Origin of the sequence: Anaerotignum lactatifermentans, from assembly GCF_014982935.1 — a bacterium.
GTDB classification, from domain to species: domain Bacteria; phylum Bacillota; class Clostridia; order Lachnospirales; family Anaerotignaceae; genus Anaerotignum; species Anaerotignum lactatifermentans.
Window position 1 is genome coordinate 1 of sequence record NZ_JADCKK010000016.1, and the last position, 57,330, is coordinate 57,330.

Genomic DNA, 57,330 nt, shown 5'->3' on the forward strand with positions numbered 1-57,330 from the left:
TTGTCCACTGTCGCAACATTTGTTGCATTGCTTTCCCATGCAACCGTTCTGTTTGTTGCATTATCAGGTTTTACTGTTGCAGTCAGAGTTGCTTCCTTTCCAGCAATCAGTTCCAGACTGGATTGATTCAGTGTCACGCTTTCCACTGCCACATCCGCTGCTGTCACCTTCACATTACAGGTTGCCTGTTTATCTCCTACTTTCGCTGTGATAATGGCTTCACCTGCCGCTTTCGCTGTCACTTTGCCGTTATTGTCCACTGTCGCAACATTTGTTGCATTGCTTTCCCATGCAACCGTTCTGTTTGTTGCATTATCAGGTTTTACTGTTGCAGTCAGAGTTGCTTCCTTTCCAGCAATCAGTTCCAGACTGGATTGATCCAGTGTCACGCTTTCCACTGCTACTTCCGCTGCTGTCACCTTCACATTACAGGTTACCTGTTTATCTCCTACTTTCGCTGTGATAATGGCTTCACCTGCCGCTTTCGCTGTCACTTTGCCGTTATTATCTACTGTTGCAACGGTTTCGTTATTGCTGCTCCATGTTACAGTTTTGTTTGTTGCATCATCAGGTTTTACTGTTGCAGTCAGGGTTGCTTCCTTTCCAGCAATCAGTTCCAGTGTCGTCTGGTTCAGTTCTACACTGGCTACGGGAACAGTTGTCTGTCCATTCACAGTCACTTTGCAGCTTGCGCTCTTGCCATCCGCTGTTGCAGTGATGGTAGCTGTGCCTGCCGCCTTGGCGGTCACATTGCCGTTGCTGTCTACCTCTACGATTTCCGGTTTGTCGCTTTTCCAAGTTACTGTCTTATTGGTAGCGTCATTGGGGTTTACAGTTGCTGTCAGAGTTGCTTTATCATTCACATCCAGTGTCAGATCAGTTTTATCCAGTGTCACACTGGTTACACCAATCTTCACATCTTCTGTCACTTCAACTTTGCCGGATTTTTCATCAATACGGCCACTGCCCTTGACAGTGATGGCATTATCCGCCTGCAATTTGCCAATGGTACCGCTCAGGTCAATTCTGCCATATCCTTTGTCAGTCACATAGAGTTCTTTGACAATGGTACTTGCCGTAATCTTCACATCTGCATTGGCTGCAACGATTTCCACGCGGTCTGCCTGCAAATCATCCAGTGTGGTCAGCTTATCTGTATCCACAACGATCCGTTTCAGATATGTGCCATTGTCTTTTTCCAGACCGATGACATCCGCACCGTTTTTACGGATATACAGCGTGCCTTTCAGTGCCTGTGCAGTCTTGTTGTCCAGTTTCAAACCAACAGGCTTATCGCCATATGTTTTTTCTGCATAAATATTGCCGCTGATCTTGCAGTCTTTGAAGTATACGGAGTTTTCACCGCCGCCTTTTACATAAACATTGCCATAAACGGTCATGCCTTCCAATGTGACACTGCCGTCTTTCACATCGCTGTCAATATAGAGATTTTCCCGTACTGTCATGTTTTTCGCTGTAATACCGGATTTTGTCACAGTGGCGTTGCGGTAAGTGCCACCGCTGTAATCTCTATCCACAGTCACATTGCGGTAACGGCTGGGTTTATACCAATCGTCATTATCATCGGTATAATTGGGCTTACTTGCGCCGTCCTTTGTTTTCACTGTATCAGGGCGGATGCTGGTATTTACATCACTGACATAAACGGTCATGGTGTCGATGTCGCCGCTGCCTTTGATGGTAACTTTATCCTTTACGGTCATATCTTCCACTTTCCCCTTGGAAAAGTCGATGGTAGCCTTATCGGCGTTTTTGGTGATTTCCATATTTTTGATTCTGGCGTCAGAACCCAGTTTCAGGTCTGTTTCTGCATCCAGTGTCAGATTACGTACTTTTGCGTCGATGGTGATATAACCAGACAGCTCTTTATCCACGATAACGTCTGTATAATCGCCGCCGGTCAGTTTACCGATTTTCTTAAATGTGGTTTTTTCCACAGCGGTCTTGCCGCTGGCTTTCACTGCGGTATCCTTCTGATCCATCACCATTTCTTTGATGTCACAATCTTTCAGAATGATTTCACCGCCGCCATCTACGATGAGTTTGCCTTTTACCGTCACATCTTCCAGTGTGATGGTCTTTGTGCCAAGACGGTCAGAAATGGTCAGGTCACCAGTGATGGTGGTATCTTCCAGTTTGGTCTGGGTCAGAAGCATATCTTCTTTTTGGGTTTCTTCTTTATCTTCTTCCTTGTCGCCGGGCTTGTAGTTCACGGTCTTATCCAGTGCCAGAACAGCTTCGGCTCTTGTCAGAACACGGTTCGGTCCAAAGGAGCCATCGGGATAGCCTGCCATGATGCCTGCTTCGCTGACAGCGCCCACCACGCCTTTTGCCCAATTGGAAATAGCGTAGGAATCAGTGTAGCGGTATGCCCGGCTTTCATTCTGTTTCAAATCCAGAATACGGGAAATCATGGCCGCCGCTTCCTGTCTGGTAACAGGGTCATTGGGACGGAAAATGCCGTTGCCGTCGCCGGAAATATAGCCTGCTGCCACACCGGTCTGGATGGCATTTTTACCCCAGTAATGGCTGGGTACGTCGGAGAAATAAGCGTAGCCGCTCTTTGTGTAGCCCATGGCGTTATTTACCAGCACCACAAATTCCGCTCTGGTAATCATGTTGTTAGGGCGGAAAGTCCCGTCAGGATAGCCGCTGATGTCCCCTTTATCCACCCATTTGTTGATGGTATTCTGTGCCCAGTGGCCCTGAATGTCCGTGGGCGCACCAAAAGCGGTGACGCTCATAGCCATAGAAGCCGCCAGCACAGCTGTAATGGTAATCGCATGTTTCTTCTTCATAAATTACACCCCCATATCAATGAAAAACTTTTCATGGAATTTTTATCCTCTTCTAATGCTACTGTACTCTGTTTTTCCTTAAGAAACAACTGTTTTCCGCCATTCGTAAGAAAGCCTTAAACAAATCGTAATATCCGTAACATAAGGATTTTTCCGCCCTCATTCTCACGCAAAAATCCCCTGCCATATTTTCAATGCCTCCAAACTGTGCTATCATAAAAAATATACAAAATCTTAACATCAAAGAAAAAAGGAGGTGTATCCATGGAAAAAATCAAAAAATATCTGCCCAAATTTCGACCCAACTGGCGGGGCGCACTGCCGGTGGTGCTTTTCTTTGGCGCATCTTTCCTGATTGTGGCAGTGTTTTTTGGTCTGCAGTTTGTCATGACAGCCTCTGTCATCACGGTACTGTTCCAGATCCGCCATGCTCGATACAACTCCTGGGGGTATCTGTTCCGTCAGCTGGTCATCTGCGAAGCCCTTGCCCTTTTCGCCATGATTGCCACGTTGGATATGCCCCTTTCTCTGCTCTTGAATTTCGCCATTCCCTTTGCATTAGTTTTCCTGCAATCTTCACAATTCGTGCCAAAAGGATATTTTGCCAGCGCCATGATATTCGTATTCCTGCAATTCATGCCGCCGGAACCAAAGGACTTTGGCGTACAGCTGGAAGTGGTGCTGGTCTGCTGGGTATTCCTTGCCATTGTACTGAAGCTATATCCCTATTTACAGCGTGGCAAAAAGCAGGCAAAACCTACGGTTCAGACGTTGCATACCGGACTGAAACAGCTTTCTCAAATGCTCACCCGCATTGCTGACGGGGAAACTGACGACGATTTTTCCAAAGAACTCTACAAATTAGAGGACACTTACCACCGCATGGCATACCAGATGCAGACGGTGTTCCAAAAAGGCGACCACGGCAAAAAATGCTTTGATATGCTGGCAGTCATGTTCCAGCGAAGTTTTTATCTGGTGCGGGACAAAGCTTGGCAGCAGGACGAAGTTCAGCAAAATGCCCTGCCCCGTTTGACAGAGGTGGCGGAATTGGCAGAAGAAGCGTCCCAGACCCTCAACGAAACAGACAACACAGAACTCATTGCCAAAGCCCGTACTCTCTTGGAGCAAAGAGAAATGCCCGAAGGACGGGTGCGCATCTTTTACCGGAGCTGTCTGCACATGCTTATACTGATCTGCCATACTTACCCTGCCACAAAAAAGCAGAATCTCCAGTGGTTCGGCGTAGACTGGCAGGAAACATGGCTGAAATTCCGGCGGCGCATTTCCCGCCATTCCATCGAAACCCGGTTTGCCCTGCGGCTTTCTGTGGTGCTGACCATCAGCTGCGGCGCCATGGCTATTTCCCACGCAAACCATGTATACTGGTTCCCTTTGAATGCCTTTTTGCTGCTCCAGCCCAGCTTTGAGGACAGCGAGCATCGTTTGGTGACTCGTCCCATTGGTACGGCTTTGGGCTGTTTGGTGGTGGCACTGGTTGAGCCTTTCCTGCCCACAGTTCCCATGCAGTTTGCCTTTGCTTTTCTCATGATGTTCTTCATGTACTGCTCTACCCCCGGCACATGGGTACAGCCCATTTTCTCCACCAGCTTTGCCCTGATTCTGGCGTCCATGTCCATGCAGGACAATACGTTGATCTGGCTGCGTATTGCCTATGTCATCACGGCGGTACTGCTGGTTTCCGTCATCAACCTGTTTTTCTTCCCTACCACAAAAGAAAAGCAGTTTGCCCTGAACATCCGCAGACTATTCCAGCTCCACGCCTCCTACTGGGAAATTGCTCGTCACAGTTTGTCACAAAACGTGGATTTACATGAGTACAATGAACTGCTGACGGAGTTCCACATGATTTACGCCCAGTGCAGGGAATACATACAGAGAGAACTGCCGGGAGAAACGGGCACGGTATATCATGAGCTGCTGGTGACCCTCTGGAAAACATTCTCCGAGCTGGAACAGACGGCATACCTCATGCAGACAGGCTCTGCGGAACGAGAAGAATATCCTGCCCTCATGGATTTGACCATACAGCTGCAAAGGGAAATCTTCCCGCCCCAGCCCACAACGCCTTCCATTGCCCTTCACCGGGATTTTCGGGACAAAGACCTGACTTACGTGCTGACCCAGTACATGCGCAACAGCGGACACCTGCGGTCCTTGTACAGTCAGATAGCAAGCAACACCCTGATTTTTAAGAAAAAAGAACTTGCCCGCAAATAAAAACAGAGCATTTTTCCAAAAAGAAATGCTCTGTTTTTTTATTTTCTGCGGAAATTGCGGACTTTGGCGGAAATTTTCCGAAGTTCTTCTTTGGACAGGGTATCCAGATGTTCCAATTGATCCATGAACAGCACAAGACTTTCGTTATAGCGAATCTTATTGAACTCAATGAAATAATTCACCATGACCCCCGGCACCAATGCCACCACAAAAATGCCGTAAAGCGCCAAAAGTACCGTCAAAATTCTGCCGCCCCATGTCACTGCCACAAAATCTCCAAAGCCAATGGTGGTAGACGCTGCAAAACAGTACCAAAGACTGTCTGCCAATGTGGTGATGGACGGATCTGCCAGCCAGACTGCCACTGCCACCAGAAACAACAGCAGTACATAACCAACGGCAAACCGTTCCGCATGGGTGATACGAACCACTTTCCAAAGCAAAGATATCCTGCGCATGTTATCTCCTTCCCCCTCTTTTTCCAAAAAAATACCCCGTATTTTTTTGGGAGGGAAATACGGGGATATCAAAAATCGCTATGGGGTTATACTGCACATAACCCCATAGGGTGACGTAATCTTATTTGCCTCTGACGATTCTGGACAGCTGGATCAGGAAGGTAGGCGCAAATGCCAGACCTACAATCTGACCGATGTTTGTCAGTGTCAGAGCGTTGTCGATGTCAAACAATCCATGGAGTGCGGGCACAAACAGTACCAGCATCAGCAGCAGTGTGCCTACGAAGAAAGCACCTACGCTGTAAGGATTGGAAGGCAGACGGAAGATGGAACGGGAACCGCGGCAGTTGAAGCCGTGGAACAGACGTGCCATACAAAGTGTTGCAAAAGCCATGGTGCAAGCCATGCCGTTGTTGATCTGCATACCCAGATAGAAAGCTGCCATGGTTGCCACTGCAATGAGGGCACCCTGGATACCCAGTGTCTGCAAGAAGTCTTTTGTCAGAATACCTTCTTTGGGGCTTCTGGGTTTCTGGTTCAGCAGGTCGCCAGTGGGTTTTTCCATGTTCACTGCCAGTGCGGGCAAGCTGTCTGTCAGCAAGTTGATGAACAGAAGCTGTACTGCTGTAAAAGGCAGAGGCAGACCAAAGAGGGATGTGATCATAACCACCAGAATACCAGCCAAGTTACCGGAAAGCAGGAACTTGATGGAGTTCTTGATGTTGGTGTATACGTTTCTGCCGTTGGCTACGGCTTTGACGATGGTTGCGAAGTTATCGTCTGTCAGAATCATGGACGCTGCGTCCTTGGATACTTCTGTACCAGTAATACCCATGGCAATACCGATGTCAGCCTGTTTCAGTGCGGGCGCGTCGTTGACGCCGTCACCTGTCATAGCTGCCACATGACCTCTGTCCTGCCATGCTCTTACGATACGGATTTTATGCTCGGGAGATACACGGGCATAAACGGAAATATGTTCTACTTCATTGCGAAGTTCTTCGTCTGTCATTTTTTCCAGTTCGCTGCCTTCTACAGCTCTGTCGCCATCCTGCAGGATACCGATTTCTTTTGCGATGGCAGAAGCAGTGATCTTATGGTCACCAGTAATCATAACAGGACGGATACCAGCTCTGCGGCAGTCCGCAACAGCAGGCGCGGATTCCACACGAGGAGGGTCCATCATGGCAATCAAACCAGTGAAAATCAGGTCGGTTTCGTCCTCCAATGTCAGAGGGCGGTTTTCAGAAAGCACCTTTTTGGCAAATGCCAGTACACGCAGACCCTGAGAGGAGAAATCTCTGTTCTGGTCTACGATGGCGCTGCGGATTTCGTCTGTCAAAGGCAGGACTTCGCCGTTCTGTTCCACAGAAGTACATCTTGCCAGCAGTACGTCAGGGGCGCCTTTGATAAGCATTTCATAACGGTTATTTCTGAAATGCAGAGTAGACATGAGTTTTCTGTCGGAGTCAAAGGGAATTTCCTGCAAACGAGGGAATTCTTCTCTGACTTTATTTTCATCGCCGCCGATGGTACGGCAGAAGGACAGCAGAGCGGTTTCTGTAGGGTCGCCTACCGCTGTTTCGCCGTTGATGGCGCCGTCATTACACAATACACTTTCTGCCACCAGACCGTTCACGGCTTTATCATTGCCTTTTGCTTCTTCAGGTTCCCAAACTTTGCCGTTGGCATAAGCTTTCTTTACAGTCATACGGTTCTGTGTCAGTGTACCTGTTTTATCAGAACAGATCACGGATACACAGCCCAGACCTTCCACGGCACGGAGGTTTTTGATGATGGCGTTTTCTTTCGCCATTTTCTGAGTACCAATGGCAAGACCGATGGTCACGATGGAGCTGAGGGCTTCGGGAATGGCAGCAACTGCCAGAGCCACGGCAAACATCAGAGATTCTGCCAGACCCATATTACGCCATACACCCAGACCAAAGACGATGGCACAGATGACCATGATGATGATGGACAGTTTCTTGGAGAAATCGTCCAGACTGCGCTGGAGGGGTGTTGCCTTTTCCTGGGCGGATTCCATCAGGTCGGCAATCTTACCGATTTCTGTCTGCATCCCTGTACCTGTAACCAGTACCACCGCACGGCCGTAGGACACCAGAGAGCTGCTGTATACCATATTCAGTCTGTCACCCAAAGGCAGTTCATCCTGATCAATGGGTGTGTCGATTTTATTTACGTTTTCAGATTCCCCTGTCAGTGCGCTTTCGCTGACCTGCAAGGAGAAGTTCTGCAATACACGGCCGTCTGCGGCGGTCACGTCCCCTGCTTCCAAGAGCAGGATGTCCCCGGGCACCAGTTCTGCCGCAGGCACTTCCATTTTCTGACCGTCACGAATGACGCGGGCATTGGGTGCTGCCATAGCCTTCAGGCTGTCCAGAGATTTCTGGGCTTTGAAGTGCTGCACCGTACCCAAAATGGCATTGAGGATGAGCACTGCCAGAATAACGATGGTGCCTTCCAGACCGCCTGTCAGAGCGGAAATGACGGCTGCGATAATCAGAATGATTACCAAAAGGTCTGCGAACTGTTCCGCAAATACCTGCAAAACGCCTTTGCGCTTGCCTTCCTGCAATTTGTTGTAGCCGTACTGTTCCAGCCGTTTCTTTGCTTCTTCCGCTGTCAGCCCGTTCATGGAGCTGTTCAGTTCCTGCAGGAGTTCTTCCTGCGATAATTTCCATTGTTTGTCCATAGAAATTCCCCTTTCTCTGTGTCCCGTGCAAATAAAAAAGACTTTTATTGCACCGAATCCTCTCGTTATGCAATAAAAGTCTTGCTTTTCAAGAAAATGTTCTTTTAGTCGCGCCCGGGTAATAACACCGAGATGACGAACGCTGACGATGCGGCTTGCCGCACAAGCTACTCCCTTTTATTACAATGACTCTACCATACTTTTGCACAAAAGGCAAGAGAAAAATTCATACAAATTGCAATTTTCTTTTTGCCCCTGTTATTTTTCCCCAAAGCCCCTGATTTTTCCCTCTTTTTTCCCAAAAGCGCCCGTTCTGTTTTTTTGGCAGTCTGCATTTGCATTTTCCTGTCATTATGCAAATATAACGAAATTTTGTATGCAAATCCATGCAATTTTTTTCAAAAAAGGGGCTTGTTTTTTTCTTAACATGGGTCTATGATAAATGCGTCAACTACATACGGCAGTATCTTCAGGGCAGGGTGAAATTCCCGATCGGCGGTATAGTCCGCGAGCGCAGCGATGCGCAGGACTTGGCATAGGTTCAAGTCAGGATTTGGTGAGATTCCAAAACCGACAGTATAGTCTGGATGGAAGAAGATCATGACAGTACAAGGCAGATTTTTCTGTTTTTGTTCTGTTCTTTTGTGTATACCAAAAAGGGGTGTGTTTGTGGTACCCTTTGTTTTGGATATGCGTATTTTTTCATGGATTTCAAAGCCCTGAGTGGACGGTTTCCCGTCTGTTCAGGGTTATTTTTTTGCAGAAAAGGAAGTGGCGAAAATGGAAAAACAGGATTTTATGCGGCACGCCATTGCCCTTGCCAAAAACGGCATCGGCGCCGTTGACCCCAACCCACTGGTGGGCGCGGTCATTGTCAAGGACGGCGAAATCATCGGGGAAGGCTGGCACGCACGCTTTGGCGGACTCCACGCGGAGCGCAACGCGCTGGCAAACTGCCGCACCTCACCCAAAGGCGCCACTATCTATGTGACACTGGAGCCCTGCTGTCACTACGGCAAGACACCGCCCTGCACAGAAGCCCTGCTGGAAGCAGGCATTGCCAAAGTGGTCATTGGTTCCCGTGACCCCAATCCCAAGGTGGCAGGCAAAGGGGCGGCTATCCTCCGGGAAGCAGGCGTGGAAGTGGAAGAAGATTTCCTCCGGGAGGAATGTGACGCCCTCAACGGTCCTTTCTTTCACTACATCACCACAAAGCGTCCTTATGTGGCAATGAAATACGCCATGACTGCCGACGGAAAAATTGCCACAGTCACCGGCGCATCCCAGTGGATCACCAACGAAGCCAGCCGCTATCATGTCCATGCTCTGCGGCGGCGGTATCCAGCCATACTGGCAGGCATCGGCACCGTTCTTGCAGACGACCCCATGCTGAACTGCCGACTGGGTGATGAGGCACGGAATCCCATCCGCATCATCTGTGACAGCAAACTGCAAATTCCCCTGGAAAGCAAACTGGTGCAGACGGCAAAGGACATTCCCCTCATTGTGGCAACCTGTTCCAAGGACGAAGAAAAACAGGCAGCTCTGACAGCAAAAGGCGCAGAAGTGCTTGTATTTGACGGGGAAAAAGTTCCCCTCCCTGCCCTTATGGACAGACTGGGGGAAAAACAAATCAGCGGTATCCTGCTGGAAGGCGGCGCCACACTGAACGCAGCTTTTCTGGCAGAAAACCTGATACAACGGGCGTATGTATACATTGGGGCAAAAGTATTTGGGGGCGCAGCAGCAAAATCACCCATTGCAGGAGAAGGCATATCCCTTCCATCGGAAGCGGCTGACCTGCATCTGGCAGAAGTACAGACCTTTGGAAACGACGTACTCTGCGTTTATGATTTCCCGAAACAGGAGGCGAAGTAAATGTTCACAGGCATCATTGAGGAACTGGGCACCATTCGGGGTGTTTCCCTCACCAAAGACGGCGGCGAGCTGCAAATTGCTGCAACCACCGTACTGGGCGGCACAAAGCTGGGGGACAGCATCGCCGTCAACGGCACCTGTCTGACGGTGACGAAACTGGAAAAAGACGGCTTTACAGCCTTTGTCATGGCGGAAAGCCTGCGCCGCACCAATCTGGGCAGCCTGAAACGGGGCAGCGTGGTACATCTGGAGCGCGCCATGGCAGCAGACGGGCGTTTTGGCGGGCATATGGTCACGGGGCACATTGACGGGCAAGGCACTTTCCTTTCCCAGAAGCCGGAGGGGCAGGCTGTTGTCCTCACCATCGGCGCAGACCCGGAAATCCTTTCGGGCATTGTGGAAAAAGGCTCCATCGCCATTGACGGCACCAGCCTGACGGTCATGGATGTGGGCAAAGACAGCTTCCGAGTAGGCATCATCCCCCACACCGGCGGACACACCGCCCTTTTAGACCGTCCCAAAGGCTACGCCTGCAATCTGGAAACAGACGTCATCGGCAAATACATTCAGAAATTTTTAGCAAAGAACACAGAATCCACTCCCAAGAAATCCACATTGACCATGGATTTCCTCCGGGAAAACGGATTTTAAACATAGGAGGATAACGTTATGCGTGAATATAACACCATTGAAGAAGCATTGGAAGAACTGCGTCAGGGTCGTATGATTCTGGTGACTGACGACCCCGACAGAGAAAACGAAGGGGATTTGATTTGTGCGGCAGAATTTGCCACCACAGAAAACGTAAACTTTATGGCAACCCACGGCAAAGGGCTCATCTGCATGCCCATGAGCGAAGAACTGGGCAAAAAGCTCATGCTGCCCCAGATGGTTTCTGACAACACAGACAACCACTGCACCGCTTTCACCGTTTCCATTGACCATGTAGACACCACCACAGGCATTTCCGCCGAAGAACGCGGCTACACCGCAAGAAAATGCGTGGAAGACGACGCAAAACCCCAGGATTTCCGTCGTCCCGGTCACATGTTCCCGCTCATTGCACGCAGAGGCGGCGTGCTCACCAGAGAAGGACACACAGAAGCTACCGTTGACCTGCTGCGTCTGGCTGGGCTGAAACAGTGCGGTCTGTGCTGCGAAATCATGGCAGACGACGGCACCATGATGCGTACCCCTTCCCTGTGGGAACTGGCTGACAAATACAACCTGAAATTCATCACCATCCACGATTTGCAGAACTATTGCCGCCGCAACGAAAAACACGTCATTCGGGAAGCAGAAGCAAAAATGCCCACAAAATACGGCGAATTCCGCATTTTTGGTTATGTGAACGACCTGACTGGCGAACACCACGTTGCACTGGTAAAAGGCGACATCGGCGACGGCAAAAACCTGCTGTGCCGTGTACACTCTGAATGCCTGACAGGTGACGTATTCGGTTCCCGCCGCTGCGACTGCGGACAGCAGCTTGCGGCAGCCATGGCACAAATCGAAAAAGAAGGCAGAGGCATCCTGCTGTACATGCGTCAGGAAGGCAGAGGCATCGGGCTCATCAACAAACTGAAAGCCTACGAACTCCAGGAAAGAGGCAGAGATACCGTAGAAGCCAACCTGGAACTGGGCTTTGCACCTGACCTGCGGGAATACTGGATCGGCGCACAGATTTTGCAGGATTTAGGTGCAAAAGAACTGCGGCTCCTCACAAACAACCCCACAAAGGTTTATGGTCTGGACGGCTTCGGCGTTTCCATTGTGGAACGTGTGCCCATCGAAATCGAACCCCAGGAAGATGATGAATTCTATTTGCAGACAAAACAGCAGAAAATGGGTCACATTTTCTCTCACATTTTATAAAAACAAAGTCAGGAGGATACAGCAATGAAAGTTTTAGAAGGATATTTAAACGGCAAGGGTATGAAAATCGGCATTGTTGCCGCAAGATTTAACGAATTTATCGTAAGCAAACTGGTCAGCGGCGCAGAAGACGCTCTGGTGCGTCACGGCGTAGACGGCGACGACATTTCTATTGCATGGGTGCCCGGGGCTTTTGAAATCCCCACCATCGCACAGAAAATGGCAAAAAGCGGCAAATATGACGCCATCCTGTGTCTGGGCGCAGTCATCCGCGGTGCAACCAGCCACTATGACTATGTCTGCAACGAAGTTTCCAAAGGCACAGCACACATCGCTCTGGAAACAGGCGTACCTGTGATGTTCGGCGTACTGACTACAGACACCATTGAACAGGCTATTGAACGTGCAGGCACAAAAGCAGGCAACAAAGGCTATGACGTGGCATGCTCCGCCATCGAAATGGTTGATCTGGCAAGAAAGATGTAATTCAAAGGTGTCGACGAAGTCGAACACCTTTCGTCAAAGGCTCATTTCATGGGGCCTTTGACGATTAGACAGAAGTATAAAGCAGTTGGGTCAAGCACTTTGCTCCGCAAAGTCAGCTTTGCTGCCCCCGTTTTCTTCGGGGTGCAGAATATCCATCTGCTCAAAAGCATTGAAACTCCCGCTTTTCCCCTTGGGATTCCATTTGGGAAACTCTTTGTTTCCCAAACCCTTCCGCGTTCTGAAAAATGTATCATATCACTTGAATTTTTCTTTTCCACTCCCGCTTTTTTTGGTATACTAATGCCAGAGAAACGAAAGGAGCGAAAGCCATGATTCACGATACTTATACCTTTCAGGATTTAAGCGAGGTGTGCTATCACCTGCGCAAATACAAAAATGTCACCGAGGACTGGCAAGTGGATTTCTGCAACATTTACGGAGAGCTGGTTGCCAGCTTTGACAGCGACGAGGAAACCATGGAACGTCTGAAAGACCCCGACGAAACATACGCCATGGTGACAGAACTCATGGACATTGCCATGATGATGGGGAAAACATGGTAATACCATTCTCAAATTCAAACTCCATAAAAACAGCATAAAAAAGCCATCTTCTGTTCTAGGGGCTTCTTCATAAGAAAACAAAGAAAGCTGAAAGTCTTTGTATCACAAAGATTTTCAGCTTTCTTATTTTTATCATCATTTTATCAGAGATGTTTTCTTCTGAAGACAGCCGTCGCAGTTCCCCTTAAGAAATCAGAAACAAAAAAACCAATGTTTTCTTAAGGGGAAACTGCTTTACAGAAAATGTCTTTTTCTTTTGGCTTTCTTCTTATTATTATAGAAGAAAAAAAGGCAGAGAATTTGACTTCTCTGCCCAAAAATATCTTATTTGTAGTTTTTGCTGGAGTCTTTCAGCAGTACGTCGTGAGCGCCGCCTTCTACCAAGCTGGTTGTGGAAATCACAGTGATCTTTGCTTTTTCCTGCAGTTCGGGGATGGACAGAACGCCGCAGTTGCACATGGTGGATTTTACTTTCTTCAGAGACAGGTTTACGTTGTCATGCAGGCTGCCTGCGTAAGGAACGTAGGAGTCAACACCTTCTTCAAAGGACAGTTTTGCATCGCCGCCCATGTCGTAACGCTGCCAGTTTCTTGCTCTGGAAGAACCTTCGCCCCAGTATTCTTTCATGTAGCTGCCGTTGATGTTTACTTTGTTTGTAGGGCTTTCGTCGAAACGCGCGAAGTATCTGCCCAGCATGATAAAGTCTGCACCCATAGCCAGTGCCAGTGTCATGTGGTAGTCGTAAACGATACCACCGTCGGAGCAGATGGGGATATAGATGCCTGTTGCTCTGTAGTATTCATCTCTTGCCTGTGCTACTTCGATAACTGCGGAAGCCTGACCACGGCCGATACCTTTCTGTTCTCTTGTGATACAGATGGAGCCGCCGCCGATACCAACTTTAACGAAGTCCGCGCCGCATTCAGCCAGGAAACGGAAGCCTTCTGCGTCTACAACGTTACCAGCGCCGATTTTTACGGTGTCGCCGTATGTTTCTCTTACCCAGTCCAGAGTCATTTTCTGCCATTCGGAATAACCTTCGGAGGAGTCGATGCACAGGATGTCAACGCCTGCTTCTACCAGTGCGGGCACACGTTCTTTGTAGTCACGAGTGTTGATACCAGCGCCTACCACATAACGTTTCTGTGCGTCCAGCAGTTCGTTTTTGTTTTCTTTATGGCTGTCGTAGTCTTTACGGAATACCAGATACTGCAGTCTGCCTTCATCGTCTACGATGGGCAGCTGATTGATCTTGTTGTCCCAGATGATGTCGTTTGCTTCTTTCAGTGTTGTGCCAGCAGGCGCATAAATCAGCTGATCCAGAGGAGTCATGAAGTCTTTTACTTTCACGTCTTTGTCCAGACGGCTCACACGGTAGTCTCTGCTTGTTACCATACCTACCAGTTTGCCCTGAGCGGTACCATCTGTGGTAACAGCTACTGTGGAGTGACCTGTTCTTTCTTTCAGGTTCAGGATATCCTGCAGTGTGCTTTCGGGGCTGATGTTGGAATCACTGATCACGAAACCAGCTTTGTAAGCCTTTGCTCTTGTCACCATGGCTGCCTGGCTTTCGATGGACTGAGAGCCGAAAATGAAGGAAATGCCGCCTTCTTTTGCCAGAGCCACTGCCATTTTGTCGTCAGATACTGCCTGCATAACAGCGGAAACCAGTGGAATGTTCATGGTCAAAGCGGGTTCTTCCCCTTTTTTGAATTTTACCACGGGTGTTTTCAGACTCACGCTATCTACCATACATTCTTTGGAAGAATACCCGGGTACCAGCAGGTATTCGCTGAAAGTTCTGGAAGGTTCTGTAAAGTAAGTTGCCATTTTCTTCTCTCCTTTTCAAATACTGGGTGATGGTTGACTATCATAAAAGCCCGGAGGCTTTTGGGTTTCTTGGATAAAAAAAGAGGAAAAGCGCGTTTTTCTGTTCTTTTCCTACCTTACAATTTTACCAAAATTTCTTTTTTCCGTTTCTGGTTTCTCTTTTGTGTATACAACATGCCGTTGTCCTTGTATTGCATACGATTTTAGCACTAAAAAGCCCCCTGTTCAAGGGGGCAGAGACATTTTTTTTGATTTTGTGAAAATTCGTCATTTTTTGCCTGCAAAAAGGCACCTTTCTTAGGTTCTTCTTTGCAGATAGCCCAATGCCAAACGGGCTACGGCACCGATGACAAAGCCGGTCACCACGCCGGTCACCAGCAAGAACGGCAGATAGTATGCCATTTTGATGTTTTCCACCACAGCCGCCGCCACGATGATCTGCCCCACGTTATGGAACACACCGCCCATGACGCTGACGCCAGTGATGCTGACCTTTCCTGTTTTCTTCAAAAGAGCCATGACAGCCAGAGAAAGGAGAGCGCCTGCCAGAGAGTACAGCAGTCCCGCGAAGCCCTGGAACAGCAGTCCCGACATGAGGACACGGACCAGGGAAATAAAAAAGGCTGACTTGGTATCCATATGATACAGGACAATGACGATGATGACGTTTGCCAGACCCAGCTTCATGCCGGGCACCAGCAAAGGCAGAGGAATGAGCATTTCCACATAGCCCATGAGGATGGCCAACGCCGCAAAAAGTCCGTATTGTGCTACTTTACTGCTTCTCATATCATCCCACCACCGCATCTACTGTATTTTCCGTACCTGCTTCAATGGTGACCACCATTTTATGAGGCAGGCAGACAATGGTTTCTCCTGTTTTGTGAATCCGCTTCTGGTCGGCACAAAGACCGTCCCGGCAGTCCGCTTCGATGACATCCGCCCAGCCATCTTTGATTTCTACTATATTATATCCTTCCGGTGTTTCCACCTGATAGGTGGTATCTTCGTCCAAAGGCAGTTCCTGCACCACCTGTCCGTCCACGGTGATGACCGCTTTGCCGCCGTCTTCGGCGCTGCCCAAAAACACCAGATAGATAATCCCCGCTAAAACCAGTACCCCTGCAATCAAAATCAAATCCAGGCGTTTCATCTCTCCACCACTTTCTATTTCTTTTTTTCATATATTAGGAAAAAAAGGAAGCACGTGCTTCCTTTTTCCAGTAGTAGTAGGATTTATTATTGTAGTACATAAAAAAATGCCCAGAACCGGAATCGAACCAGTGACACGAGGATTTTCAGTCCTCTGCTCTACCAACTGAGCTATCTGGGCACATCGCATCTTTGATGCTTGTACATTGTAACGCAGATTTGCAGTTCTGTCAACACCAAATTTCAAAAAAAAATACAAAATTTCATTTTTTTCTTTCTGAGAAGAACAAAAAGGTGGAAAACAAAGCAAATTCCCCTTCAGAAAACAATCCTCATAAAAATAAAATAGCCGGAATCTTCCGTTCACAATGATTCCGGCTATCTTTCTTTTCTTATGAAAAAACGCTTAGGGTTTTTTCTGTTTTGCAGATCAGCTTTTTTGTTTTGCCTTTTCATCCCAATAATCGCAGGTAATGCCCACAACATCAGAGGTAAAGGGTATACCATCTTTTTTCTTGAAATGCCGTGTGGCACGGAAAGCATATTTTGCCCCTACGAACAACACAGGCAAGTTACAGTACACGATGATGATATTGCCAAGGTCTGAGATATACCACAAGTTCCCCAGTTCCAGCCCTGCCATAACGGACAGAACACCAAAGGGAATGAACACCAGCGCCCCCAGAATCCGCACAAAATAAATGAAGGGACGTTTGCGGCTAATACGGTTTGCGGCAATCTCCGCGAAAATGATGAAGCCCACAATACAGGTATAGGCGAACAATCCATAGCACACGCTGATGAGCAGTGTCACCAGGCTATCGGCGCCGCTGCCCGGTGTCAAAGAGGTGATGGACGCCAGATACAAAGGCAGCTGCTGGGTTTTCAGGCCTTCCCAAGCCGCCGGGTCTGCGCTCCACAGGTGCGCCATAACAACGATGAAACCGGACAATGTGCAGACCACCATGGTATCCAGAAAAACGCCCAATGCCTGCACTACGCCCTGTTCACAGGGATGTTCCGCGTCAGAAGCAGCGGCGGACATGGTGATCGTCCCCTGACCTGCTTCATTGGACATGAGCCCCCGTTTTACCCCCTGTGCAAGGGCTGTGCCGAAGAAACCGCCGAAAACAGCTTCCGGTGTGAATGCGCCGCCGAATACCGCACCAAAGAAATACGGAATGGTGCCAATATTCAAAAGAGCAATAAGCAGTACCGTACCGCAGTAAATCACTGCCATGACAGGCACCATTTTATCTGTCACCGCTGTGATTTTATGGATACCGCCAAAGGCAAAAAATGTGGTGCCGCCAATGAGGAGGATACCTGTGATACAGTAAAGCATCGATGTCCGTGAGAATGTTTCCCCTGTGACGATTTCCGCCACAGAGCCTACAGAGGAAAACACGTTGAAGGCCTGTGCAGGCAGACAGAACATGGCGTACAAAATGAAGATACAGGAAAGCAAAACGCCTACCCACGCCCGGTTGCCCATGATTTTCTTGCCATAGAAGGGCAGACCGCCTACCAGTTCATCGCCTTTTCTTTCTTTGAAAATCTGCGCCAGTGTGGCTTCCATAAATGCCGTTGCCATACCGAAAAAGGCACTGACCCACATCCAGAACAAAGCACCGGGACCGCCAACGGCAATGGCGCCCGTCACACCCATGATATTCCCCGGTCCTACACGCATGGCAGAACTGAGGAAGAAGGCTGCCAGAGGTTGTGATACCTACAGCCGCTGTCTTTCGGTCAATGAGAATCCGCAGACCCTTGCGGAAATGGGTCACCTGGATAAATCCTGTCTTAATGCTGAAAAAGATACCAGAGCCAATGAGGATGACAATGGCAAAGGACAAATTCCCCAAAATGGGAATGGATGCATACCAGTCAAAATTGGTTGGGAGCCCCCACAGAAAATCCGCAATGGGTACCACAAAGTCAAAAACCTGATTGACGGCATCGAATACTTCTTTCATGTGAAACTCTCCCCTTTTTTCCCCGTATTACCGTCTTATCGTTTTTCCTGCATAACGGAAATGATGGTGCTGTCCATGGGCGCCATACCTTCCATGCTGATACGACCCAGATTTTTGGCTGTCTGTTCCGCTGTGGAACCGATGACACCGAAGTTATGAGGGATTGCTGTGCCATTCATGGCAAGCATTGCGGAAAGGAATGCCGCATGTACCCCTGCGTAAGCTTTCAGGGCACATCCGGTGCTGCCGCCGTCACAGATCATACCTGTCAGGTTTGCTGCCATATGGTCCATGGCCGCTGCCACTTCTGCCGCACCGCCGCCCATAAGCAGGACGATACCAGCTGCCGCACCACTGCCGCCGCCCAGTACACAGCCGCAAAGAGCAGACAGTCTGCCGGTGTAATGTTTGCTGTAAATGGTAATCAGTCCGCTGAGAGCTACGGCTCTGCGGATGGTGTCTGCGTCTGCGCCGATGCTTCTGCCGTAAGAAACCACAGGCATGGAGCACAGGATACCGTGGGAACCGCTGCCCACAATGCTCATAGCAGGAAAAGGCAGACCAGCCAGACGGGCATCCATAGCCGCTGTGGTCAGGTGCTGTGCGCGGGAAATCATATCATCCCCCAAAACGCCTTTTGCACGGAACGCATCCAGTGTAGCACCGATGGAAAGCCCTGCACCTTTTGCACCTTCCGCGGAAAGAGCGCAGTTCATGTCAATCATATCCTGTACAAAGGCGATTTCTTCCGCAGGGACTGTTTTTACATAATCCACGAAATCCGCTACGGTCACCGTATCGAAAGGAAAAGGCTTTTCTGCTTCCGCTGCCTTTGTTTCCGCTTCAAAAATCACTGTGCTGTCTTTCCAAACCTTTGTGATGTTGCTGTGTTTTGCTTCGATGAGGGCTTTGCCTGTGCCTTTGTCTGTTTCCACTTCTGCCAGAATGTAGATTTCTTCTTTGGATTTGTCTACGGCAGTGGTCACGTCAATGCCCATACCTTTCACACGGTCTGCGTCGGCTTCTGTGACGGGTTTCAGACATTCCAGTCCCAGTGTCCAGTCACCGCAAACAGCCCCCAGCAGGGCAGCCATTTCGCAGCCCAATTCCTTTGTGCCGGGGATGGCGCAGGAAAAGGCGTTTTTATACATGCCGCCGTTCATTTCCACATGGATTTTCCTGATATTCCCTTCAGCCGCCGCTGCCGCTCTTGCAGATGCCAGTGCAATGGCACCTACTTCTGTGACACCCAAAGCGGGGCTGATTTCCTTTTTCAATAACGCTGTCAATTCTCTCATAGCATATTCCTCCCTTGTATTTCTCTTTAAACAGGGTAACATGATTTTCCGCAAAATGCCAGAGAGAACCCCTTTTCCTTTTGCAAAAGCTATGGATTTCTTGTCTTACCGCTTTTCCTTATTTTTCGGCGATTCTGCCATGATGTCTGATAATATATCGTGCATTTTGCCCCACTCCATTGTTTTTTTCTATACACCCTACTATAATAGACCTCACCGCATCTGGTATTTTCGCCAAATGTGTGCACTTATTTTTATATAATATTATTGTTTCACAAGCAGGAGGGTATCATTTATGGAACAAAAAAGAGAAAGGTTCTCCTCCCGACTGGGCTTCATCCTCATTTCCGCAGGCTGTGCAATCGGGCTGGGGAACGTGTGGAAATTTCCCTACATCACCGGACAGTATGGCGGCGCAGCCTTTGTGCTGATTTACATCGCCTTTCTGATTTTGATGGGGATTCCCATTCTGGTGGCGGAACTTTCTGTTGGCCGTGGCAGCCAGCGCAGTATCGCCCGCGCCATGGACGTATTGGAGCCGAAAGGCACCAAATGGCATTGGTATAAATATCTCGGCATGGCCGGCAACTACATCCTGATGATGTTCTACACCACAGTAGCCGGCTGGATGCTTTACTATTTCTTCAAAACAGCTGCCGGCGGTTTTGACGGGCTGGATGCAGAAGGCATCGGCGCAGCCTTTAACACCATGCTGGGCAGACCCGGTCTGATGACTGGATTTATGGTAGTGGTTGTTCTCATTTGCTTTGCCATCTGCGCACAGGGCTTACAGGCCGGCGTAGAAAAGATCACCAAAGTCATGATGCTGATGCTTCTGCTTCTGATGATCGTGCTGGCAGTGCGTTCCGCATTGCTGGAAGGCGGCGAAGCCGGTCTGGAATTCTACCTGAAACCCAACTTTGGCGCACTGAAAGAATACGGTCTGTTGGAAGTGCTTTTCGCGGCACTGGGTCAGGCGTTCTTCACACTGAGTATCGGTATCGGTGCCATTGCCATCTTCGGCAGTTACATCGACAAATCCCGTTCTCTCACAGGGGAAGCCATCCTCATCACCATTCTGGACACCTTCGTAGCGTTCATGGCTGGTATGATCATCTTCCCTGCATGCTTCGCTTACGGCGTAAACCCCGGTCAGGGTCCTTCCCTGATCTTCGTGACACTGCCTAACGTGTTCAACAACATGCCCGGCGGCAGACTCTGGGGCTCTTTGTTCTTCCTGTTCATGTGCTTTGCGTCTTTCTCCACCGTCATTGCCGTGTTCCAGAACATCATTTCCTTTGCCACAGACCTGACCAACGCCAGCAGAAAGAAAGTCATCATCATCAATGTCATTGCCATCATTCTGCTGTCCATGCCTTGTGTACTGGGCTATAACCTGTGGAGCGGCTTCCAGCCCTTCGGTCCTGATACCGCAGTGCTGGATCTGGAAGACTTCATCGTCAGCCAGAACATCCTGCCTCTGGGCAGCCTGATCTTCGTCCTGTTCTGCAGCTGGAAAATGGGCTGGGGCTGGGACAACTTCCTGGCAGAGGCCAATGCGGGCAAAGGGCTGAAATTCCCCAACTGCCTGCGCATCTACATCAAATGGGTACTGCCCCTGATCGTACTGTTCATCTTCGTCATGGGGTACTATTCCAAATTCTTCGCGGCATAAAGCGAAAAGCGTATTATAAAAAGGTATGGAAAAAAGCAAATTCCTCTTCAGAAAACATTGTTTTTTCTTGATTTCTTAAGGGGAATTACGACGGCTGTTTTCATAAGAAAACATATCAAAAAATCTTAATAAAAAATAAGAAAGCCAAAATCCTTTGTGATCATAAGGGTTTTGGCTTTCTTTGTTTTCTTATGAAGATGCCCCTAAAGCAACTTCCCCTTAAGAAAACATTGATTTTCGTTTCCTTAATTTCTTAAGGGAAATTGCAACGGCTGTCTTCATAAGAAAACATATCGAATAAAATCTCAATATCATAAGAAAGCCGAAATCCTTTATCATGATAAGCATTTCGGCTTTCTTTGTTTTCTTATGAAGATGCCCCTAAAGGGTGGTTTTTGTATTTAAGATTCTTTGCAGGCATTGCCCCTGATTCTCTGAGAAACCAGTTTCTGGAACAGGAATGTGAATACCAATGCGAAAAGCACGCCCAGAATGGTGTCTGTGATACGGAGCACAACGGCATTTCCCAGACCATAGATGCCCGTTGCCAGCATCAGGGCGCCAAAGCAGTTGAAAGCGGTTTTATAACGATAATTCCGGCAGAAGCCAAGGCACAGACCGCCTAAAGGCCCCAGCAGGAAATGGAGGGAATCGGGGGTAATCAGATAAATGACCAGATACGCGCCGGAGCCTGCGAAAACCCCAACGATACGCTGCCAGAAACGTGTGGTGACGCTGTCGGAATAAGGGTATTCACACAGCAGAGAGGCGCAGGCAAAGCCCATCCACATGAACCGTTCCACGCCGAAGTATCGTCCCGCAGTCAGCACCAGACTAACGCCCAAAGCCATGCGGAACTGCCACAGATGAACGATGTTGCGCAGGTCGAACCGCTGAAGTACATGGTGGAAACGAACTTCCCCGTGGGCGTGGCGATGTTTCCGGTACAGGATGATGGCGCAGAGGAGATAGCCCACCACTGCCATCATGGTTCTTCTTGCCAATGCTTCGCCGAAAACAGGGTTGCCTGTCAGGTATACATAGGCAAAGCTGTAAAGACCGCCGTTGCCCAGTTCAGGCTTTTGTGTGGTCATATAGAGCAGCAGGAAAAAGCTCACAAAATGCAGGGGAATGGCAAGATAAGGCGGTGCCACTGCCACAGCGGTGGGGGTGAACAGCAAAATTGCCAGAGCTGCTGCCAAAGTCACCAGAGAATCCCCCATACAATATTCAAAATTTACAAAGCGAATCCCCAGCAGGATGCAGAACAGCGCCACTGCCAAAGGGGTGTTGTCCTGACCGAATACTTTTGCAAGACCACTGATGAACACCACCGCAAAGCCTACAATGAGCAGGGAACGCAGTGCCATAGCAATCCAGTAAAACCGTTTTTCTGCCGCTGTATCACACTGGGCGATTTTCGCTTTCAATATCGCCGGGTCCATTTGTAACGCATTATAAAAAGTCATGGACATCACTCCTGTTCTTCCTTTTTGATATGGGAAACAATTTTGTCTGTATACTGCAAAAAGGCCTCAAAATCTTCTCCTGTGCTTCTCCACAGGTCATAAAAGGGCTGCAATATGATTTTGTAGCCTTTTTGCAGTTCTTCTACGCCGGTGTCTGTCAGATAGATTTTGTAGCTTCTTTCGTCATGAGGCTGTTTTTCCTTGCGGATGCAGTTTTTTTCCAAAAGGCTTTTCAAACAGCGGCTGACAGCTTCTTTTTTCATGCCGCTGCGCTGGCTCAGCAGAACGGGGGTGTTCTGTTCCGGCTCCTGATACAGCCATGCCAGCAGCTCACATTCGCTGACGGTCAGATTGGTTTGTTTTGCGGGCAGAAGCAGACGTGTCAGTTTTTGTACTTGCTTCTGGTAATATACCATATCCATCCAATCCATCTCCATTTCTGCACCTCCATACACTTAACAAAGTTAATTAATAGTGTTAATGATATAGCGGAAAGGCTGGAATGTCAAGGGGAGAAGCAAATCTTTGTAAAATCCCCATAAAAACAGAACAGCCGGAACCCTTTGTGTTGTCAGGATTCCGGCTGTGAAACGAAAAAAGCTGGAATCCTCTGTGATGATAGAGATTTCAGCCTTTTTGTTTTCTGATATGCGTTTATTTGATGGGGATTTCTCCATGTTCCTTCTCGAATTTCTGGATGCAGTCCCGAATGAGGATGTTGACCTGACTGTTGGCAGAACGACCTTCGTAGTCGGCAACGAAATGGAGTTTGTGCAGCATGGCTTCGTCAATGCGGATAGACAGATTTTTGATTCCCATGGATATCACCTCTATATAAATATAATTTCATTCTAATTTGCAGCTAATATGGATTTATTTTATATCTATTTTGTGATAATATGTTTAAAATGACTTTTGTTTGAATTAAAAGTGAAGTGAAAATGACTTCATTATGAATGTGAAAGAGGTGATAATCATGCAGGGAAAAATCTGCTGTTTCTTCGGTCATCGGGATGCCCCCGATACCCTTGCCGATGATTTGTATACTGCCGCCGAGGAGATGGTGCTGCTGGAAGGTGTCACCACCTTTCTGGTAGGGGGACACGGCAATTTTGATTTTCTGGCAGCCCAAACCGTACGGCAATTGCGGAGGGTCTATCCTCATATCCGTTTGGTGCTGGTGGCAGCCTACGCCTCTGCCCTCCGCAGTCCCAAGGTGAGGGAAGGGGGATTTGATGAGGCTTTTGTGCCGGATACGCTGGCAAAGGTGCCTTTCAAAGCTGCCATTGTCTGCCGCAACCGCTGGATGGCGGAGCAGACGGATTTTGTCATTGCGTATGTCATCCGAGGGGAAGGCGGCGCCTATACCGCCGTGGAATATGCCCGGAAAAAAGGGAAAAAAGTCTGTTTGATATAGCAAAACAAAAAGGTATGGAACTTAGGGGTGGTTTTATTTTTTTATTTTTTTATTTTTTTATTTTTTCATTTTTTCTTTTACCATATCCGCATACTGGCGAAAGCCTTTTTCCTCTTTTTCAGGAAAGACAAAACCGAGTGCTTCCGCCGTTTTTTCTGCGGTCTGCCGAAAAAGGGTACACGCTTTTTCGATAGCTGTCCAGAAATGAGAAAAATTACCATCGGGCAGTGTTTCCAGATAAAGGTCGTACTGTTCTTTGGGCAGATAATTTTTCAGATATTTCCCCAGCTTGCCGCAGGATACGCCAAAATCTGTCTGTGTTCCCGCCTGCCACTGGAGCATCTGTTCCAGCATGGGGCGCACCAGTGTATGATAGGTTGTCATGACAAAGGGCATCTCCTGCCGTGCCAGACCTTTCACCACATCGCACAGATTCCAGTAAAAGGCGTTGCAGCAGCCCATAAATCCTTTTTCCGTGGGCTTTTGCACCCAAAATTCCTCATCTGTCGGGGGAAATTGGGGCAGACAGCCGATTTTATCCAAAAGGGGCACAAACAGGCGATTGCGGTTCTTCCCCTGCTCCATGGTTTCCAGGGTTTCCACGCCAATGTCAATACGGTTGCCATCGGCAAACAACAGCAGCCAAGAATAGCTTTTGTCATAGTCCCCACGAATGCCGAACCGTTCTCCATAGCCGAAATCGTCGTCCTGCTCCTGTTTCAATATGACTTCGCCGAACACGTCCAGCCATGCAGGGTTTTCCCGAAAAGGCGCTACTTCCTTCACCACATACATGATGTCAAAATCCTGATAGACATCTTTTGGCACATTTTCATTGGCACGGGAGCCTTTCAGATAAGCCGCCAGCACCCGACTGTCCTGCCTTGCCGTTTCCAGAATCAAATCCATCATTTCCTGCTCTGTCCGCAATGTTTCCACCTCCGAAAATAAGAAAAAAGCCGAAACCCGCAGGCTTCGGCGCCGTCCCTAAGAGGATTTGAACCTCCGGCCTACCGCTTAGGAGGCGGTCGCTCTATCCAACTGAGCTATAGGGACACATTACTTTTCTATTTTATCACGTTCCCCCGTTTCGTCAAGAGTGCTTTTCCCTTGTATTTTCTACTATTCCAATGGGGATTTCCTTTGACAGCCTTCCTCCGCAGGCAGTATAATATATGATTGAAACAGGATTTTGTATAGAAAACGAGGAAAAACTATGATTCCCATTACCATAACATATACCCCCTACGCCGAAGGGGTGAAAATCATCGGCGTCACAGGACGGGCGGCGGAAATCCGCATTCCCGACCACATTGACGGCTTGCCTGTCATTGCCATTGCCCCCTATGCCTTTGCAGTGCAGACGGAGGCAGAGGTAAATGAAACAGAAACGCCTGCCCAGCTTTCCTTTGTGGAAGGAGCGGACATGCCCAAAAAAGCCCCGCTGAAAGAAGTCACCGGGGAAGCCTTGAAACGGCTGTATCTGCCGGACACCATCCGGGAAATGGGGGCTTATGCCTTTGGGGGCTGTTCCGCTTTGGAGGTCATTCACCTGCCGGAAAATCTGGCGGTACTGCCTGACCATTTGTTTGCTGGATGCATCTCTCTGAAACAGATTGCCCTGCCGCCCCAGCTTTCCGTCATTGAGGGCTATGCCTTTTATGACTGCCGCAGTCTGGAAAAGCTGCGGATTCCCGAAACAGTACAGAAAATCGGGGCTTATGCCTGCTACAACTGCCGGAAAATGGAGGAAATCAACATCCCCAGAGAAACCACCGACCTGGGCACAGGGCTGTTTTTGAACTGCGACAAGCTCACATCCATTTCCTTCGGCAGATGCCGCCACATTGCGGACTTGGTGGCAGTGCTCAACCACGAACTCCATCTGACCATGGATTTTGACGACGGAAACCGGGCAAAACTGCTCATTCCCGATTTCCAGTATGAATATATCGAGGACACCCCTGCCCGTCAGTTCCATCAGGTGAACTACGGCACGGGGCATCTGTTCCGTCAGTGCATCGGCAATTCGGACATTGATTTCCGCCGGTTCGACGAGCTGTTTTACCTGACCAAGCGAGAGGACGGGGCACTGATGGTACTGCTTCTGACCATGTACCGTCTGGAATATCCCTACCGCCTGCAGGAAAACCGCAGACAGGACTATCTGCAATATCTGAAAGAGCATTTTTCCACTGCCTTTGGGTACTATACCCAGCAAGGCAGTCTGGACAAAATCCGCCTTTTTGCCCAGTGGGGGCTCATCACGGCGGAAAATATCGATTCCCTGCTGGAAATGGCAGGAGAAGCCAAAAAAACAGAAATCACGGGCTTTTTGCTGGAATATCAGCACGCCCATTTTGCCAAAAAGAAAAAATCATTTGATCTGTAAAGGGGGAAAACCATGAACGAAACCCATCAGCAGCTCATACAAATCGGCAGCCGCATATTGAGCGCCTCACGCAATGAGCTTTATTTATCCATGCGGTTTCTGGACGTTGCCCTCAGTTCTCTGCGTTATGAAATGAACCTGTCCTCCCTCTACGTAGGGACCGACGGGGAGAAAATACTGTTCAATCCCCGTTACCTCATCCAGCGGTATTTGTCCGACCGGGTGCTGGTGAATCGGGCGTATCTGCACATGCTGCTCCACTGCCTGTTCCGCCACCCCTTCCATCAGGGCGACCGGGACGAGGAATACTGGAATCTGGCGTGTGACATTGCCGTGGAATCCATGGTGGATGCCCTGCCCTTCAAATCGGTGCGTCTGGTGGTATCCGACTGGCGGAATGAATGGTATGACAAACTGCGGCGAGAGCTGAAAGTCCTTTCCGCCGAAGGCATTTACGAAGTGCTGCAAAAGGAAAAACTGTCCATACAGGACTTCGGCAAACTGCAATTGGAATTCTGGGTAGACGACCATGTTTTCTGGGAAAAGAAAAAGGACGACGACCAGAATCAGGACGAAAACCAAGACGACAACAACAACCAGAACCAAAACGACCAGAACGACGAGCAGGAACAGCAGCGCAGACAGGAGTTAGAGGAAAAATGGCGTGACATCAGCGAAAAGATGCAGACCAATCTGGAAACCTTCTCCAAGGAAGCCGGGGAAGAAGCCGGCGACCTGCTGCAATACCTGAAAGTGGAAAACCGGGAGCGGTATGACTACCGCCGTTTTCTGGAAAAATTTGTGACCCTCAAAGAGGACATGCAGGTGGATGACAACAGCTATGACTATATTTTCTATACTTATGGTTTGCAGCTTTACGGCAACCTACCCCTTATTGAAGCTTTGGAATACAAGGAAGTGAAAAAGGTAGAAGAAATCGTCATTGCCATTGACACCTCCGAATCCTGCGAGGGAGAAGTGGTACGCAAATTCTTAGAAGAAACTTACGCCATTCTGCGGCAGAACGAGAGCTTTTTCCATACCTTCCACATCCACATCATACAGTGTGATACCGTTATCCAGCAAGATAAAGTCATCACCTCTGCTGAGGAGATGGCAGCATACATGGAGAATTTTGACCTGCGGGGAAACGGCGGCACGGACTTCCGTCCCGTATTCACCTATGTATCTAAATTGATTGAAGAAAAAGTCTTTCGCAATCTGAAAGGGCTCATTTACTTCACCGACGGCTGGGGGCAGTTCCCCAAACGCCGCCCGCCCTACGAAACGGCATTCGTCTTTTTCGACGAGGGCATGTACAACGAACGGGAAGTACCCCCTTGGGCAATGAAAGTCATTTTGGGCAAAGAAGATTTGGAAATTTCGTATAACAAGGAGTAATGCTATGAATATCAAACAGGCAAAGGAAGAAATCAAGCATGCCATTGCCGCTTATCTGGCAAAGGATGCTTACGGAGAATATAAAATCCCTGTGGTGCGGCAGCGTCCCCTGCTGCTCATGGGGGCGCCGGGTATCGGCAAAACTGCCATCATGGAACAGGTGGCAAGGGAATGCGGCGTTGGGCTGGTGGCATACAGCATCACCCACCACACCCGTCAGAGCGCCATGGGGCTGCCCTTCATCAGCCACAAAAACTACGGCGGCAAGGAATACGCCGTCACAGAATACACCATGAGTGAAATCATTGGTGCCGTTTACGACAAAATGGAAGAAACAGGGCTGAAAGAAGGCATCCTGTTCATCGACGAAATCAACTGCGTATCGGAAACCCTTGCCCCTGCTATGCTGCAATTTTTGCAGGCAAAAACATTTGGCTCTCATAAGGTGCCCGAAGGCTGGATCATCGTGGCAGCAGGCAATCCCCCCGAATACAACAAGAGCGTACGGGAATTTGACGTAGTAACCTTAGACCGTGTGAAGAAAATCGACGTAGAGCCTGATTTTGCCGCATGGAAGGAATACGCTTGGAAACAGGGGCTTCACGGAGCTGTGCTGTCCTATCTGGAAATCAAGAAAAACCATTTCTACGCCATGGAAACCACGGTAGACGGCAAGCGTTTTGCCACTGCCAGAGGCTGGGAGGACCTGTCCAACATGTTGCAGGTTTATGAGGAACTGGGCATTGCCGCTGACGAAACCCTCATCGTTCAGTATTTGCAGCACAAGAAAATCGCTAAGGATTTTGCCAACTATTTAGACCTTTACGAAAAATACCGCACAGACTACCGTGTGGGGGACATTCTGGCTGGGAACTACACCAAAGGTGCCGTGGAAAAATTGCAGGAAGCGCCTTTCGACGAACGCCTCAGCGTTATGGGTCTGCTGCTGAGCCGCCTGACAGAAGACTTTACAGCGGCTTATGACAAAGACTTGCAGACCGTACAGCTTCACGGGGTGCTGAAAGAAATCAAGGAGCGTTTCGCAAGCCCTTACTGCGCCGAAACCCCTTGGGAAACCCTCACAGAATCCTACATGGAAGAAATCCAGAGCAAGTACCACAGAGAAAAGAAAGCCGGACTGCTGGACAAGCACAGCGCACAGGCATACCTTGCCACCATCCAGACCATGGAAGGCTATGTGCAGGCAGCCAAAGCCGCAGGTCTCAGAGAAAAAGACGATGTATTCGGCTTGATGAAAGAGAAATTCGCCGATGTGGCGGAAGATAGAGAAAACGCCATCTCTCACGCCTCCGAAGCACTGGACAACGCTTTTGCTTTCTTAGAAGAAACCTTCGGCGCTGGACAGGAAATGGTCATTTTCATCACAGAACTGACTGCCAACTATTACAGCGTGAAATTCATCAGCGAAAACGGCTGCGAAAAATACTACAGCTACAACAAAGAGCTGCTCTTTGAAGAAAAGCAGAAATCCATTCTGGAGGACATCGAAAAAGCCAAAACCATGGTGGATCTGCTGTTTTAAGCATCAAAAAAACCAGACAAAATGTCTGGTTTTTTTATTTTCCATATTTTATTCTCTTGTGAACTCTGCCGCAATGGGATTGCCGTCTACTTCAATGATCAGACGGAATTCACCAGTGCCGATACTACCACAGAGGTTTTTCCAATTGATAGGCAGTTCTACCGTTTCTCCGGCAGGTACTGCAACGGTTTCTTCACCCCACTGGGCATTGGCAGTGCCTACAAATTCTTTCCAATGACCGTCTGCGTCTTTCTTTTCCATGTGATACGCGTCACGATAGCTGATTTCCGCATCTGTGCCATTGGTCAGCAGGAATGTACCGCTGGTGGCTTTCAGGGTATCTTCTTTCAGTTCCAGTGTCACGCCTTCCATTTCGTTGACTGTGGCAAACTGAGTTTCCGGATCGCCGCTGCATCCGGCAAATGCCACCATACACAACAATGCCAATAAAACCGCAATTCCTTTTTTCATTTCGCTTCTCCTTTATTACTGCAATGTCTTTTCGATGAATGCTGCCAGTTCTTTTGCCGCTTTTTCCATGCGTTCCATGTCTTTGCCTTCAATCATAACACGGATGAGGGGTTCTGTACCGGAAGTACGGATGAGCACACGGCCGTCTGCAGAAAATTCTTCTTCCAGTTTTGCAATGGCATGGCGGATAGCAGGTACTTCCATATAAGTGTTTTTCTTTGCGTTATTGACGCGGGCATTTACCAGCACCTGAGGCATCACTTCCATGGCTTTTGCCAGTTCGGATGCCTTTTTGCCTGTGCGTTTCATAACGGACAGCAGCTGGATAGCTGTGAGAATGCCGTCACCTGTGGTGTTATGATCCAGGAAAATGATATGACCGGACTGTTCACCGCCCAGATTGCGTTCCGCTTCGATCATGCGTTCCAGAACGTAACGGTCACCAACGCCTGCCTGTTCAATGGCAATGCCTTTTTCTCTGCCCATCATGGTCAGACCCAGATTAGACATTACAGTACCAACGATGGTATCGTTTTTCAGTGTGCCTTTTTCCTTCATATCCAAACCGCAGATGGCAAGGATTTTATCGCCGTCGATGAGTTCGCCGTTTTCGTCTACAGCCAGACAACGGTCTGCGTCGCCGTCGAAAGCGAAACCGATGTCTGCGTTATTTTCTTTTACAAATGCTTTCAGGTCTTCCATATGGGTGGAACCGCAGCGTTCGTTGATGTTTGTGCCGTCAGGTTCATTATGGATGATACAAAGGCTTGCACCCAGATTCAGCAGTGTGATAGGAGCCGCTTTGTAGGATGCGCCGTTGGCACAGTCCAAAGCTACTTTGATGCCGCCGAATTTTTCCTTTGTGGTGCTGCCAAGAAATGCAATGTAATCATCCAGCGCGTCTTCCGCTACGGTATGGGTACCGATGGCTGCCCCTGTGGGAGAAGGCAGGATTTCAGGATGGCTCAGGATGATGTTTTCGATTTCGTCTTCCAGATCATCGCTGAGTTTATAGCCCTGGCTATTGAAAAACTTGATGCCGTTGTATTCCACGGGGTTATGGGATGCGGAAATGACAACGCCTGCATCCAGACGATATTTCCGTACCAGATAAGCCACTGCAGGTGTGGGCACGATGCCTGCCAGCACTGCATGAGCGCCTACGGAGCAGATGCCTGCCACCAACGCCGCTTCCAGCATATCTCCGCTGATGCGGGTATCCATCCCCACCAAAATGCGGGGTGCGTGTTTTGTTTCTTTTGTCAGTACATAAGCGCCTGCACGTCCCAGCTGGAACGCCATTTCCCCTGTCAGTTCCGTATTCGCTACACCGCGGACACCGTCCGTACCAAATAATCTACCCATATTCTGTTCAAACTCCTTATTCTTATTTTCTCATATTGTTTATGATTCTGTATCTGATTCATCGCTGCCGGCAGCCGTCACTTCTATGGTAACGGTGCTGCTGTCTGCCGTAATGCCGCTTGGCAGGTTCCAATCAATGGAAACGGTATGCTCGCCTTCTGTGAGAGCGGAAACATCCACCTGACCTGACAGGTCGCTGCCTTCCACTGCTGCCAGCTGGCTTGCTTCGCCGTTGATGGAAACGGAAATGCTGTCCGGCAGATGATACTGATATCCATCCTGCCCATTGGTCAGGTGAATCTGGTCAGAAGAAACCGTTACGGTCTTTTCTTCCCCTCTGTCCACATGGACAAGGACCTGAACCACAGCACTGCTGCCTTCTTCCAGTTTTACCCCTTCTGGCAGATAATCAGAAAGCTGGAAGGTATGGCTGATGGAGCTGGTTGCTCCACTAACGTCAATCTGATCCAGAGAAATCACATTCAGTTTATCCAGATCTTCTTTTGCCCCAATGACAGAAACGGTTTTGGGAGTGCATGTGATTTCCCCTAAATGATAGCCGTCTGCCAGGCTGCCTGTTACAGAAACCTGAACAGGCACCTGTTTTGCCTCATTCAGACTATAAGAAACGGTGACCGTATCCACGGAGAATGTCACGCCGTTTACGGTATTGCCATCTTTGTCATAAGCGACGGGTTTCACCTGCAAATCCATCTGCTGCACCGCATCTGCCGCATTGACAGACAGGCGCACTGCCACAACGCTGTCCACAGCGGATTTTGCCCCTTTGACCATAATGGTTTCTGGAATCAACTTAGGCGTTGACAGGTGGGTGCCTTCTGTGACTTCCCCATTCAAGGAAACTTCCAGCGGGAATTCCTTTGCTGCCAGAGTTTCTACCTGAATTTCCACGCTGCCGGGGACTTTGCTCTCAACGGTATATCCTGTAGCGCCGCCGCCAACGGAAGTATCTACAGGCAGTGTGATGGTATCACCATCCTGAGCATACGTCAAATCTGACAGATCCACACTGGCAGAAATCAAATCCGCCTGCCGCTGACTGAGCCGATCCAGCGCCGTTCGCTGGGCTTTGACTTTGATGCTGACCTTTGTATTGGTCAAATCTTCCCGATTGGCTACCGTAAGGCCCCGGGCAGTCAATGTTTCCTCCCCTACCAATTGGAGGGTGGTGCTGTATGATCTTGTATCAATGGGCTGATTGATGCTGATGACCATAAACCACATGGTGGTAGCAATGGCCACGGAAAGCAGTTTCCAGCCCAGGTCTTTCATGAGCAATTCCTGAAATCGTTTCATTTATCCTGCCTTCCTTTCCAAATCGCCAGTTTCTTTTTGGCGGATTGATGATCCTGTTCGGAGATCATGTTTTTCAATTGTTCCGGCGTCAAGTCCCGATACAAAACGCCGCCTCTTGCAACGGAAATCTTCCCTGTTTCTTCAGAAACGACGATAACATGGGCGTCAGAAACCTCGCTGGCACCGATGGCTGCCCGGTGTCTGGTACCCAGTTCCATGCTGACTTCGTTGCTGTCTGTCAATGGCAGGAAACAGGTGGCCGCTGCCACACGGTTCCGCCGGATGATCACCGCCCCGTCATGGAGGGGGGTGTTGTGTTCAAAAATATTGATGAGGAGCTGACTGGACACGATGGCGTCGATGGGGATGCCTGTTCTTTCCAGATCGCCCAGAGGCACTTCCTGTTCCATAAGGATCAGGGCGCCTGTTTTTGCCGCACCCATTTTGTCCGCCGCTTTGACGATTTCGTTTACAGTGCGGGCTGCGGCTTTTTCATCCCCGGCATCTTCGCCGCGGGTGAAGTAAGAAAAGATCTTTCCTTTGCCCAGCTGTTCCAAAGCCTTTCGCATTTCCGGCTGGAAAACGATGAGCAGTGCAATGATGCCCATATTGATGGTGTTGGAAAGAACGAAAATGATGGTATGTAATTTCAAAAGGGCTGCCACTGCCGCAAAGGCAAAGATCACCAGTATCCCTTTGAAAAGGACCCAGGCACGGGTTTCTTTGATCCAGAAAATGACTTTATAGATGATATATGCCACAATCAGGATATCCAGCACATCCGTTATGCCAATGGACGGACGTACAAATTCTGTGATGCCCAGACCACTGAAAAAGCTGTTCAAAAAATCCATTGTATCACACCCGATTCTTCTGATTCTAATAAAAATTGGTTCCAAAAAGCCGATACAGTATCAGTATATCATAAAGTAGAACAAAAGTGTGATTCTCTTGTAAAATTCAAAAAAATTTATGATATTTTTTTATCAGAGAAAACAGGAGGGAAAGCTCCTCCCTTTCCAAATGCCTGCTCTTTGGACATGAAAACACCCCGCAGGACATTCCGTCCAACAAACGGGGTGTGATTTCTTATTTTGATCTATGACAGCAAAGTGTCATTTTTCGTCTTTTTTCATATAACGCTGACTGAATTCCTTGGCGCTCATGGGTTTATCATAGAAATAGCCCTGTCCGAAATTACATTTGAGCGCCTGTATCAATTCCTCATCCTCCTGGGTTTCAATGCCCTCCGCAACGGTGGCAATGCCCAGTTTCCGGGCAAAGCTGACGATCTGCTCCAATATGATATAGCGCCGTTCTTCGTCCTCTTTGGAAACCTGCCGCAAGAAGCCCCGATCCAGCTTCAATTCGTCGATGTTCAGCTGATACAGCATATTCAAAGAAGAATATCCATTGCCAAAGTCATCCATGGAAATGCGGAAGCCCAGGGCATGGAGCGCTTCTATCTGATGGTTCAGCAGTTCCAGATTATCCGTAGCAACCCCTTCCAGTATCTCCAGCGTGATCAAAGAAGGAGAAACATCATACCGATTCAGTATCTGCATCAAATTATCAGGATAATGCAGGTCAGAAAACAGCATCTTAGACTGGTTTACGGAAATGGGCACAGGGGTCAGACCCGCGTCCTTCCATGCTTTGATCTGCTCACATGCTCGTTCCACCATATAAAGATCCAGTTTCAGACAAAATCCATTTTCCTCAAAGAGCGGGATAAATTCATTTGGATAGCGGTAAGAGCCGTCTGGATTCTGCCAGCGCACCAAAGCTTCTGCCCCCACCAGACCTTCATTTTTCATGCCAAACTTCGGCTGTAAAAACAGTTTGAATTCTTTATTCTGCAAAGCCGGGTACATCTGGCTTTCGATGCTGTTTTTCTTCCGCACGGCATTGTGCATGTCGTGATTGTAAAAGGCAATATCCGTATGGTGGGTATGTTCGATGCTCTGCATAGCCAGCAAAGCTTTCTCCCTGTCTTCCCCTATGGCAACGCCGGCATAGAGGGAAAGGTCATAACTAAACTCGCCGTATTCCAAAGAAGATGCTCTGATCTGCTCAATGATGACAGCCAAACGTTTTTTGATAGATTCCTGGTCTGTATCCAACAGCAGCAGGTAAAACAGGTCTGCTGTGTCACGGCAGAAAAACTCGCCTTCTTTCAGGTTATGATCCAGCACATTTTCCATATAACACAGCACGCGATCCCCGCGCATTCTGCCAAACAGGTCGTTGATACCTTTGAAATTATGGACGTTCAAAGCCGCTGTGCTGAAAGGCTGTTTTGTTTCCAATATCCGCTGGAAATTTTCGTCAAAGTAGGCTGTATTTTTTGCCCCAGTGATGGGGTCCTCATAAGCCAGACGGATCAGGCTTTTGATATTTTGGCTAAAGACACGGCGTCCACTGTAAAGCAATATATTCATGAGAATCAGCATCAGCACCATCAGTACGCCAAAGATGGTCAAAGCATCGCCCAATGAGGAGGAAGAACCCCACACCTTATTGGCGCAGTACAAATACCATCCATTGATATCCAAAGGCACCATATAAAAATGCATACGATTGCCTTCGTAGCTAAATTCCTCGCAGACATCTTCGCCTTTTTCCAGTGCAGCCTGCACCTTCGCCTTGGTCTGTTCTGAAAGGATATCCCCTTCATAAAGGTATTTCATTTCCTCATCTACCAACGTATTTTCCGACCGTACCAAAAACCTCCCGTTATCGGCAATCAGGTGCAGATACCCTGCCCCGCCCATGACCGTTTTGCCGCCAGTAGCCTCTGTAAAAATATCAAGGGTATCACCAGCTGCCAGCGCACCAACGACTTCCCCGTTTTCATATACAGGAACAGCGTATACAAACAGCTTCTCATCCAGCACATCGCTCCTGAAGATCTTGGAAACGGCATTTTTCCCTTGCAGTGCGGACTCCACCACCTCAACGGCATAAGGATGCAGGTCATCCATGGTGATTGCCGCTACCTCGCCAGAAATTGTCGTATGCATAAGACCTGTACCATCTTGGCGCATATATACCATACTGAGAAAGCCGTCGGCAGTATTGGTTTCCATCAAACTCTTTCCAAGACATTCAGGTTCATCGGTAATGGTACTGACTTCATATGCCTTGGACAGCGTTGTCAGAATCTGCAAATTTTTATCCATCTGTCTGACCAAACGTCCACGATATTCTTCTGTTTCCGCCTTGAGCTGTTCATGTTCCGCTTCATGGGCAGATTTCATGATATAGGTAAAAATACCAAAACCAATGGCACTGAGCAGCAAGCTGCCGATGATGGTAATGATGGTAATGCGGCGCAATTGTTTTGTCAATTTCTTCTCGTCCATACTTGCCTCCTACCCTGTAAACCTTCTGTTGTGTCTTTGTCTTTTTTCCAGAAAGGCAATTAGGCACAGCTTGTCTTTTTCTTATGTTCGTCTGTTCTGAATGATCTGCTCTGTTGCCTCCCACTGTGGCAGTGGATGGCAGAAACGAAAGCCCTGAATCACATCACAGTGGATTTCCTGCAGCGCCTTCACTTGCGCATCTGTTTCTACCCCTTCGGCAAGGATGGTCATATTCAGCTCATGTCCCACCTGTATCATAGCCTTGAGTATAGCTGTACCAATGGGCGTCGTCACATGATCCACCAGACCTTTATCCAGTTTGATGCCATCAATGGGGTATTTTTGCAGATCATAAAAAGAGGTAAAGCCTTCGCCAAAGTCGTCCAATGCCACTCTGACGCCGTACTTTTTCAATGCAATGACATTCTGTCGTATCTGGGCGGCGTTTCTGACAGAAACGCTTTCGGTGATCTCCAGAATCAGCAGTTCTCTTGGAAATGTGAATCCATTCAAAATTTCCTGTACCTTTTGGGCAAAGTCCGCTGCCGCAAAGGTTTCACGGGAGAAATTGCAGGATACGAAAAAGGTATCCACGCCTGCCTTCAAAAGGCTCTCTAAGAAGAAGCATACCTCTTTTAGGCAGTAATAGTCAAGTCGGCTGATCATTTTTTCCCGTTCCAGCAGCGGAATAAATACGCTTGGCAGCAAGATCCCCTTTTGCGGATGTTTCCAGCGGGACAGGGCTTCCCCGCCGACCACTTTAAGGGTCTGGGCATCCACATAAAACTGGATATACAATTGGAATTCTTTTTGTGCAAAAGCCTGATCGATGCTCGCCTGAAGCTGCCGCTCCTGGAGGGATTTCTGAATCATTGCCTGAGAGCAGAACAGATACGGCACTTCTTCTTTTTCCGCCTGATAAGCTCCCTGAGACGCCTGAAAAACGATTTCATTCAAATCTCTGTCCTGACTTTTCAGCGGATAGATGCCCGCATAAAGATTGGTATCATAAGGCTTGCCGTAGCGCTTCGCATAGTCGCGGACTCTCTCCAGCAAGGTGCAAAGCCATGTATCCGTTTGTTCTGCGCTGCCCCCAAGGCGCAGCATCAAAAAGCCTTGTTCTGATACCCTTGCCAGAATATCACTATCTTCCGTATATTCTCCCAAAACCACAGCACAGTACCGGAGAAACTCATCGGTTTCCTGTCCGCTGCCAAGTCTGCGCAGGCGGTCTGTATCCACATAAAAATAGATGGCATGATATAATATCCGATTTTTGTCATTGATATACTGTTTATAATACCGTTCCAGATATTCCATATTCCCCAGACCTGTGGTTTCGTCCGTTTCCACATTCTGCTGGCTTTCTTTCAATTTCCTGCGGTATCGGCGCACCGTCAGAAGCAGCACCACTGCCATGACCAAAAGGGCAGCGCCCATGGCTCCCATTGTCCAGTACAATCCCTGAGAGCTGGGCGGCGTTTCCACGGAAGCCATCAAAAGTCCTGTCATCTCTGCCGGTGAGACCTCCTCCAGATAAGCCTGCAAATCCGACCGAAAGGCGGCAGGAGCAGCCTCTGTAAAATAGAGCATATAGGCATTTTCTCCAGAAAAAAGGGGGAGTTCATGGGCATGATCCAGCTGTTCCTCCTCTGCGTCATAGCCAGAAAACAGGTCTACCTGCTTCTGCTGGGCTAACGCCTCCCGATGGTCTGTGCCGTCTGCCTCATAATATACGATTTCATATGTACTTTGGTCAGAAAATTCTGCCAGCAGCTCAGGGATGACCCCTGCATAAGTCTGGGTATCTTTATCAAAATACTCCAAAGGATAGGCGTCAGGATTTCCCGCAACATAAATCAAAGTCTTTTCTTCCACAGTCAGCACCTCAGTCTTTACGCTTCTTCCGTCTGGTTCCTTTCAAACAAAGTCATATTATGACGGGGGCAGGCAGCCTTCACTGTCTGAATCTGCATCTCCACTTCCTCAGACTTGGCATCCATGGACTGGAGCAGACCTTGGATCATTTCACGGACTTTCGCAATCTGTTTCTGGTACCCATTCAGCTCTTTTGCCCCTTCTTCCAGTTTTTTCTCCCATGCCGCACGCTCTTCCTGCATTTTTTCCTGGGCTTCCTGCTGGAGTTCGTCCTTATACCGCACAGCCTCCATGAGGGCAGCAGCAACAGTCATCTGTTCTTTCTTCTGCTCCTCCAGTTCTTTTCTCACGCGACTGAGTTCTTCCTCCAGAGAGGTGATCTGTGTGCGGTATTCTTCCTCCTGCTTCTTCTGTTCCGTGACTTTTTCCGCCAGTTTTTCAGAAAATTCTTCTTCCATCATGGTGATATATTCGTAAACGCTGGCTTTTTTGTAGCCCCAAAAACCTTTTTTCAGTTGATCCAATTTCATATGAAAACCTCCTTTTTTATTTGAACCGTATCTTTTTCCGTTCGATTCTGCCCCAAGCGTGTTTTCTTCTGCGGTATCCAATCAGTGCCGTTGCCCGCACCCATGCCAGCACCAGACGCAGACAGGAAACCTCCACCACGCAAAGCCCAATGGCTTTGAGCACATCGGAAAAGGACAGCTTCAAGTCCACCGTATAAATGCGGGCAAAAAATGCCGTCAACGACAGGATTGCAGAGTACACCACATAAATACCGAAAAACAGTATCATAAATGGCACATTGATCAGGTCTACGGCAAATGCCAGTACAATGGTGAGAATCCCAAAGACCTCGATATAAGGCGAAAGCAGCTCATAGACCAGAAAATACAGATAGGAAATCAATCCCACAAGACCATATTTCGGATTCAGGAAAATCCGTCTGTGGCGCATCATGCTCTGAAACAGCCCAATATGCCAACGTCTGCGCTGTTTGCACAAGTCTCCCAGTTTCTCCGGTGCCTGTGTCCAGCAGACAGCGTCTGTGGCATAGCGGATACGATACGGGATGCTATTTTCCCGGCAATACACATGAAGCTTTACCACCAATTCCATATCTTCGCCAATGGTGCCGGGGTCATATCCCCCTGCTTCCACAACGGTATTTTTATGAAACAGCCCAAAGGCACCGGAAATGATGATGCTGCCATTGAACCGGTCAAAAAGTATCCTTGCCGCCAGAAAAGAACGGTCATATTCCAACACCTGCATACAAGGGACAATCTGGTCAGGCATACGGTAAGACACCACATGTCCATCATGGATTTCCGTACCATTGCAGGGACGAACAACGCCGCCCACTGCCACCACGCTGCTGTCCTCCAGCACAGGGCGGACGATTTTTTCCAGAGAATCATACTGGAGCACAGAATCGGCATCCATACAGATAAAATAAGGATATTTTGCCGCATTGATGCCCATATTCAAGGCATCTGCCTTACCGCCGTTTTTCTTGCGGATGAGGGTGATGGGCACCTTCCATTCGTAGCTTTCATAAATGACTTCTTCTGCCTGGCAGGGAATCTTCCGCTGTATGGGGCGGCTGATCTGCTGCATATGAAAGGCATCCCGCACCACTTTGGAAGTATCGTCGCTGGAACCGTCGTCCACAACGACAATCTCATACAGTTTATAGTCCAAAGCAAGCAAAGAACGGATGTTTGCCTCAATGGTCACTTCCTCGTTATAGGCAGGCACCACAATGGTGACGGGAACATAGTATTCCCCCAGCAATTCGTTTTTCAGCTGGTTCCGCCGCTTCAATTTATACAGTTCGGAAGTGCCCACAGTCACTGCCAGAAACAGAAAACTGGCATAACCAATCATATAGAGGACGAAAAAGACACCCACAATATCAAAAAATTCTTTAAACGCATCCATCATGGCTCTTTACACCTCCAGACTTTGCAGTTTGCGGGATTCCAGCCGATACATGAGCATTTCTCTGGCATAGCGGTCACTGCCTGCGGTAATATCCACCACATCACCGTAATTCACATGGAGATGCTCCAGACTTTGGGCAGCAGCATAGCGCACATACCAATTGCTGCTGTGAAGGGCTTCCTTCAGTGCATCTATCACTGCTGCCCCTTCATAAGACGCCAGAGAGGACGCTGCCACTGTGGCAAACTCCCATTTCGTATCGTCTTTATCCTCCACAAACGCCAGCAAAGGTCCATAAGCCGGTTCGTAGGGATACTTGCCGCAGTACCGGATTGCCGACAGACGCAGCTCTTTATCCGCTTTTTTATCCATCATGATTTCGTACATTTCCCGCTGATACTCGCCGGAGCGGAACCGGATATAATTCAGTATGGCAAGCTGGGTATGGGGAGAATACCGCATAATATTCTTCCACAGCTCCTCAATAAGTGCGTGATAATCTCCTGTATAGGAAAGAAGCCCTTCGGTAATGAGTTTTTCATGAAGGAACACGCTGCCGTCATCGGCAATGCGAAGGGCTTTGGCTATGGTTTCCGGTGTTCCGAAATGGTACAGGGCTTGCAGAGCATTGAAACGGCAGTAGAGATTGCTTTTCTGCACATAATCCAGCAAAATGTCCTGCAAAGAGTCCATTGCCATCTGTTTATCCGCCGTATAACAGGAAAGGAAGTAAGCAAAATACCCTGCCTGCATATTCTCCTTATCCCGATAAACTGCCGCCATATAAATGACCACCGGTCGCATCTGATGGCGATACTCCCGATACAAATCGGGTTTTTTCTCCATATCCTCCTGCAAAACCTGATGGAATGCCATCAAATGATTGATATGGGAAAGTTTCCGCCGCAGCTCCTGCAAATGGGCTTCCTCCACATTTTTGCCTGCTGCCAGACGGGAGATCTGGGCATTGATTTTGCTCCGCATCTTCTGGCACCGATTCTGCATACGAGATTCGCTGCCTTTCAGGAGCAAATTATAAATGATGTTAAAGACGATCATGCTGGCACAAACTGCACCGTAGATATAGATCATAAATTCAACTTTCATATATCCGCTCCTTTCTTTTGGTAATGATCAGCGACCGCTCCAAGCCGCCTGCAAAACATCGTAAGATTTTTTCAGACGTTCCTGATATTCCTCGTATTCTCCCCAGCCTTCCAGAGGGAAAGACGCCATGGGGATACGTCCTTTGATATCACTTTCCACAGCCGCGCCTACGAACATTTCGTCAATCTGTATGTATTCCACACCATAATGTTCATAGTAATCATCGTGTATCATTCTTTCAGCAGGATTGGAGAAATTCAGCAGCCCCCAAGGAATCCGCATTTCCACACCATCTGCCGCAAAACAGAAATCCGCCAGAGAATCAAAGGCAGGAGAATCGGGGTCCGCATTGCCATAGCGCAGTTTTCCCGTTTCGTAAGTGGGCATGGCAACCCAACGGTTCCCCGCATTGACGCCCTCCCGTTCCATAATGGAACGAATGGGACGGAACACAGGGGAATCCTTTTCCCGCCAATATTCCTTCGCATAAGGATTTTTATAATCCGTTTCATAAGCATACATGGCCCAAAGGCTCTCGTAACGCTCCTGCACCAGCACACGGCTGTTATCCTTGCCGTCGATGGTCACCACAAAGTCGCAGCCTCTTTCAAAGGAAATCTTCTTTTCCTCCCAGTAAGTACTGCCTGTTTTAGGCGTCGTATCAATGGGAAGGTACAAAACGTCTGTTTCCGGCGAAAATCCATCCACATAGAAATACAGATACCTTTCGTCATAATCCATATACACATCCATGGCATCTGATGACCAGACAGGCTCTTTGTCCTGCCATTCGGCTGCGTTGCCGTCCACGGTGCAGACCCTTTCGCCGCTGCCCAGCCAAAACTCCATCAAGCCATAATTCTGCCCGTCTGTCTGTACATCCTGCCAGTTATCCACGCCAAAGCTGTAATTGGCATAGACCGTATTCCAAGTGTTTCTGTCCCACACATCCTGCCATGTGGACACAAAGCCTCCTGTCCAGCCAGCACTTCGCATTTTCTGCCACAGCTCCACAAGGGCTTCTCCCTGCTGCTGTTCGTTCAAAGGGGAATGATTTTCCACCACAGGCGTTCTGGCAGTGGAAAAACCAAAGCCCACTGCTGCCACCGGCACTGTGTGATACCGATTGAGCAAAGTCAGATAACCGCTGTATAAATCCCCCGTTTCCAGTCCTGCCAGCAGTTCTCCCAGTTTCGCCTTCTGTTCCCGGGTGAAATATTTCTGATAGTCCGGGCAAAGGGTTTCCAGACGATAAGACACGAAATACCCGGACAGCAATTCCGCCGTCGCGCCGATATGCTCCATATCCACCTGATTGTATGTGTCAAAGCGGGCGTTATACAGCGTGTCATACACAAAGGGGTCATCCCAAGGGGAATTGACAAAGGAAATGAGCCGCTGTTCTTTGTATTTATCGCTTTCGTAAGCGGTCACCTGATCCATGAGTTTTGCCATGGCTGTTTCAAAACGGGTGGCTTCCGGTTTGGTGTAGAAATAAGTGCCCTGATAGGAAGTTTCTCCCAATGTGCTGTTATTGGTATAGGCAATGATGCCGCTGTCCCATTCGTGCCCCAGCAGATAGCCCAGTGTCCAAGGGGAAACATCCCACTGATACCAGCCAGTGCCTGTAAAATTCCCCAGTTCGATGGCTCTGTTGCCATGGATGACATCCACGGCTTTGATGGCATTTTCCAGCAGGAGATCCACAAATTCCTCCTGATAAATATCCTCCGCTCCATAATTGGCGCGGTCAGGCACCGACAACCCCTGCAGCAGATACAAGGGCTTTTCTTTTGTGGTGTTATAGTCATAAAACGCCTCATAAAAATCATCGTCCATGACTGTATGGACCCGAATGGTATTGGCACCCATCTCACCAATCTGTTCCAACCAACGACTATAATCTTCATAAGCGGGCACAAAGTCCAGCATGGCTTCACCGGGGATGTTGGAGGATAAATCCACGCCCCGTATCTCCATGGTTTTCCATGTGTCCCCATCCAAATACTGTATCTCTTTTCCCTGGGTGCGGAAATGGGCTGTGACGGATACCTCCGGTTTGAAATCCACATAGATTCCCCGATAGTATACCAGGTATCCTATCCCTGCCAAAAGGAGGACGACTGCCAGAGAAGCGAGAATGAATCGTTTCATCATTTCACATACCTCCTATTCCACCCATTGGGTTGCTGTCTTGGACTGGTGACAATACTGCCGCAGGCTTTCGATGTTTTCATCCAGCCATGCGCCGCGTCTGAGCATGAAACCTTCCATCCATTCCACCGCCTGAGCGTGACTGGAGGGGTTTACCTCCTCTAAGGTCTGCCCTTCCTCCGGTCTGCGCCGCTGCAGAGAACTTAGGTTGGTGGCGTCATAACTGAAGCCCCACACCGCGTCATTGCGGGCAATGGCAGGTCCAAGATAAGCAATGGTTTCTTCCATATAATTAGTCAGATATTCGTCAGAAAGGTATGTTTGCCGTAATTCTTGATACCGATTCAGCACCCGCTCCACAAAATCCTCATCTTTCATGAGAGCGCCATACCATCCCCTGTTTGCCAGATACAAACGACCACTGGCAAAGGTGCGGATATAGTTATCCAGCATATTGTTATAGTCCCAGACAGGACCTACCGTCAACTTCCCTCGCACATCCCGATAAAAATAGGTAGAACGAGAGAACATATCGTTGTTCAGCAAAAATTCCTGAAGGATATAATAATCCACAAAGGAATCCACATCTATTTCCTTCTCGTAGTCATACTGCCCGGAAACCATATCCGAGGAATAGAGTCCCCGCTCGATACGGCTGATGTCCCGCTGGATATAGTCCAGAACGCCTTGGCTCTGGTATTCCTCCTGGGGATACAGCACTTGTATGCCTGTGGAGGAAGTCACCTGTTCTGGATCGTCCTCCTTGGTGGAAAATTCCATTTCGTATGTATACTGGGTGTAGTTATTGAGGATTCTGTTTCCATCAGGGTCATCCAGCAGCACCAAATAGCTGGTTTGGTCACTGCCTTCCTCGTAGTCGCTGAGGTTCACCCGATAATCGTCTTCCTTGATGGTTTCCATCAGGACATAGACCCCCTGATATTCTCCATTGAGGATGACTTCGCAGAAACGTACTTCCGGCGCATAACCCATGATTTCCGCAGAGATATTCATCCACATATAGTTTCGGATGAGGGTTTTATCCAGAAACGGTCCATAGAGCGCCCAATCATTTTCTTTGCTCATGCCCAAAAGCGGCAGGTCCCGATTGACCAGTCCCTCCGTATCCTCCACCAACTTCACACGATAGCTCTTTTTATTGAAATGGCGGGAGGAATTGCCTCGAATACGAATCATGATATTGCTTTCCATATCCGGCGTATCTGTGGGATGATGGTTCTGTTCCTCATTGCTCATAACAGACAGTGTAGCAGAAATCATGGTGTTTCCGTCAGCTGCGGTGGTGTAGCCAATTGTTTCTGATTGGTCATTGAGGATGGGCTCACCGGGAATGACCACGCCGCCCGTATCAATGACCAGCAAAGGCAAATGGGTACAAAGGGTGGTGCCGTCGCAGTCGCATCCGGCGTCTGGCTGACGGGCAGTGAGATGCTGATGGACCCGTTTTTCCGGGTTTTCGGTATCTACGTTGCCGGCAAGAAATACCGCAAGCAGTACCAGCACCATTGCAGCAATCCCTGCAATACGATATTTCATTTTCCTCCCCTCCCATTAGCTGCTGATTTCGTCGTTCTGCATCACCATGTTGCAGTATTCGATATTGCCGATTTCATAGATGGCATCGGTGATGCTTTTTCCTTTCATATTTCCTTTTGCGGCATTGCCGGCTTTATCCAGCAGGCGTTTGCTGATTTCATAAATAAATTCCACACTGTTTTCCGTGGTGTTCTTTACCCGCAGATTTGCTTTCCGGGCAAAATACTGGAACATGAGTGCTTCGATCCGCGCCTCATTGACCCTTGCGGTACGAATGATAAACAACACACGATTGTCATTTTTGATACGTCCGAAAATCAGCAAAATCAAAAACGTAAATGCCCCGCCGATACCAGCAATGAGGAAATCGCCGGAACCGCAGCAGATACCTGTGACAATGGTCCAGAAAATGTAAACGGTGTCACGGGAATCCTTGATGGCAGTACGGAAACGGACAATGGACAGGGCGCCCACCATACCAAGGGACAACGCAATGTTATTGCCAATGACAATCATGACTGCCGTTGTGATGACCGTCAGCGCCATAAGGGAAACATTGAATTTTCGGCTGTAAATGCTTCCTTCATGGGAAAGCATGTAGGACAGGTAAATCAAAAAACCCACCAATGTTGCCACCGCCATACGCAGGATGATGGTCTGTAAATCCAATTGCCCCGTGCTTTCTAAAAACTCCAGTAATACTTTTCTCATACGACATCCCTCCTATAACGCAAATTTCATGGTGGCGCTCCGCGCCAGACAATATTTGCTCACTGATAATTCCGAACGATTGGCTTCGTTGACCAGTTCCTTGATATAACTGAGCAGAAAGCCGTTATATTTCACTTCCAGCACACCATTGAACGGATCCAACACCGGACACATGTTCAAATCCGGTGAAAACAACTCCATACAGCTTTCTGTTGCCTGAATCTGATGATCAAATGTGATACGAATTTTATTTTCCTTGGCGATATAGGCTTTTCGCTTATATTCCACAATGGTTTTGGGGCGATAACACGCCATGTGCATGAGCCCGTAGCACTCCGCCGCAAAAGGGTCCGTATATTTCAGCAGGCTGTGATACCTGCCTTTTGTCAGCTCTATGGCATCTTCCCGGGAAACCCGCAGGGAACGCTTTTTCTGGTAGCTGCCTTCCTTCTGTTTCATTTCCAGCATGGCAAAATCTGCGGCAGGGTCGTAAATCCTAAGACGGATTTTCCGCCGCAGCTCCAGACCGTCGATTTTCGCCTCATAATCCCGCTCGTTGATGGTATCAAAATACAGGGAGCGGATATTGTAGCCGTTTGCGCCGTTATGGGCATCCTGTATCATGACCCGATCCAGCTGACCAGAAAGTTTTTTCATATCAAAAAGTGTCATGAAATACTTCTTTTCCTGACGATATACCTCATTCAAATAACATCCCTCCCAAAAGAAAAAGCTGCAAAAAATCAGACACAGGGATGCCAGTCATTTTTGCAGCTTGACGATCATAGCAGTTCTCTGCCGTAGACTCATAGCTTTGCGTCATCGTTTTTCAACGATTTTGCCAAAGGATTCAATTGTTTTCTGTCTGCTCAGAAAATGTGGTGTAAAGCCGGTTTTTGCCCAGCTGTTTGGCGTGATACAATGCTTCATCGGCTTTGCGGTAAAGCTCATCATAGCTCACATTGGGCGTGGATGCCACTGCCAGCCCCATACTACAGCTGGGAGAAACCTCTATGCCGTTCCAATGTATTCTGGGAATTTTGCTGATGACTTCTTCCGCATATGTTTCCATACAGGATATGTTACAACCGATCAGCAATACCATAAACTCATCCCCACCGATTCTGCCAATCCTTGCTCCCACAGGGGCATGATGACGCAGGATGTCAGCGGCTTCTTTGAGCACATAATCCCCTATGGGATGCCCATAATGGTCGTTGATGTCCTTAAAGTCATCCATATCCACAATCAAAGCAGCCAGTTTTTCTCCTTCCCGCAGTTCAGACAGTTTTCGTTTGCCGTAACGCTCGATGGAGGCTTTGTTCAATAGACCGGTGAAAAGATCCATTTGGATTTCTTTTTCCAGCTGACTGATCCTGTCCTTTCGGTCTGTAATATCCGAAAGAATCCCAATACCCAAAACAGGCTCGCTCTGCTTATTGGTCTGGGTAATCACGCGGATTTCAAACCATCTGTTTCCGCCGTTTTTGACAGGCAGCATAAGCTCATACTTTTGATAAGGGACACCCTTTTTGATATTCCGCATACAGGTAAGCAGGATCTCTTTATGTGATGAGGACAGCTGTTCCAGATTTTTGATAAAATCATAAAATTGAGAGATACTTTCTGGATGATCGAAGTAATGCTTCCACTCCTTGGAAAAGCGAATCCAGTCTTCCTGAATGTCCCATTCAAAGGTGATGGAGCTTTCCTGCTCACGAATCATTTCATACTGCTCAATGGTCAGACGAAAATCCCGCTGGGCATCTGTCAGTTCCTGCTGTACTTCCCGCATCTGGTTTGCCTGACTGATTTCAATGCGCAGGTGCTTATACCGGATGAGATACATCAAGATACACAAGCAGATGGTCACAGAAAAATTGACGATCTCACCCACACTGAATATAGGGTTGATAAACCAGATATACGTCAGGTAGCATACGCCCAAACTAATGATGGTATAAAAAGGTTTGAACATCAAAAAACCGGAAAAGAAAAAAATCGCCGTGACGATGGTAAAGTACGCCATAGCACCAGACAAATACACATTGTACATATTAAACAGCAGATGCCAAAACAAAATCATACCAACGCTGATCATGTAAAACCGATGTCTTACCATAACTGACAAACTACAGAAAAAATCAATGATCAAAAATGCAGCGCAGCATACCAAATAAATCAGATAAAATCTCAGATAAATCAAATGATTTACCATCGCATACCCCATATTGCTGAAAAATAACACTCTGCATATATTACACAGTTCAAAAAGGACACCGAACGCCGATCCGATCCGAAGAGCAATCTGATTGCTCGATACAGATTTTTCCACAAAATCTGCATGTGATATTTTTGCGCCAAGAATCCATTTGATAAGCGCATCAACTCTAGTTCCCAAGCAAGTTCACTCCAAAAATGCAAAATGAAGACACATTGTCAACTTTCGTAAAATAAAAACCACCCCTCAATTTCGAAGATGGTTTGCTCTTATCACGATATATTCCCCAAAGGCTCTTTCAGAAATTTTATTCTGAATATTTACTTTGATTCATTTAATAGTACACTATGTAACGACAGAAATCAACGATTTTTTGGCATTTTCTTGTTTTTTCATTGCATATAAAAGCCAGAAAATCAACTGTTTCACCAAGAAAGACACAAAGAGGCAAGTATGAGAAAATGCCTCCTGACATCTTATCATTTTATGAAACGCAGAAGTTTTCTTGTGCAAAACATGCACATAAGTCAACAAAATAATTATTCTGTCTTGAATGAATATTTTAACCGTATTTTTCCTGAAGAAAGCATATAAGTGCAAAAAAGGCGTTTTCTCCTTCGAGAAAACGCCTTTTGCATTTCTACTTAATAATTAGTACAGTTTTGCACCTGCGGGGATTCTATCATCCACCATCAGCAGGTTCAGACCTTCGTGACCATCCACTTCATGTACAGCGGAGATCAGCATACCACAAGAGTCAATGCCCATCATGTTACGAGGAGGTAGGTTTGTGATAGCGATGCAGGTCTTGCCTACCAGTTCTTCGGGTTCATAGTAATCATGGATACCGCTCAGGATCACACGATCTGTGCCGCTGCCGTCATCCAGCACGAATTTCAGCAGTTTTTTGCTCTTAGGCACTGCTTCACATGCTTTTACTTTTACGGCTCTATAGTCGGATTTCGCAAATGTATCGAAGTCCACGAATTCTTCAAACAAAGGGTCTACCTTTACGTTGGAGAAGTCAATTTTTTCTGCTACGGGAGCAGCCACTGCAGCTTTTGTTTCTGCTTTCTTAGGCATGTCCAGGGGTTTCATTGTGGGGAACAGAATAACGTCTCTGATGGAAACGGATTCTGTCAGCAGCATAACGAATCTGTCGATACCTACGCCCAGACCGCCTGTAGGAGGCATACCATATTCCAGAGCTGTCAGGAAGTCTTCGTCGATCATGTTTGCTTCGTCGTCGCCTGCTTCTCTCAGGTATTCCTGATATTCAAAACGATGACGCTGGTCGATGGGGTCATTCAGTTCGGAGTATGCGTTACCATATTCTCTACCAACGATAAACAGTTCGAAACGTTCTGTGAATTCCGGTTTATCGGGTTTTCTCTTTGTCAGAGGAGAAATTTCAACGGGGTAGTCAATGATGAATGTAGGCTGAATCAGGTTCTTTTCTACGAATTCTTCGAAGAACAGGTTCAGGATATCGCCTTTTACATGACGTTCTTCATATTCTACATGATGTTCGTCAGCGATTCTCTTAGCTTCTGCTGTATCAGCTACCTGATCGAAGTCTACACCGGAGAATTCTTTAACAGCGTCTACCATGGTCTTTCTTGCGAAAGGTTTGCCCAGATCCAGTTCGTGACCGCCGTAAACCACTTTTGTGGTACCCAGTACGTTCTGCGCAACGGTACGGAACATTTCTTCTGTGATGTCCATCATGCCGTTATAGTCTGTGTAAGCCTGATACAGTTCCATCAGGGTAAATTCTGGGTTATGACGAACGGAGATACCTTCGTTACGGAATACACGGCCGATTTCATACACACGTTCAAAACCGCCCACGATCAGACGTTTCAGAGGCAGTTCCAGAGCGATACGGCAGTACATGTCGATATCCAGTGTGTTATGGTGTGTGATGAAAGGTCTTGCGGAAGCGCCGCCAGGAATGGTCTGCAGTACAGGTGTTTCCACTTCCAGGAAGCCCTTGCCGTCCAGGAATTTACGGATTTCTGTGATGATGCGGGAACGTTTGATGAATGTGTCACGCACTTCGGGGTTCACGATCAGGTCCAGATATCTCTGACGGTAACGCAGTTCCTGGTCTTTCAGACCGTGGAATTTTTCGGGCAGTACCTGCAGGCTCTTGGACAGCAGTGTCACTTCTTTTGCGTGTACGGAAACTTCCCCTGTTTTTGTTTTGAATACGAAGCCTTTGATGCTGATCAGGTCGCCGATGTCGAATTTTTTGAATGCGGCATAAGCTTCGTCGCCGATGTCGTTACGGCTTACATAAGACTGGATGTTGCCGTTTCTGTCCTGGATGTTGCAGAAGGACGCTTTCCCCATGATACGTTTGCTCATGAGTCTGCCGGCAATGGCAACGTCTTTGCCTTCCAGTTCGTCGAAGTTGTCTTTGATTTCATCGCTGTGATGTGTTACTTCGCATTTTGTAATTTCAAAGGGGTCTTTGCCTTCAGCCTGAAGCTGTGCCAGCTTTTCCCGTCTGATTTTAATCTGTTCGCTCAGTTCCTGCTGTGTCATTTCCTGTGCAGGCTGGTTGTTCTGTTCTGCCACTTTGTTTTCCTCCGTTTCCGTGTTCTCTTATGCAAAAAATAAAAATTATTTCTGGATGTTCAGAATTTTAAATGCCACTTCGCCGTCGGGTGTATCTGCCATAACGGTTGCGCCAACTTTCTGACCCAGCAGAGCCATACCCAGAGGGGATTCGTTAGAGATTCTGCCGTTCATAGGGTCTGCTTCTGTGGAACCAACGATGGTGTATTCCATTTCTTCGTCAAATTCCACGTCCAGTACTGTTACTTTGGAGCCCAGGTTGACAACGTCCATTTTCAGTACGTCTTCGTCGATAACTTCCGCGTTGCGCAGCAGGTTTTCCAGCTGTATGATACGGCTTTCGATTTCGCCCTGTTCTTCTTTCGCAGCATCATATTCGGCATTTTCAGACAAGTCGCCCTGTCCTCTTGCTTCTTTGATTTTTTCTGCTACTTCTTTTCTGCGTACGGTTTTCAGGTTTTCCAGTTCCTGTTCCATTTTTTTCAGACCGTCATAGGTCATGACTACTTTTTTTGCTTCTGCCATTGCTTATTTCATCTCCTTGCGGGTTTTATCCAATTTTTCAAAAATAGGGATTTTCCTTGATATTACAAGGAAAAGGGAGGGCTTACCGAAATGCCCTCCGAAAATTCATTGATAAATTATATACTAAGGTAAGTAATTTTGTCAATGTTTTCTCCCGGGAAAATGCGATTTTATCCCTGTTTTTTCGGAATTTTTCGTCTTTTTCCGCCCAGAAGAAAACCAACGGGACACAACTGTCCCAAACCGGCTTTTGCCTCTGCCGCTTTTTCGGCGCCGGGCGCATCAAAATACGCCCGAAACATCTGGTTTTCACAATAAGTACGGGCTTCTGTCAGGGCACCTGCCTCCATCTCTTTTTGGTTGCCGAAGAAAAATCCGTCTGCCGCCAGCACATCGGCGCGACGCAGGGCAATACTCTCCGTAACGGTACCGTTGCCCACCAAATCCAGAAACACAGCCCCTTCCGCCAGAGCATAAGCCATGGCGCCGTTACCCTTCGCGCAGGAAAGGACCACATCCGCCTCCCGAAAAACGCCGTAGCCCACGGAGCTGAACACTTCCACCACCAGACCTCTTTCCTCCAAGAATCTCTCCTGCCATGACACGAAAAAAGGCTGACGGTCTGTGAGGATGCCCAGACGATTCACCCAGCCGGGCAAAGCTGCCAGTGCCGCTTCCGTTTCCCATTCGCCGCCGTCTGCCACCACGAAAGAAGCTCCTTCCTGTCGTTTGCCCATGGCTTCCAGCCCTGTGGCTGCGGCTTCTGCCCCGAATATGGGATAGAGTTTTCGTCCTGTGGCAAAGGGCAGGATATCCCCAGGCAAGTCTGCTGCCATAGGTGAAAGGGCAATCTTTGCTCCCCCATCTGCTGCCTGTTCCAGCAACTCTCTGGCTTTCTCCCGCCACGGAGGCAGAAAACAGCCGTCTCGGTCCGTCTGCAAGCACCAGCTGCCCTCCGCCGTTTCCACCCACGGGCAATACTTCAGCTGCCATTTCTCTGCCCAGCTTTCCGGCAGTTTCCCCACCCACTTGGGTCGATGCCGCTGGGATTTCTGCCGCAGACACGTGATATTGATGATTTCCATGGAAACGCCTCCTATATCGTTAATTTATAAACAATCTTTTTGCATTTTTTGTCATACAATCCTTTGCAATCCCCTGAAATCCGCCCCTGTTTTTCCTTGATTTTCCTCTTTTTTCCAGCCCTTTCGCAAACATGCGCCTCACCAATTTGACGATGTACCAACGAAAATACAATAATTTATTGTTTTTTCTTTTTTCTGTACACAACAATTTCGTGATTTTTTTGCTCGTTTTTTCCTGTTTTCTCCTTTTTTCGGAATTTTTTATGGTTAAATTGCACAAATTCACAGCCGAATGTCAAACAAATTGACTTTTTTTGTTTTCTTTTTGGTAATTTCTTGACAGTGTATGCAGAATACATTATCATGAAATTACAGTTATTACGGGGACATTTTATTTATATGAAAGGAGTTTTTCCATGAACACAAAAATTATGAAAACCATGGACGGGAATGAAGCGGCTGCTTATATCTCTTACGCATTTACAGAAGTCGCTACCATTTATCCCATTACCCCTTCTTCTCCCATGGCGGAACACGTTGACAGCTGGTCCGCAAACGGCAAGAAGAACATCTTCGGTCAGACAGTACGTCTGGTAGAAATGGAATCCGAAGCAGGTGCCGCAGGTGCTATGCACGGCGCACTGGAAGCTGGTACACTGACAACCACATACACAGCTTCTCAGGGTCTGCTGCTGATGATCCCCGGCATTTACCGTATTGCCGGTCAGCTCAAACCCGGCGTATTCCATGTAAGCTCCAGAACCGTTGGTACACATGCTTTCTCCATCTTCGGCGACCATTCCGACGTTATGGCTTGTCGTCAGATCGGTGTAGCAATGCTGTCCTCCGCTTCCGTACAGGAAGTTATGGATCTGGGCGGTGTGGCACACCTTTCCGCTATCAAAGGCAGCGTACCTTTCATGCATTTCTTCGATGGTTTCCGTACTTCTCACGAACTGCAGAAAATCGAAGTCATGGACTACGAAGATATCGCAAAACTGCTGGATGAAGACGCACTGCGTAAATTCCGCAAAAACGCCCTGAACCCTGAACATCCCGTACAGCGTTCTACCGTACAGAACCCTGACGTATTCTTCCAGAACAGAGAAGCACAGACACCTTTCTATACACGTCTGCCTGAAATCGTGGAAAACTACATGCACGAAATCAACAAAATCACAGGCAGAAATTATCAGCTGTTCAACTACTTCGGTGCACCCGATGCAGAACACGTTCTGATCGCTATGGGCTCCATCACCGGCGCAGCACAGGAAGTTGTAGAATATCTGACAGCAAAAGGCGAAAAGGTTGGTTTCCTGCAGGTTCACCTGTACCGTCCTTTCTCCCTGAAACATTTCCTGGGCGCACTGCCTGAAACAGCAAAAATCGTTACCGTTCTGGACAGAACAAAAGAACCCGGCGCACTGGGCGAACCTCTGTATCAGGATGTATGTTCCGCACTGACAGAAGCAGGCAGAACTCCTCTGGTACTGGCAGGCAGATACGGTCTGTCCTCCAAAGACGTAACACCTGCACAGGTTGTTGCTGTTTTTGACAACATGAAAGGCGAAAAGAAAAACCACTTCACCGTTGGTATCATTGACGACGTTTCCATGACATCCATCGAAGTTGGCGCAGAACCCGAAGTAACAGACGCAAGCACCATCGCATGCAAATTCTGGGGTCTGGGCTCCGACGGTACTGTTGGCGCAAACAAAAACTCCATCAAGATCATCGGTGACCATACAGATAAATACGCACAGGCATACTTTGAATATGACACCAAAAAATCCGGCGGTATCACAAAATCTCACCTGCGTTTCGGTGATGTGCCTATCCGCTCCAGCTATCTGGTATTCAAAGCAGACTTTGTGGCATGCCACAACCAGTCCTACATCTCCAAATATGACATCGTTTCCGAAATCAAACCCGGCGGTACTTTCCTGCTGAACTGCGGCTGGAAAGGCGAAGAACTGGAAAAACACCTGCCTGCTGAAGTAAAACGTTACATCGCAAACAACAACATCAATTTCTATACCATCGACGCCGTTGAAATCTGCCGTGAAATCGGTCTGGGCAACAGAACCAACTCCGTTCTCCAGTCCGCATTCTTCAAACTGGCAAACATCATCCCCGTTGATGACGCCGTTGGCTACATGAAAGCAGCCATCGAAAAATCTTACGGCAAAAAAGGCGAAAAAGTCGTTAACATGAACTATGCCGCTGTAGACGCAGGTCTGACAGGTCTGGTGAAGATCGACGTTCCCGAAAGCTGGAAAGACGCAAAAGACGTAGACAAAGAAGAAATCAAACGCGTTCTGCCTGAATACGTTGAAAAACTGCTGGTTCCCATGAACGCACTGAAAGGCGACTTGCTGCCCGTATCCGTATTCGTTGGCAGAGAAGACGGTACCGTACCTCTGGGTACTTCCGCTTACGAAAAACGCGGTGTTGCCATCGACGTTCCCGAATGGGATGCAACAAAATGTATCCAGTGTAACCAGTGTTCTTACGTATGCCCTCACGCATGTATCCGTCCTTTCCTGCTGACAGAAGAAGAAGCGAAGAACGCACCCGAAGGCTATGTAACAGAACCCGCAAAAGGCGCTGGCGAAATCGCGCAGTATCGTTTCCGCATCCAGGTTGACCCTCTGGACTGCCAGGGCTGTGGTGTCTGCGTAACAGCATGTCCCGCAAAAGAAAAAGCGCTGGTAATGAAACCTCTGGATACTCAGATGCACGAACAGCCTAACTGGGACTTCTCTCTGGCTCTGTCCGATAAGAAGAACCCTATGGACAAATACAGCGTAAAAGGCTCTCAGTTCGAACAGCCTCTGCTGGAATTCTCCGGCGCATGTGCAGGCTGCGGCGAAACAGCTTACGCAAAACTGATGACACAGCTTTACGGCGACCGTATGTATCTGGCAAACGCTACAGGCTGTACACAGGCTTGGGGCGCTGCTGCACCTTGCGTACCTTACACAACAAACAAAGAAGGCTGGGGTCCCGCATGGAGCAACTCCCTGTTTGAAAATAACGCAGAATTCTCTCTGGGTATGGTTCTGGCAGTAGAACAGCAGAGAGAACGCGTAACCATGAAGCTGAAAGAACTGCTGGCTCTCACCGACGATGCAGATCTGAAAGCAGCAGCTGACGTATGGCTGGCTAACTACGATGACGGTCACAGAAGCAAAGAAGACACCAAAGCTCTGCTGGCAGCTCTGGAAAAAGTTTCCGTAAGCGGTGAAGCAGCAGATCTGAAAGCCTTCATCATGGACAACAAAGAACACCTGACTAAGAAATCCATGTGGATGTACGGCGGCGACGGCTGGGCATACGACATCGGTTACGGCGGTCTGGATCACGTACTGGCTTCCGGCGCAGACGTAAACGTACTGGTGGTTGACACAGAAGTTTACTCCAACACAGGCGGTCAGTCCTCTAAAGCAACACCTATCGGCGCTGTGGCACAGTTCGCAGCAGGCGGTAAAGCAACAGTGAAGAAAGACCTGGGTATGCTGGCAATGAGCTACGGCTACATCTACGTTGCACAGGTTGCTCTGGGCGCAAACCCTGCACAGCTGATCAAAGCCCTGAAAGAAGCAGAAGCTTACAAAGGTCCTTCCCTGATCATCGCTTATGCGCCTTGTATCAACCACGGTATCTCCAAAGGCATGGCAAACGCACAGCTGGAAGCAAAACTGGCAGTGGATGCTGGCTACTGGTTCCTGTACCGTTACAACCCCGATCTGAAGAAAGAAGGCAAGAATCCTTTCATCCTGGATTCCAAAGAACCTTCCATGGATTACAACGACTTCATCATGGGCGAAGTTCGTTACGCTTCCCTGGTTCGCACCTTCCCCGAAACAGCAAAAGTGCTGCTGAAAGAAGCTGCTGACAAGGCGAAAGAAAAATACGAAGCATACAAGAAGCTTGCAGAACAATAACCCCGTAACATACTGTTTGCAGGCAGCAAAAAAACCTGGCGAGTCAGCCGGCAAAACCGGCTGAACCTCGCCCCCTTGCAAACAGATGGGCTTTCGGCAAGGCTCCATGAATATTTGTGATAGACTCTGGGAAAAAGAGGTCATGTCCATTGGGGGCTTCATCAGAAGAAAATTTTCTTCTGATGACAGCCGCCGCAGTTTCCCTTAAGAAATCAAAAACCAATGTTTTCTTAAGGGAAGCCTGCTGGACATGCCTCTTTTTCTATTATGTAAAAATTCCATATTTTTCCATTGTATGAATATCCATACATCATTTTCGTCAATTGTAAAAAAAGTACAAAAAAATACGCATTCTTTTGGCGAAAATCCTTGTCAAGGTTTTCGTGTATCTTTATAATAAGGAACGGATAAAAATACAATGAGAAAATCATAAAAATAGGAAAGGAGTGTTTACATTGACGAGCCAAAAGAAAAAAATGCCTCTGGCTTTCTGGATCTTCCTTGGTCTGATCATCGGTATCGTGGCAGGTCTGCTGCTGATGAACGCAAACCTGTTCGGCATGACCGGCGTTGACTTCGCGAAAGCTTATATCCAGCCCTGGGGTACCATTTTCCTGAACCTGCTGAAATTCATCGTCGTGCCCATTGTGATGTTCTCCATTGCGGCCGGCGTCATCTCCATGAAGGACATTCGCCGTGTAGGCGCCATCGGCGGCAAAACACTGATTTATTACATGTGCACCACCGCTTTTGCCGTAACACTGGCACTGATTCTGGCAACTCTGTCCAAAGGTATGTTCGTTGTGCTGGACCCTTCCGGTGCTTCCTATACCCCTGCAGAAGCCCAGAGTGTTATGGATACTATCGTAAACATCTTCCCCTCCAACTTTGTGAAGCCCATGGCTGAGGCTTCCATGCTGCAGGTCATCGTCATTGCCCTGTTCGTGGGCTTCGGTATCCTGCTGGCTGGGGAAAAAGGCATCCTTGCCGGTCAGGTGGTAGAAAGCTTCAATGAAGTGTTCCTGAAAGTCATGGACTTCATCATCAAGCTGTCCCCCATCGGCGTTGCCTGCCTGATCTGTCCCGTTGTAGCAGAAAACGGTCCCATGCTGCTGACAAACCTCATCATGGTACTGGCTGTGGCATATGCAGGCTACATCGTACACATGGTTGTGGTATATTCCTTCACCATCAAAACACTGGGCGGCGTTTCTCCTCTGAAATTCTTTAAGGAAATGATGCCCGCTATGATGATGGCATTCTCCTCCGCTTCCTCCGTAGGTACACTGCCCTTCACCATGGAAGCTGCAGAAAGACTGGGCGCCCGCAGAGAAGTAGCTGGTTTCGTACTGCCTCTGGGCAGCACCATCAACATGGACGGTACTGCCATCTATCAGGGTGTTTGTGCCGTATTCATCGCCGCTTGTTACGGCGTTGACCTGACACTGGGTCAGATGATTACCATTGTACTGACAGCCACACTGGCTTCCATCGGTACAGCTGGTGTTCCCGGCGCTGGTCTGGTTATGCTGGCAATGGTACTGGAAAGCGTTGGTCTGCCTGTAGCTGGTATCGGTCTGGTTGTTGGCTTTGACCGTATCTTCGACATGGGTCGTACCACCGTTAACATCACCGGTGACGCTGCCTGCGCTACCATCGTTTCCAAACTGGACGACAAGCGCAATGCCAAACTGGCTGCAAAAGCAAAAGCATAAAAAACGAAATATCTTTGGGGGCATCTTCATAAAAAAACAAAGAAAGCCAAAATCCTTATTATGAACTGAACCCAAAAAGTTAGACAATATTTTCAAATTAAAATTGTTTAAGAAGCCAGAAGGGCTTGTTGTCTGTAAATTGCAGGTGGCAAGCCCTTTAACTTTGCTTTGATTCGATGGTTATTAT

At 48.2% G+C, this 57,330-nt stretch carries 43 protein-coding genes, 2 tRNA genes and 2 riboswitches; of the genes, 13 read left to right on the top strand and 32 right to left on the bottom strand.

Annotated features, from left to right (window positions below; translation table 11 throughout):
• Positions 1–2,819 (bottom strand): Ig-like domain-containing protein (locus INF29_RS05825; RefSeq protein ID WP_193485221.1); only part of this gene is annotated, 2,819 nt, incomplete at its 3' end.
• Between the two features lie 264 nt (positions 2,820–3,083).
• On the opposite strand from INF29_RS05825, the gene INF29_RS05830 reads away from it, so the two are divergent.
• The gene (locus INF29_RS05830) at positions 3,084–5,060 is read left to right on the top strand and encodes an FUSC family protein (RefSeq protein ID WP_193485223.1); all 1,977 of its coding nucleotides are present in this window, start codon (positions 3,084–3,086) and stop codon (positions 5,058–5,060) included.
• 38 nt (positions 5,061–5,098) lie between these two features.
• On the opposite strand, the gene INF29_RS05835 is transcribed toward INF29_RS05830, so the two are convergent.
• On the bottom strand, positions 5,099–5,518 hold the full coding sequence (locus INF29_RS05835; protein ID WP_193485225.1) for a potassium channel family protein: 420 nt from the start codon (positions 5,516–5,518) through the stop codon (positions 5,099–5,101).
• A 121-nt stretch (positions 5,519–5,639) separates the two neighbouring features.
• Positions 5,640–8,234: a cation-translocating P-type ATPase gene (locus INF29_RS05840; RefSeq protein ID WP_193485227.1), complete on the bottom strand. Its 2,595-nt coding sequence runs from the start codon at positions 8,232–8,234 to the stop codon at positions 5,640–5,642.
• A gap of 461 nt (positions 8,235–8,695) precedes the next feature.
• Positions 8,696–8,837, top strand: a riboswitch (FMN riboswitch).
• A gap of 177 nt (positions 8,838–9,014) precedes the next feature.
• Here INF29_RS05840 and ribD point away from each other — a divergent pair.
• From ribD to INF29_RS05865, 5 genes are all read left to right on the top strand, one after another.
• Complete coding sequence (ribD, locus tag INF29_RS05845; protein WP_193485229.1) at positions 9,015–10,112, top strand: bifunctional diaminohydroxyphosphoribosylaminopyrimidine deaminase/5-amino-6-(5-phosphoribosylamino)uracil reductase RibD; 1,098 nt, start codon at positions 9,015–9,017, stop codon at positions 10,110–10,112.
• Positions 10,113–10,763, top strand: a complete 651-nt coding sequence (locus tag INF29_RS05850; protein ID WP_072850020.1) for a riboflavin synthase — start codon at positions 10,113–10,115, stop codon at positions 10,761–10,763.
• Positions 10,764–10,781: 18 nt separating this feature from the next.
• Positions 10,782–11,987 carry a bifunctional 3,4-dihydroxy-2-butanone-4-phosphate synthase/GTP cyclohydrolase II gene (locus INF29_RS05855; protein WP_072850018.1) on the top strand — a complete coding sequence of 402 codons (1,206 nt, stop codon included), beginning with the start codon at positions 10,782–10,784 and terminating at the stop codon, positions 11,985–11,987.
• Between the two features lie 24 nt (positions 11,988–12,011).
• Positions 12,012–12,473, top strand: coding sequence for a 6,7-dimethyl-8-ribityllumazine synthase (gene ribH / locus INF29_RS05860; RefSeq protein WP_072850016.1), 462 nt, complete (start codon positions 12,012–12,014; stop codon positions 12,471–12,473).
• 329 nt (positions 12,474–12,802) lie between these two features.
• Positions 12,803–13,036 (top strand): hypothetical protein, encoded by a 234-nt coding sequence (locus INF29_RS05865; RefSeq protein WP_193485231.1) that lies wholly within the window; start codon positions 12,803–12,805, stop codon positions 13,034–13,036.
• Between the two features lie 324 nt (positions 13,037–13,360).
• Here the strand turns inward: INF29_RS05865 and INF29_RS05870 are convergent, their stop codons facing one another.
• The 6 genes from INF29_RS05870 to INF29_RS05895 form a co-directional block, all read right to left on the bottom strand.
• Positions 13,361–14,866 (bottom strand): IMP dehydrogenase, encoded by a 1,506-nt coding sequence (locus tag INF29_RS05870; protein ID WP_193485233.1) that lies wholly within the window; start codon positions 14,864–14,866, stop codon positions 13,361–13,363.
• Between the two features lie 297 nt (positions 14,867–15,163).
• Entirely contained in the window at positions 15,164–15,655 is a 492-nt protein-coding gene (locus INF29_RS05875) for a Gx transporter family protein (RefSeq protein ID WP_072850009.1), read from the bottom strand.
• Position 15,656: 1 nt separating this feature from the next.
• The gene (locus tag INF29_RS05880) at positions 15,657–16,019 is read right to left on the bottom strand and encodes a NusG domain II-containing protein (protein WP_191343801.1); all 363 of its coding nucleotides are present in this window, start codon (positions 16,017–16,019) and stop codon (positions 15,657–15,659) included.
• 107 nt (positions 16,020–16,126) lie between these two features.
• Positions 16,127–16,199, bottom strand: a tRNA-Phe gene (locus tag INF29_RS05885).
• Positions 16,200–16,448: 249 nt separating this feature from the next.
• Entirely contained in the window at positions 16,449–17,687 is a 1,239-nt protein-coding gene (locus INF29_RS05890) for an alanine/glycine:cation symporter family protein (protein ID WP_243184107.1), read from the bottom strand.
• Between the two features lie 345 nt (positions 17,688–18,032).
• Positions 18,033–19,295: an L-cysteine desulfidase family protein gene (locus INF29_RS05895; protein ID WP_193485235.1), complete on the bottom strand. Its 1,263-nt coding sequence runs from the start codon at positions 19,293–19,295 to the stop codon at positions 18,033–18,035.
• 295 nt (positions 19,296–19,590) lie between these two features.
• Here INF29_RS05895 and INF29_RS05900 point away from each other — a divergent pair, with 295 nt between their 5' ends.
• Positions 19,591–20,970, top strand: coding sequence for a sodium-dependent transporter (locus INF29_RS05900; RefSeq protein WP_072850001.1), 1,380 nt, complete (start codon positions 19,591–19,593; stop codon positions 20,968–20,970).
• A 401-nt stretch (positions 20,971–21,371) separates the two neighbouring features.
• Here INF29_RS05900 and INF29_RS05905 read toward each other — a convergent pair whose 3' ends face one another.
• The 3 genes from INF29_RS05905 to INF29_RS05915 form a co-directional block, all read right to left on the bottom strand.
• A complete protein-coding gene (locus INF29_RS05905) occupies positions 21,372–22,439 on the bottom strand; it encodes an FUSC family protein (protein WP_193485237.1) in 1,068 nt (355 codons plus the stop codon).
• A gap of 5 nt (positions 22,440–22,444) precedes the next feature.
• Entirely contained in the window at positions 22,445–22,876 is a 432-nt protein-coding gene (locus INF29_RS05910) for a MarR family winged helix-turn-helix transcriptional regulator (RefSeq protein WP_242949213.1), read from the bottom strand.
• Positions 22,877–23,093: 217 nt separating this feature from the next.
• A complete protein-coding gene (locus INF29_RS05915; RefSeq protein ID WP_022254927.1) occupies positions 23,094–23,258 on the bottom strand; it encodes an Arc family DNA-binding protein in 165 nt (54 codons plus the stop codon).
• Positions 23,259–23,415: 157 nt separating this feature from the next.
• On the opposite strand from INF29_RS05915, the gene INF29_RS05920 reads away from it, so the two are divergent.
• Positions 23,416–23,856, top strand: coding sequence for an LOG family protein (locus tag INF29_RS05920; RefSeq protein ID WP_193485239.1), 441 nt, complete (start codon positions 23,416–23,418; stop codon positions 23,854–23,856).
• A 57-nt stretch (positions 23,857–23,913) separates the two neighbouring features.
• Here INF29_RS05920 and INF29_RS05925 read toward each other — a convergent pair whose 3' ends face one another.
• The gene (locus INF29_RS05925) at positions 23,914–24,786 is read right to left on the bottom strand and encodes an aminoglycoside 6-adenylyltransferase (RefSeq protein WP_193485241.1); all 873 of its coding nucleotides are present in this window, start codon (positions 24,784–24,786) and stop codon (positions 23,914–23,916) included.
• Positions 24,787–24,838: 52 nt separating this feature from the next.
• Positions 24,839–24,912: transfer RNA gene (locus INF29_RS05930), tRNA-Arg, on the bottom strand.
• A gap of 160 nt (positions 24,913–25,072) precedes the next feature.
• Between INF29_RS05930 and INF29_RS05935 the strand changes: the two genes are divergently transcribed.
• Genes INF29_RS05935 through INF29_RS05945 form a run of 3 tightly spaced genes read left to right on the top strand, consistent with a single transcriptional unit; the run spans position 25,073 to position 29,192 of the window.
• Entirely contained in the window at positions 25,073–26,248 is a 1,176-nt protein-coding gene (locus INF29_RS05935; RefSeq protein WP_193485243.1) for a leucine-rich repeat domain-containing protein, read from the top strand.
• A 12-nt stretch (positions 26,249–26,260) separates the two neighbouring features.
• Entirely contained in the window at positions 26,261–27,649 is a 1,389-nt protein-coding gene (locus INF29_RS05940) for a vWA domain-containing protein (RefSeq protein WP_193485245.1), read from the top strand.
• Between the two features lie 4 nt (positions 27,650–27,653).
• Positions 27,654–29,192, top strand: coding sequence for an AAA family ATPase (locus tag INF29_RS05945; RefSeq protein ID WP_193485247.1), 1,539 nt, complete (start codon positions 27,654–27,656; stop codon positions 29,190–29,192).
• 48 nt (positions 29,193–29,240) lie between these two features.
• Here INF29_RS05945 and INF29_RS05950 read toward each other — a convergent pair whose 3' ends face one another.
• The 17 genes from INF29_RS05950 to INF29_RS06030 all read right to left on the bottom strand — a co-directional run bounded on the left by INF29_RS05950 (position 29,241) and on the right by INF29_RS06030 (position 51,481).
• Entirely contained in the window at positions 29,241–29,663 is a 423-nt protein-coding gene (locus INF29_RS05950; RefSeq protein WP_072849990.1) for an immunoglobulin-like domain-containing protein, read from the bottom strand.
• 15 nt (positions 29,664–29,678) lie between these two features.
• Positions 29,679–31,028, bottom strand: coding sequence for a phosphoglucosamine mutase (gene glmM / locus INF29_RS05955; RefSeq protein ID WP_072849988.1), 1,350 nt, complete (start codon positions 31,026–31,028; stop codon positions 29,679–29,681).
• A gap of 39 nt (positions 31,029–31,067) precedes the next feature.
• A complete protein-coding gene (locus INF29_RS05960) occupies positions 31,068–32,345 on the bottom strand; it encodes a CdaR family protein (RefSeq protein WP_193485249.1) in 1,278 nt (425 codons plus the stop codon).
• Positions 32,342–33,199, bottom strand: a complete 858-nt coding sequence (gene cdaA, locus INF29_RS05965) for a diadenylate cyclase CdaA (protein ID WP_022253469.1) — start codon at positions 33,197–33,199, stop codon at positions 32,342–32,344. Before cdaA ends, INF29_RS05960 begins: the two co-directional genes overlap by 4 nt.
• Before the next feature lie 261 nt (positions 33,200–33,460).
• Positions 33,461–35,710 carry a bifunctional diguanylate cyclase/phosphodiesterase gene (locus INF29_RS05970; protein ID WP_193485251.1) on the bottom strand — a complete coding sequence of 750 codons (2,250 nt, stop codon included), beginning with the start codon at positions 35,708–35,710 and terminating at the stop codon, positions 33,461–33,463.
• 81 nt (positions 35,711–35,791) lie between these two features.
• Positions 35,792–37,588, bottom strand: coding sequence for an EAL domain-containing protein (locus INF29_RS05975; protein WP_193485253.1), 1,797 nt, complete (start codon positions 37,586–37,588; stop codon positions 35,792–35,794).
• A gap of 17 nt (positions 37,589–37,605) precedes the next feature.
• Positions 37,606–38,118, bottom strand: coding sequence for a hypothetical protein (locus tag INF29_RS05980; protein ID WP_193485255.1), 513 nt, complete (start codon positions 38,116–38,118; stop codon positions 37,606–37,608).
• A gap of 16 nt (positions 38,119–38,134) precedes the next feature.
• Complete coding sequence (locus INF29_RS05985; RefSeq protein ID WP_193485257.1) at positions 38,135–39,538, bottom strand: glycosyltransferase family 2 protein; 1,404 nt, start codon at positions 39,536–39,538, stop codon at positions 38,135–38,137.
• A 6-nt stretch (positions 39,539–39,544) separates the two neighbouring features.
• Positions 39,545–40,645: a HEAT repeat domain-containing protein gene (locus INF29_RS05990; protein ID WP_193485259.1), complete on the bottom strand. Its 1,101-nt coding sequence runs from the start codon at positions 40,643–40,645 to the stop codon at positions 39,545–39,547.
• Positions 40,646–40,672: 27 nt separating this feature from the next.
• Positions 40,673–42,802, bottom strand: a complete 2,130-nt coding sequence (locus INF29_RS05995) for a hypothetical protein (protein WP_193485261.1) — start codon at positions 42,800–42,802, stop codon at positions 40,673–40,675.
• A gap of 12 nt (positions 42,803–42,814) precedes the next feature.
• The gene (locus INF29_RS06000) at positions 42,815–44,356 is read right to left on the bottom strand and encodes a CotH kinase family protein (protein ID WP_193485263.1); all 1,542 of its coding nucleotides are present in this window, start codon (positions 44,354–44,356) and stop codon (positions 42,815–42,817) included.
• Positions 44,357–44,371: 15 nt separating this feature from the next.
• A complete protein-coding gene (locus tag INF29_RS06005; RefSeq protein WP_191343782.1) occupies positions 44,372–45,067 on the bottom strand; it encodes a DUF4956 domain-containing protein in 696 nt (231 codons plus the stop codon).
• A 12-nt stretch (positions 45,068–45,079) separates the two neighbouring features.
• Positions 45,080–45,775: a polyphosphate polymerase domain-containing protein gene (locus INF29_RS06010; protein WP_193485265.1), complete on the bottom strand. Its 696-nt coding sequence runs from the start codon at positions 45,773–45,775 to the stop codon at positions 45,080–45,082.
• A 58-nt stretch (positions 45,776–45,833) separates the two neighbouring features.
• Positions 45,834–45,920: riboswitch (cyclic di-GMP riboswitch) on the bottom strand.
• A complete protein-coding gene (locus INF29_RS06015; RefSeq protein WP_193485268.1) occupies positions 45,918–47,285 on the bottom strand; it encodes a sensor domain-containing diguanylate cyclase in 1,368 nt (455 codons plus the stop codon). Its footprint overlaps the riboswitch before it by 3 nt.
• A 654-nt stretch (positions 47,286–47,939) precedes the next feature.
• Positions 47,940–49,871, bottom strand: coding sequence for a lysine--tRNA ligase (gene lysS / locus INF29_RS06020; RefSeq protein ID WP_408626513.1), 1,932 nt, complete (start codon positions 49,869–49,871; stop codon positions 47,940–47,942).
• A gap of 45 nt (positions 49,872–49,916) precedes the next feature.
• Positions 49,917–50,396, bottom strand: coding sequence for a transcription elongation factor GreA (gene greA / locus INF29_RS06025; protein ID WP_072849202.1), 480 nt, complete (start codon positions 50,394–50,396; stop codon positions 49,917–49,919).
• Positions 50,397–50,566: 170 nt separating this feature from the next.
• Positions 50,567–51,481 carry a hypothetical protein gene (locus tag INF29_RS06030; protein WP_193485270.1) on the bottom strand — a complete coding sequence of 305 codons (915 nt, stop codon included), beginning with the start codon at positions 51,479–51,481 and terminating at the stop codon, positions 50,567–50,569.
• Positions 51,482–51,897: 416 nt separating this feature from the next.
• On the opposite strand from INF29_RS06030, the gene nifJ reads away from it, so the two are divergent.
• On the top strand, positions 51,898–55,428 hold the full coding sequence (nifJ, locus tag INF29_RS06035) for a pyruvate:ferredoxin (flavodoxin) oxidoreductase (protein ID WP_193485273.1): 3,531 nt from the start codon (positions 51,898–51,900) through the stop codon (positions 55,426–55,428).
• A gap of 476 nt (positions 55,429–55,904) precedes the next feature.
• Entirely contained in the window at positions 55,905–57,143 is a 1,239-nt protein-coding gene (locus INF29_RS06040; protein WP_193485277.1) for a dicarboxylate/amino acid:cation symporter, read from the top strand.
• 107 nt (positions 57,144–57,250) lie between these two features.
• Here the strand turns inward: INF29_RS06040 and INF29_RS15325 are convergent.
• A partial coding sequence (locus INF29_RS15325) for an IS3 family transposase (RefSeq protein WP_408626509.1) occupies positions 57,251–57,330 on the bottom strand: 80 nt, incomplete at its 5' end.

Coding starts and splice junctions, on each gene's coding strand:
- INF29_RS05830 (WP_193485223.1), top strand. CDS start 3,084: ATGGAAAAAATCAAAAAATATCTGCCCAAATTTCGACCCAACTGGCGG.
- INF29_RS05835 (WP_193485225.1), bottom strand. CDS start 5,518: ATGCGCAGGATATCTTTGCTTTGGAAAGTGGTTCGTATCACCCATGCG.
- INF29_RS05840 (WP_193485227.1), bottom strand. CDS start 8,234: ATGGACAAACAATGGAAATTATCGCAGGAAGAACTCCTGCAGGAACTG.
- ribD (WP_193485229.1), top strand. CDS start 9,015: ATGGAAAAACAGGATTTTATGCGGCACGCCATTGCCCTTGCCAAAAAC.
- INF29_RS05850 (WP_072850020.1), top strand. CDS start 10,113: ATGTTCACAGGCATCATTGAGGAACTGGGCACCATTCGGGGTGTTTCC.
- INF29_RS05855 (WP_072850018.1), top strand. CDS start 10,782: ATGCGTGAATATAACACCATTGAAGAAGCATTGGAAGAACTGCGTCAG.
- ribH (WP_072850016.1), top strand. CDS start 12,012: ATGAAAGTTTTAGAAGGATATTTAAACGGCAAGGGTATGAAAATCGGC.
- INF29_RS05865 (WP_193485231.1), top strand. CDS start 12,803: ATGATTCACGATACTTATACCTTTCAGGATTTAAGCGAGGTGTGCTAT.
- INF29_RS05870 (WP_193485233.1), bottom strand. CDS start 14,866: ATGGCAACTTACTTTACAGAACCTTCCAGAACTTTCAGCGAATACCTG.
- INF29_RS05875 (WP_072850009.1), bottom strand. CDS start 15,655: ATGAGAAGCAGTAAAGTAGCACAATACGGACTTTTTGCGGCGTTGGCC.
- INF29_RS05880 (WP_191343801.1), bottom strand. CDS start 16,019: ATGAAACGCCTGGATTTGATTTTGATTGCAGGGGTACTGGTTTTAGCG.
- INF29_RS05890 (WP_243184107.1), bottom strand. CDS start 17,687: ATGGGTGTGACGGGCGCCATTGCCGTTGGCGGTCCCGGTGCTTTGTTC.
- INF29_RS05895 (WP_193485235.1), bottom strand. CDS start 19,295: ATGAGAGAATTGACAGCGTTATTGAAAAAGGAAATCAGCCCCGCTTTG.
- INF29_RS05900 (WP_072850001.1), top strand. CDS start 19,591: ATGGAACAAAAAAGAGAAAGGTTCTCCTCCCGACTGGGCTTCATCCTC.
- INF29_RS05905 (WP_193485237.1), bottom strand. CDS start 22,439: ATGACTTTTTATAATGCGTTACAAATGGACCCGGCGATATTGAAAGCG.
- INF29_RS05910 (WP_242949213.1), bottom strand. CDS start 22,876: ATGGAGATGGATTGGATGGATATGGTATATTACCAGAAGCAAGTACAA.
- INF29_RS05915 (WP_022254927.1), bottom strand. CDS start 23,258: ATGGGAATCAAAAATCTGTCTATCCGCATTGACGAAGCCATGCTGCAC.
- INF29_RS05920 (WP_193485239.1), top strand. CDS start 23,416: ATGCAGGGAAAAATCTGCTGTTTCTTCGGTCATCGGGATGCCCCCGAT.
- INF29_RS05935 (WP_193485243.1), top strand. CDS start 25,073: ATGATTCCCATTACCATAACATATACCCCCTACGCCGAAGGGGTGAAA.
- INF29_RS05940 (WP_193485245.1), top strand. CDS start 26,261: ATGAACGAAACCCATCAGCAGCTCATACAAATCGGCAGCCGCATATTG.
- INF29_RS05945 (WP_193485247.1), top strand. CDS start 27,654: ATGAATATCAAACAGGCAAAGGAAGAAATCAAGCATGCCATTGCCGCT.
- INF29_RS05950 (WP_072849990.1), bottom strand. CDS start 29,663: ATGAAAAAAGGAATTGCGGTTTTATTGGCATTGTTGTGTATGGTGGCA.
- glmM (WP_072849988.1), bottom strand. CDS start 31,028: ATGGGTAGATTATTTGGTACGGACGGTGTCCGCGGTGTAGCGAATACG.
- INF29_RS05960 (WP_193485249.1), bottom strand. CDS start 32,345: ATGAAACGATTTCAGGAATTGCTCATGAAAGACCTGGGCTGGAAACTG.
- cdaA (WP_022253469.1), bottom strand. CDS start 33,199: ATGGATTTTTTGAACAGCTTTTTCAGTGGTCTGGGCATCACAGAATTT.
- INF29_RS05970 (WP_193485251.1), bottom strand. CDS start 35,710: ATGGACGAGAAGAAATTGACAAAACAATTGCGCCGCATTACCATCATT.
- INF29_RS05980 (WP_193485255.1), bottom strand. CDS start 38,118: ATGAAATTGGATCAACTGAAAAAAGGTTTTTGGGGCTACAAAAAAGCC.
- INF29_RS05985 (WP_193485257.1), bottom strand. CDS start 39,538: ATGATGGATGCGTTTAAAGAATTTTTTGATATTGTGGGTGTCTTTTTC.
- INF29_RS05990 (WP_193485259.1), bottom strand. CDS start 40,645: ATGAAAGTTGAATTTATGATCTATATCTACGGTGCAGTTTGTGCCAGC.
- INF29_RS05995 (WP_193485261.1), bottom strand. CDS start 42,802: ATGATGAAACGATTCATTCTCGCTTCTCTGGCAGTCGTCCTCCTTTTG.
- INF29_RS06000 (WP_193485263.1), bottom strand. CDS start 44,356: ATGAAATATCGTATTGCAGGGATTGCTGCAATGGTGCTGGTACTGCTT.
- INF29_RS06005 (WP_191343782.1), bottom strand. CDS start 45,067: ATGAGAAAAGTATTACTGGAGTTTTTAGAAAGCACGGGGCAATTGGAT.
- INF29_RS06015 (WP_193485268.1), bottom strand. CDS start 47,285: ATGGTAAATCATTTGATTTATCTGAGATTTTATCTGATTTATTTGGTA.
- greA (WP_072849202.1), bottom strand. CDS start 50,396: ATGGCAGAAGCAAAAAAAGTAGTCATGACCTATGACGGTCTGAAAAAA.
- INF29_RS06030 (WP_193485270.1), bottom strand. CDS start 51,481: ATGGAAATCATCAATATCACGTGTCTGCGGCAGAAATCCCAGCGGCAT.
- nifJ (WP_193485273.1), top strand. CDS start 51,898: ATGAACACAAAAATTATGAAAACCATGGACGGGAATGAAGCGGCTGCT.
- INF29_RS06040 (WP_193485277.1), top strand. CDS start 55,905: ATGCCTCTGGCTTTCTGGATCTTCCTTGGTCTGATCATCGGTATCGTG.